The organism is Streptomyces sp. 351MFTsu5.1 (assembly GCF_000383655.1).
Classification (GTDB): domain Bacteria; phylum Actinomycetota; class Actinomycetes; order Streptomycetales; family Streptomycetaceae; genus Streptomyces; species Streptomyces griseorubiginosus.
In genome coordinates, this window is sequence record NZ_KB911782.1 from 57,672 (window position 1) to 114,263 (window position 56,592).

Annotated in this window: 51 protein-coding genes (1 of these 51 cut by a window edge); 31 read left to right on the forward strand and 20 right to left on the reverse strand. The window is 71.5% G+C overall.

Going from position 1 to position 56,592, the window contains the following annotated elements; genetic code table 11:
• The first annotated feature begins 76 nt into the window (after positions 1-76).
• The gene (locus tag H295_RS0119235) at positions 77-622 is read left to right on the forward strand and encodes an ATP-binding protein (RefSeq protein ID WP_078616698.1); all 546 of its coding nucleotides are present in this window, start codon (positions 77-79) and stop codon (positions 620-622) included.
• Between the two features lie 183 nt (positions 623-805).
• On the opposite strand, the gene H295_RS0119240 is transcribed toward H295_RS0119235, so the two are convergent.
• On the reverse strand, positions 806-1,099 hold the full coding sequence (locus H295_RS0119240) for an SHOCT domain-containing protein (RefSeq protein WP_020136971.1): 294 nt from the start codon (positions 1,097-1,099) through the stop codon (positions 806-808).
• 166 nt (positions 1,100-1,265) lie between these two features.
• Here H295_RS0119240 and H295_RS0119245 point away from each other — a divergent pair, with 166 nt between their 5' ends.
• The 4 genes from H295_RS0119245 to H295_RS0119260 are packed head-to-tail and all read left to right on the forward strand — an operon-like array spanning position 1,266 to position 3,805.
• Positions 1,266-1,847: a TetR/AcrR family transcriptional regulator gene (locus H295_RS0119245; RefSeq protein ID WP_234021639.1), complete on the forward strand. Its 582-nt coding sequence runs from the start codon at positions 1,266-1,268 to the stop codon at positions 1,845-1,847.
• Positions 1,848-1,893: 46 nt separating this feature from the next.
• A complete protein-coding gene (locus H295_RS0119250) occupies positions 1,894-2,289 on the forward strand; it encodes a cupin domain-containing protein (protein ID WP_020136973.1) in 396 nt (131 codons plus the stop codon).
• An 11-nt stretch (positions 2,290-2,300) separates the two neighbouring features.
• The gene (locus H295_RS0119255) at positions 2,301-2,885 is read left to right on the forward strand and encodes a DUF4865 family protein (RefSeq protein ID WP_020136974.1); all 585 of its coding nucleotides are present in this window, start codon (positions 2,301-2,303) and stop codon (positions 2,883-2,885) included.
• Positions 2,882-3,805, forward strand: coding sequence for a phosphotriesterase family protein (locus H295_RS0119260; protein WP_020136975.1), 924 nt, complete (start codon positions 2,882-2,884; stop codon positions 3,803-3,805). The genes H295_RS0119255 and H295_RS0119260 overlap by 4 nt, the downstream gene beginning before the upstream one ends.
• Positions 3,806-3,811: 6 nt before the next feature.
• On the opposite strand, the gene H295_RS0119265 is transcribed toward H295_RS0119260, so the two are convergent.
• Positions 3,812-4,339 (reverse strand): hypothetical protein, encoded by a 528-nt coding sequence (locus H295_RS0119265; RefSeq protein WP_020136976.1) that lies wholly within the window; start codon positions 4,337-4,339, stop codon positions 3,812-3,814.
• A 120-nt stretch (positions 4,340-4,459) separates the two neighbouring features.
• On the opposite strand from H295_RS0119265, the gene H295_RS43360 reads away from it, so the two are divergent.
• Both H295_RS43360 and H295_RS0119275 read left to right on the forward strand, forming a co-directional pair.
• Positions 4,460-4,939, forward strand: coding sequence for a maleylpyruvate isomerase N-terminal domain-containing protein (locus H295_RS43360; RefSeq protein ID WP_106960889.1), 480 nt, complete (start codon positions 4,460-4,462; stop codon positions 4,937-4,939).
• 78 nt (positions 4,940-5,017) lie between these two features.
• The gene (locus H295_RS0119275) at positions 5,018-5,989 is read left to right on the forward strand and encodes an NAD-dependent epimerase/dehydratase family protein (RefSeq protein WP_020136977.1); all 972 of its coding nucleotides are present in this window, start codon (positions 5,018-5,020) and stop codon (positions 5,987-5,989) included.
• A gap of 6 nt (positions 5,990-5,995) precedes the next feature.
• On the opposite strand, the gene H295_RS43365 is transcribed toward H295_RS0119275, so the two are convergent.
• The 5 genes from H295_RS43365 to H295_RS0119300 all read right to left on the reverse strand — a co-directional run bounded on the left by H295_RS43365 (position 5,996) and on the right by H295_RS0119300 (position 9,687).
• On the reverse strand, positions 5,996-6,430 hold the full coding sequence (locus H295_RS43365) for a GtrA family protein (RefSeq protein ID WP_020136978.1): 435 nt from the start codon (positions 6,428-6,430) through the stop codon (positions 5,996-5,998).
• 147 nt (positions 6,431-6,577) lie between these two features.
• Complete coding sequence (locus H295_RS0119285) at positions 6,578-7,027, reverse strand: RpiB/LacA/LacB family sugar-phosphate isomerase (protein WP_020136979.1); 450 nt, start codon at positions 7,025-7,027, stop codon at positions 6,578-6,580.
• Position 7,028: 1 nt separating this feature from the next.
• On the reverse strand, positions 7,029-7,751 hold the full coding sequence (locus H295_RS0119290; protein ID WP_020136980.1) for an NUDIX hydrolase: 723 nt from the start codon (positions 7,749-7,751) through the stop codon (positions 7,029-7,031).
• Positions 7,744-8,988 carry an ROK family protein gene (locus H295_RS0119295; protein ID WP_020136981.1) on the reverse strand — a complete coding sequence of 415 codons (1,245 nt, stop codon included), beginning with the start codon at positions 8,986-8,988 and terminating at the stop codon, positions 7,744-7,746. Before H295_RS0119295 ends, H295_RS0119290 begins: the two co-directional genes overlap by 8 nt.
• 36 nt (positions 8,989-9,024) lie before the next feature.
• On the reverse strand, positions 9,025-9,687 hold the full coding sequence (locus tag H295_RS0119300; protein ID WP_020136982.1) for an alpha-ketoglutarate-dependent dioxygenase AlkB family protein: 663 nt from the start codon (positions 9,685-9,687) through the stop codon (positions 9,025-9,027).
• A gap of 67 nt (positions 9,688-9,754) precedes the next feature.
• Here H295_RS0119300 and H295_RS0119305 point away from each other — a divergent pair, with 67 nt between their 5' ends.
• Together H295_RS0119305 and H295_RS0119310 are read left to right on the forward strand one after the other, a co-directional pair.
• Positions 9,755-10,897, forward strand: coding sequence for a methyltransferase (locus H295_RS0119305; protein WP_020136983.1), 1,143 nt, complete (start codon positions 9,755-9,757; stop codon positions 10,895-10,897).
• Complete coding sequence (locus H295_RS0119310; RefSeq protein WP_020136984.1) at positions 10,890-11,651, forward strand: class I SAM-dependent methyltransferase; 762 nt, start codon at positions 10,890-10,892, stop codon at positions 11,649-11,651. Before H295_RS0119305 ends, H295_RS0119310 begins: the two co-directional genes overlap by 8 nt.
• On the opposite strand, the gene H295_RS0119315 is transcribed toward H295_RS0119310, so the two are convergent.
• Positions 11,629-12,480, reverse strand: a complete 852-nt coding sequence (locus tag H295_RS0119315; protein WP_020136985.1) for a class II fructose-bisphosphate aldolase — start codon at positions 12,478-12,480, stop codon at positions 11,629-11,631. The genes H295_RS0119310 and H295_RS0119315 overlap by 23 nt on opposite strands.
• A gap of 8 nt (positions 12,481-12,488) precedes the next feature.
• The gene (locus H295_RS0119320; RefSeq protein ID WP_020136986.1) at positions 12,489-13,373 is read right to left on the reverse strand and encodes an SIS domain-containing protein; all 885 of its coding nucleotides are present in this window, start codon (positions 13,371-13,373) and stop codon (positions 12,489-12,491) included.
• Between the two features lie 125 nt (positions 13,374-13,498).
• Here H295_RS0119320 and H295_RS0119325 point away from each other — a divergent pair, with 125 nt between their 5' ends.
• The 3 genes from H295_RS0119325 to H295_RS0119335 are packed head-to-tail and all read left to right on the forward strand — an operon-like array spanning position 13,499 to position 17,070.
• The gene (locus H295_RS0119325; RefSeq protein WP_020136987.1) at positions 13,499-14,278 is read left to right on the forward strand and encodes a DeoR/GlpR family DNA-binding transcription regulator; all 780 of its coding nucleotides are present in this window, start codon (positions 13,499-13,501) and stop codon (positions 14,276-14,278) included.
• Between the two features lie 59 nt (positions 14,279-14,337).
• Complete coding sequence (locus H295_RS0119330) at positions 14,338-16,158, forward strand: glycoside hydrolase family 15 protein (protein ID WP_020136988.1); 1,821 nt, start codon at positions 14,338-14,340, stop codon at positions 16,156-16,158.
• Between the two features lie 36 nt (positions 16,159-16,194).
• Entirely contained in the window at positions 16,195-17,070 is an 876-nt protein-coding gene (locus tag H295_RS0119335; protein ID WP_020136989.1) for a PhzF family phenazine biosynthesis isomerase, read from the forward strand.
• Between the two features lie 410 nt (positions 17,071-17,480).
• On the opposite strand, the gene H295_RS0119340 is transcribed toward H295_RS0119335, so the two are convergent.
• Complete coding sequence (locus H295_RS0119340; protein ID WP_020136990.1) at positions 17,481-18,428, reverse strand: hypothetical protein; 948 nt, start codon at positions 18,426-18,428, stop codon at positions 17,481-17,483.
• A gap of 159 nt (positions 18,429-18,587) precedes the next feature.
• Here H295_RS0119340 and H295_RS0119345 point away from each other — a divergent pair, with 159 nt between their 5' ends.
• The 4 genes from H295_RS0119345 (at position 18,588) to H295_RS0119360 (ending at position 24,995) form a co-directional block, all read left to right on the forward strand.
• Complete coding sequence (locus H295_RS0119345; protein WP_020136991.1) at positions 18,588-20,837, forward strand: heavy metal translocating P-type ATPase; 2,250 nt, start codon at positions 18,588-18,590, stop codon at positions 20,835-20,837.
• A 179-nt stretch (positions 20,838-21,016) separates the two neighbouring features.
• Positions 21,017-21,388: an IS5/IS1182 family transposase gene (locus H295_RS0119350; RefSeq protein ID WP_020136992.1), complete on the forward strand. Its 372-nt coding sequence runs from the start codon at positions 21,017-21,019 to the stop codon at positions 21,386-21,388.
• A 429-nt stretch (positions 21,389-21,817) separates the two neighbouring features.
• Complete coding sequence (locus H295_RS0119355) at positions 21,818-23,368, forward strand: alpha-L-arabinofuranosidase B (RefSeq protein ID WP_234021640.1); 1,551 nt, start codon at positions 21,818-21,820, stop codon at positions 23,366-23,368.
• A 70-nt stretch (positions 23,369-23,438) separates the two neighbouring features.
• A complete protein-coding gene (locus H295_RS0119360) occupies positions 23,439-24,995 on the forward strand; it encodes an alpha-L-arabinofuranosidase B (protein WP_020136994.1) in 1,557 nt (518 codons plus the stop codon).
• A gap of 109 nt (positions 24,996-25,104) precedes the next feature.
• Here H295_RS0119360 and H295_RS0119365 read toward each other — a convergent pair whose 3' ends face one another.
• From H295_RS0119365 to H295_RS0119375, 3 genes are read right to left on the reverse strand one after another with little or no spacing between them, the layout of a single operon-like run.
• Positions 25,105-25,878, reverse strand: a complete 774-nt coding sequence (locus H295_RS0119365; protein ID WP_020136995.1) for a cupin — start codon at positions 25,876-25,878, stop codon at positions 25,105-25,107.
• Complete coding sequence (locus H295_RS0119370; RefSeq protein ID WP_020136996.1) at positions 25,872-26,798, reverse strand: PmoA family protein; 927 nt, start codon at positions 26,796-26,798, stop codon at positions 25,872-25,874. The genes H295_RS0119365 and H295_RS0119370 overlap by 7 nt, the downstream gene beginning before the upstream one ends.
• On the reverse strand, positions 26,795-27,907 hold the full coding sequence (locus H295_RS0119375) for a Gfo/Idh/MocA family protein (protein ID WP_028809526.1): 1,113 nt from the start codon (positions 27,905-27,907) through the stop codon (positions 26,795-26,797). Before H295_RS0119375 ends, H295_RS0119370 begins: the two co-directional genes overlap by 4 nt.
• 1,100 nt (positions 27,908-29,007) lie before the next feature.
• Here H295_RS0119375 and H295_RS0119380 point away from each other — a divergent pair.
• From H295_RS0119380 to H295_RS0119390, 3 genes are all read left to right on the forward strand, one after another.
• The gene (locus tag H295_RS0119380) at positions 29,008-30,147 is read left to right on the forward strand and encodes a GNAT family N-acetyltransferase (RefSeq protein ID WP_020136998.1); all 1,140 of its coding nucleotides are present in this window, start codon (positions 29,008-29,010) and stop codon (positions 30,145-30,147) included.
• Positions 30,148-30,227: 80 nt separating this feature from the next.
• Complete coding sequence (locus H295_RS0119385; protein WP_020136999.1) at positions 30,228-31,457, forward strand: DegT/DnrJ/EryC1/StrS family aminotransferase; 1,230 nt, start codon at positions 30,228-30,230, stop codon at positions 31,455-31,457.
• Positions 31,458-31,533: 76 nt separating this feature from the next.
• Positions 31,534-32,985 carry a glyceraldehyde-3-phosphate dehydrogenase gene (locus H295_RS0119390; RefSeq protein ID WP_020137000.1) on the forward strand — a complete coding sequence of 484 codons (1,452 nt, stop codon included), beginning with the start codon at positions 31,534-31,536 and terminating at the stop codon, positions 32,983-32,985.
• 64 nt (positions 32,986-33,049) lie between these two features.
• Here the strand turns inward: H295_RS0119390 and H295_RS0119395 are convergent, their stop codons facing one another.
• Complete coding sequence (locus H295_RS0119395) at positions 33,050-34,279, reverse strand: aminotransferase class V-fold PLP-dependent enzyme (protein WP_020137001.1); 1,230 nt, start codon at positions 34,277-34,279, stop codon at positions 33,050-33,052.
• 104 nt (positions 34,280-34,383) lie between these two features.
• Entirely contained in the window at positions 34,384-34,581 is a 198-nt protein-coding gene (locus H295_RS0119400) for a hypothetical protein (RefSeq protein ID WP_020137002.1), read from the reverse strand.
• A gap of 365 nt (positions 34,582-34,946) precedes the next feature.
• On the opposite strand from H295_RS0119400, the gene H295_RS0119405 reads away from it, so the two are divergent.
• Entirely contained in the window at positions 34,947-35,972 is a 1,026-nt protein-coding gene (locus H295_RS0119405) for a LacI family DNA-binding transcriptional regulator (RefSeq protein ID WP_020137003.1), read from the forward strand.
• Here H295_RS0119405 and H295_RS0119410 read toward each other — a convergent pair.
• Complete coding sequence (locus H295_RS0119410; protein ID WP_020137004.1) at positions 35,949-39,899, reverse strand: glycosyl hydrolase; 3,951 nt, start codon at positions 39,897-39,899, stop codon at positions 35,949-35,951. The two genes, H295_RS0119405 and H295_RS0119410, sit on opposite strands and share 24 nt — an antisense overlap.
• 240 nt (positions 39,900-40,139) lie before the next feature.
• Here H295_RS0119410 and H295_RS0119415 point away from each other — a divergent pair, with 240 nt between their 5' ends.
• Both H295_RS0119415 and H295_RS0119420 read left to right on the forward strand, forming a co-directional pair.
• On the forward strand, positions 40,140-41,438 hold the full coding sequence (locus tag H295_RS0119415; RefSeq protein ID WP_020137005.1) for an MFS transporter: 1,299 nt from the start codon (positions 40,140-40,142) through the stop codon (positions 41,436-41,438).
• 25 nt (positions 41,439-41,463) lie between these two features.
• Positions 41,464-42,936, forward strand: a complete 1,473-nt coding sequence (locus H295_RS0119420) for an L-fucose/L-arabinose isomerase family protein (protein WP_020137006.1) — start codon at positions 41,464-41,466, stop codon at positions 42,934-42,936.
• A 260-nt stretch (positions 42,937-43,196) separates the two neighbouring features.
• Here H295_RS0119420 and H295_RS0119425 read toward each other — a convergent pair whose 3' ends face one another.
• Positions 43,197-43,952 (reverse strand): FadR/GntR family transcriptional regulator, encoded by a 756-nt coding sequence (locus H295_RS0119425; protein ID WP_020137007.1) that lies wholly within the window; start codon positions 43,950-43,952, stop codon positions 43,197-43,199.
• 241 nt (positions 43,953-44,193) lie between these two features.
• Between H295_RS0119425 and H295_RS0119430 the strand changes: the two genes are divergently transcribed.
• From H295_RS0119430 to H295_RS0119455, 6 genes are read left to right on the forward strand one after another with little or no spacing between them, the layout of a single operon-like run.
• Complete coding sequence (locus H295_RS0119430) at positions 44,194-45,090, forward strand: proline iminopeptidase-family hydrolase (RefSeq protein ID WP_020137008.1); 897 nt, start codon at positions 44,194-44,196, stop codon at positions 45,088-45,090.
• Between the two features lie 17 nt (positions 45,091-45,107).
• Positions 45,108-46,829, forward strand: a complete 1,722-nt coding sequence (locus tag H295_RS0119435) for an ABC transporter substrate-binding protein (RefSeq protein WP_020137009.1) — start codon at positions 45,108-45,110, stop codon at positions 46,827-46,829.
• On the forward strand, positions 46,817-47,842 hold the full coding sequence (locus tag H295_RS0119440) for an ABC transporter permease (RefSeq protein ID WP_106960892.1): 1,026 nt from the start codon (positions 46,817-46,819) through the stop codon (positions 47,840-47,842). The genes H295_RS0119435 and H295_RS0119440 overlap by 13 nt, the downstream gene beginning before the upstream one ends.
• Before the next feature lie 2 nt (positions 47,843-47,844).
• The gene (locus tag H295_RS0119445; RefSeq protein ID WP_028809528.1) at positions 47,845-48,813 is read left to right on the forward strand and encodes an ABC transporter permease; all 969 of its coding nucleotides are present in this window, start codon (positions 47,845-47,847) and stop codon (positions 48,811-48,813) included.
• Entirely contained in the window at positions 48,806-49,834 is a 1,029-nt protein-coding gene (locus H295_RS43370) for an ABC transporter ATP-binding protein (protein WP_020137012.1), read from the forward strand. The genes H295_RS0119445 and H295_RS43370 overlap by 8 nt, the downstream gene beginning before the upstream one ends.
• On the forward strand, positions 49,831-50,850 hold the full coding sequence (locus tag H295_RS0119455) for an ABC transporter ATP-binding protein (RefSeq protein ID WP_020137013.1): 1,020 nt from the start codon (positions 49,831-49,833) through the stop codon (positions 50,848-50,850). Before H295_RS43370 ends, H295_RS0119455 begins: the two co-directional genes overlap by 4 nt.
• 58 nt (positions 50,851-50,908) lie before the next feature.
• Here the strand turns inward: H295_RS0119455 and H295_RS0119460 are convergent, their stop codons facing one another.
• The 3 genes from H295_RS0119460 to H295_RS0119470 form a co-directional block, all read right to left on the reverse strand.
• Positions 50,909-51,379, reverse strand: a complete 471-nt coding sequence (locus H295_RS0119460; protein ID WP_020137014.1) for a carboxymuconolactone decarboxylase family protein — start codon at positions 51,377-51,379, stop codon at positions 50,909-50,911.
• A 94-nt stretch (positions 51,380-51,473) separates the two neighbouring features.
• Positions 51,474-52,079 (reverse strand): restriction endonuclease, encoded by a 606-nt coding sequence (locus H295_RS0119465; protein WP_051135583.1) that lies wholly within the window; start codon positions 52,077-52,079, stop codon positions 51,474-51,476.
• Positions 52,080-52,585: 506 nt separating this feature from the next.
• Positions 52,586-53,644 carry a glycoside hydrolase family 5 protein gene (locus tag H295_RS0119470; RefSeq protein WP_020137016.1) on the reverse strand — a complete coding sequence of 353 codons (1,059 nt, stop codon included), beginning with the start codon at positions 53,642-53,644 and terminating at the stop codon, positions 52,586-52,588.
• Positions 53,645-53,792: 148 nt separating this feature from the next.
• Here H295_RS0119470 and H295_RS0119475 point away from each other — a divergent pair, with 148 nt between their 5' ends.
• The 3 genes in view from H295_RS0119475 to H295_RS43375 are tightly spaced (at most 33 nt apart) and all read left to right on the forward strand, a layout consistent with a single transcriptional unit that may run on beyond the window.
• Entirely contained in the window at positions 53,793-54,839 is a 1,047-nt protein-coding gene (locus tag H295_RS0119475; RefSeq protein WP_020137017.1) for a LacI family DNA-binding transcriptional regulator, read from the forward strand.
• A 29-nt stretch (positions 54,840-54,868) separates the two neighbouring features.
• A complete protein-coding gene (locus H295_RS0119480) occupies positions 54,869-55,399 on the forward strand; it encodes an AAA family ATPase (RefSeq protein ID WP_020137018.1) in 531 nt (176 codons plus the stop codon).
• A gap of 33 nt (positions 55,400-55,432) precedes the next feature.
• On the forward strand, positions 55,433-56,592 hold the 5' portion of the coding sequence (locus H295_RS43375; protein WP_106960894.1) for an MFS transporter. It continues 280 nt past the right edge of the window; 1,160 of the gene's 1,440 nt are visible here — the first part of the coding sequence; the start codon lies at positions 55,433-55,435; its stop codon lies off the right edge, out of view.

Genomic DNA, 56,592 nt, shown 5'->3' on the forward strand with positions numbered 1-56,592 from the left:
CGTTTCCACTCAGGCATCCTGCTGGATCGATCCGAACTCCGTGTTCTTCCGGACCTCACGTCGGGGAGTCGCAGCCGTGATCAGTCATCCGAGCAGGCACTGCGCGGTGGAGCTTCAGGCTCTGCCGTCGCGGATCGGCCAGGTCCGCAGAATCCTTTCCGCGCAATTGCGCTACTGGCATCTGGATCCCCTCATAGACCGGGCCGCACTCGGTGTGACGGAGCTGTTGACCAACGTCCACCTGCATGCCCAGCCCGACAAGACGTGCACCGTGGAGATCGAGCTGCTGCTCGACCGGCTCACGGTCTCGGTGCACGACCACGACCCGCGTCTGCCGGTCGTGGCCGACCTCGGGGACGCCGAGACGCTCGCCACGTGCGGGCGCGGGCTCGCGATGGTCGCCGCGGTCAGCGAGAGCTGGGGTGTCCGTCCGGAGGGCGAATCGGGGAAGGTCGTGTGGTTCACGCTGCCCACACCCTCCGCCGCTCGGCCACGGCCCGCCGCGGCCACGCGTCCGCCACGGCGGAAGGTCGCCGTACCGGAGAAGGCCGCGCTCCTGTTCGCCGAGGTCGAGGTCCGCAGGCCCGAACACGCTCCCGCCCGGTCCGCCGTTGCCGGCTGACCGGGCGGTGAGAACGCCTTTCCGTCGACGGTCTGCGCCGACACGGGGTTGAGCGGCTGCGCCGACGCGGCGACGGCGCGGGGGGCGAGCACCGGCGTCCGGTGGCTCAAGTCGGCGCCCGAGCGGCGGTGGCATTGCTGCCGCACACGCTGACGGCGTCACGCCCTCTACCGCTGGGCGGCGTCACACCCCGCGGCCCTTGCTTGCCCTGCCGCCGAACTGCTCGTCCAGGACGGACAGCCGGCGCCAGTACTCGTCCTCGTCGATCTCGCCGGAGGCGAAGCGGCGGCCGAGCAGGGCGAGCGGCGAGTCGTCGGAGGGGCCCGAGTCGGCCATGGCGCGCCACGGTCCGCGGTGGCCACGCCAGGCGGTGCGGCGCAGCACGGTGACGGCGCCGACCACGACGGCCGCCCAGATCAGCGGGAAGAAGAGGATCCACGGCCCGGGGCCGCCGTCCCAGTTCGCGAGTGTCTGCATGTCGGTTCATCTCCCTGGAGTTCCTGACCATCTCGTTCGGTGCTGCTTCGAGAGTGGCTCCGGGGAGGGGGTCGGGTCGTCGTACGGCAAGCGGCTGTGGGTGTACCTCGTAGGGAGTACGCGAACACGCTCGATTTCTGTAACTACTAGTATGTACAGTGAGTCCATGAGTACCCCCGACCGACTGATCGAGTCCACGCGCGAGCTGCTGTGGGAGCGCGGCTATGTGGGCACCAGCCCCAAGGCCATCCTGGAGCGGGCGGGCGCCGGACAGGGCAGCATGTACCACCACTTCAAGGGCAAGCCCGACCTCGCGCTGGCCGCGATCCGGCGTACGGCCGAGGAGCTTCTGGCCGCCGCCGAGGGAGTGCTCGCCGGACCGGGCACACCGTACGAGCGCATCGAGGCATACCTGCGGCGCGAGCGTGACGTACTGCGCGGCTGCCCGATCGGCCGGCTCACGATGGACCCGGACGTGATCGCCAGCGACGACCTGCGCGCGCCCGTCGACGAGACGCTCGACCGGATCCGTGAACGCATTGCCGCGATCGTCGAAGAGGGCAAGGAGCAGGGGCAGTTCGCGGCCTCGCTGGACGGTGAGGAGATCGCGGCGACCGTCCTCGCCACCGTCCAGGGCGGCTATGTGCTCGCCCGCGCCTCCGGCTCGCCCGCCGTGTTCGACACGGGCGTGCGGGGACTGCTCTCGCTTCTGGCTCCCCCGAGCGGCGTCGCTCCCCAAGCGTCGTAACTCCCCACGCGCCGTAACTCCCAAGCTTGGTAAAGGACTTCACCCAGTGCAGATCACCCGACAGCGCCCCGAGACCCGGCAGGGACCGGCCGAGAACTTCACCGGGACGGTGTGGCTCGACGAGATCGCCGCGCCCGCCGCCCCCTCCCGGCTGCGGATGTTCAACGTCCACTTCGCGCCCGGCGCGCACACCGCCTGGCACCGGCACCCGCACGGCCAGGTGCTGCACGTCCTGGAGGGCGAGGGGCTGGTGCAGCGCAGGGGCGGAGCCGTGGAACCGATCCGCGCGGGCGACACCGTGTGGATCGACCCGGGTGAGTGGCACTGGCACGGTGCCGGGCCGCGCACCTTCATGACGCATCTAGCGGTCGTGGAGGCCGCGGAGGACGGCACCACCACCGACTGGGGCGCGCTCGTCACCGCCGAGGACCACTCCGCCTGAGGGGGCGACCGATGCACGCGATGCAGTACGAGCTCACCTTGCCGGCCGACTACGACATGGCCGTCATCCGCGGCCGGGTCGCCCGGGTCGGGCATCTGCTCGACGACTGGGAGGGTCTCGGCCTCAAGTCGTACCTGATGCGCGAGCGCGGGGTGAACGGCTCACCGGTCAACCAGTACGCGCCCTTCTACCTCTGGAACACCGTGCAGGGCATGAACGGTTTCCTCTGGGGAGGCGGTTTCCAGGGGCTGAGCAACGACTTCGGACGGCCGTCGGTCCGACAGTGGACAGGGCTGTCGTACGAGGAGGGCGGCGCCGTCGGATTCCCCGCCCGGTCGGCCGTACGACGGCGTGAACCGGTGCCCGAGGGCGTGGAGTCGGCCGAGGTGACGGCGGAAGCGGTGGCGGACACGGAGCGGCTGGCCGGGGAGGACGGGGCCGTCCTCGCTGCCGTCGCCGTGGACACGGCCCGCTGGGAGCTCGTGCACTTCTCGCTCTGGGCTCACGAGGCTCCCAAGGCGGCCGGTGACGTGTTCGAGGTGCTGCACGTCTCGGCGCCCGGGCGGGCGCGGCTGCCGCGGGGACGCCAGTGGTGAGCGCGGTCCGGACGGTGGAGGGGGACGTGCCGGGCGGGTTGCTCGGCGTGTGCGACGCGCACGACCACCTGTTCTTCGGCAGCCCCCGCCTTCCCGGCCAGGAGCTGCGGAGCAGGTCCGCGGCGCTGGCCGAACTCGCCGCGTTCGCCGCGCAGGGGGGTGGCGCCGTCGTGCAGTGGACGCCGTACGGGCTGGGGCGGCGGGCCGCGGATCTGCCGGCGCTGTCGAGGGAGAGCGGGGTGCGGATTGTCGCCGCCACCGGGCTGCACCAGGCCGTCCACTACGACGACGCCACGCTCGCCGGACTGCGCGGCAGGCTGGCCGAGGTGTTCGTCGCCGAACTGACCGAGGGCATCGGGACGTCGGGCGTCCGCGCGGGGCTGATCAAGGTGGCGGGCGGTTTCCACGCCCTGGACGCGCACGCCCGCTGGACGATGACCGCGGCCGCCGAGGCCCATCACGCGACCGGCGCGCCGATCGCCGTCCACCTGGAGCTGGGGACCGGCGCCCTCGATGTACTCGACCTGCTGTGCGGCGAGTTGGGGGTCCCGCCGCACCGGGTGGTCCTCGGCCATCTGAACCGCTCCCCCGACCTCACGGTGCACCGCGAGGCAGCGGCGTCGGGCTGCTTTCTCGCCTTCGACGGTCCCTCACGCACCCACCACGCCACGGACTGGCGGATGCCGGACGCGGTGCGGGCCCTCGCCGAGGCGGGACACGGGGACCGGCTGCTCCTCGGCGGCGACACGACGACCGCGGCCGCCCGCTCGGTCAACGGGGGCCCGGGGATGCCGTATCTGCTGCGCAGGGTGCGTCCGCGGCTCGCGGTCGAGCTGGGCGAGGAGGCGGTGCGGCGCATCCTCACCGATAACCCCGGCCGGGCCTTCGCCGCGGAGTGGCGTGGTCCCGCCGGCCCTTGAGCCCCGTCACCGGCACAGGGCGTCAATGTCCTGCGCGAAGGTCGGAAACTCCGCCCGGGCGGCGGTGACGATGTCGTGGGTGCTGCGGCGCGGGGTGGTCGCGTGGCGCTGCGCGAGTTCGGTCAGCCCGGGGTCGGCCCGGCCCTCGTACTGCTCGTACTCGACGACCTCCAGCGGACCGAGGCTGTCGGCCAGCACCCACAGGAAGTCGGACAGGCTGGCCGCCACCACCCCGCGCTCGCCCTCGGAGCCCAGGAACACCACCGGCTGCTCGACCAGCGGTTGCCCAGGCCGCACGCACCACAGGGCGGCGAGGCCTCCGGTGCCGTCCTGCCCGAAGACCCGGAAGGCGTCACCGTGCAGTTCGTGGTTGCCCGTCCAGTTGCGCAGCCAGTCGGTGGTCTCCTCGGTGGAGTCGAAGGCGCCGTACGGCTCGAAGTCGACGCCCTCACCGTCGTCGTAGTCGAACCCCACGCGGGCCACGGCTGCCAGCGCGGCCGGAAAGGTGCGGTCGAACTCGGTCGTCTCGATCATGCCCCGCAGGCTAGCCTCCGCCACTGACAGTCGGCTGACAGGACTTTTGGATGTCCCGGACACCCGCCTTCGACGATCTGCTGGTCCTGATCGAGGACCGTTCCGCCGCCCTGCGCGCCGCTGGGCCTCTCGGCCGCGGCCACGGAGGAATTGGTCGGCGTGCTGCGGGCCGTCGGTCCCGCGTCGGGCTGCTGGACCTGGTGGGCAGGCTCCGGTGTGCCGATGACGAGTGGTGCGGTGGCGCGCCATCAGGTCCATGAGGGCGCCGTGCACGCCTTCGACGCCCAACTGGCCACGGGTACTCCCCAGCCGGTCCCGGAGGTGGTCGCGCTGGACGGCACAGCCGCCTTCATCGAGGTCGCCCACGGCACCGCCGGGCCCTGGCCGCACCGGCCGGCCCGGGTCGGCCTGCACGCCGCCGAGGGCGCGTCGTGGCTGATCGAGCTGACGGGGTCCGGGGCACGCGGCGCCGACGGCTCGCGCGGGACGGCGCCGACCTGTACGGGCCGGCGAGCGATCTGCTGCTCGTGCTGCATCGCCGCCTCCCCCTGGACAGTCTGCGCAGCGAGGGGGACCGTGCCGTCCTGGAGAATCTTCTGAACCGGCCGGATCTTGGTCAGACCGGCGTCCCGCGCGGGAACGGCGGAGCAGGGCAACAGTCGAGCTGATGGGAAACGTATGCGAGTCGTCGTCATCGGTGGGAGTGGGCACATCGGCACCTTCCTCGTCCCCCGGCTGGTGCGGGCCGGCCACGAAGTGGTCAACGTCAGCCGCGGCACCCGCAGCGCCTACGTCGAGGCCCCCGAATGGGAACAGGTCCGCCAGGTCGTGGCCGACCGGCAGCAGGAGGACGGTGCGGGCACCTTCGGCGCCCGGGTGGCGGGGTTGGCCCCGGACGTCGTCGTCGACCTGGTCTGCTTCACCCTGGAGTCGGCCACCACGCTGGTCGAGCGGCTGCGCGGCGAGGCCGGACACCTGCTGCACTGCGGCACCGTGTGGCGGCACGGCCCGAGCCTCAAGCTGCCGATCTCCGAGAGCACGGGCACCCCACCCGTCGGGGAGTACGGCGTCCAGAAGGACCGGATCGCCCGGATGCTGACGGAGGAGACCGCATCCGGCGGGCTGGTGACCACCTCCCTGCACCCCGGGCACATCGTCGGCCCCGGCTGGCACCCGATCGGCCCGTTGGGCAACCTCGACCCGGCCGTCTGGGCCACGCTCTCCGCCGGGAAGCCGCTGCCGATCCCGGGCAGCGGGGTCGAGTCGATGCACCACGTGCACGCCGACGACGTCGCCCAGGGCTTCGAGCGGGCGATCGAGCGCCGGGACGCGGCGGCGGGTGAGGACTTCACCGTGGTCGCCCCCACCGCGCTGAACGTCCGCGGATACGCCCACATCGCGGCCGGCTGGTTCGGCCAGACCGCGACATTGGAACCCGTGTCCTGGGAGCGGTTCCGCGAGAGCACGTCTGCGGAGCACGCCGAGGCGAGCTGGGAGCACCTCCACCGCAGTCAGTGCTTCAGCATCGAGAAGGCACGGACCGTCCTCGGTTACGCGCCCCGTTACGAGCCGGAGGACGCCGTGCTCGAGTCCGTGCGCGGGCTGATCGAGCGCGGTGAGTTGGAGGTGGCCCACCCGCTCGTCCGCTGACCCGCGTCACGCCGCGAGCAGGACGGGCACCGCGCTCGTCTCCTGCTGCCGCCGGGGGCGGGTGCTCCGGGTGGCGAAGACGTACAGGCGCAGGACGAGGAACCGACCCGCGCCGGCGAGACCGGAGGCGCCGAGGTAGACCGTCTGCTCGATCGCCGTGCCCGCGGACGGCCGCAGCAGGTGCAGAGCTCCGACGGCACAGCTGGTGACCAGGTACGCGGCGGAGGCCGAGCCGGCGGACTGCCAGTGCTCCCGCCACCCGGCACCCCGGCCCTTGCGGAAGGTGTACCGGGCGTGGAGTTCCGTGCACAGCAGGGTGGAGGCGACGGTGACGACGGCGTTGGCGACGGCCCAGGGCATGACCCCGGCGAGCAGCGTCACCGCGAAGCCGGCGAGGACTCCTGTGCCCCCTCCGAACATCACGAACCGTATGAAGGCCATGAGGCCCGCCCCCCGTCTCCCACCCGTCGCTTTCCAACGGTGGAAAGCTACGTTGCGTTCAAGGAACGGGCAACTGATTTATTGCACCGACACATGGTCGCCGCAGCTCAGGGAAGAAATATCGTTGCAATGGGACAAGACTGAACGCTAGGTCCGGCCGACGTCCAGGCGGCTCACCCTGGCCACGTTCTCCCGGTCCTCGGCGTCCTCGCTCGGTGTGGCGGAGAACCAGGCGTCGAGGATCTCCTTGAGGAGCGGCTCGGAGGTCAGGCGGAGGCTGAGGGCGAGGACGTTGGCGTCGTTCCAGCGGCGGGCGCCGTCCGCGGTGTAGGCGTCCGTGCACAGGGCGGCCCGTACCCCGGGCACCTTGTTCGCGGCGATGGAGGCGCCGGTGCCGGTCCAGCAGCACACGACCGCCTGGTCGGCCGTCCCCGCGGTCACGTCACGGGCCGCGGCCTCCGAACAGGCCGCCCACTGCGGGTCGGCGCCGGGGCTGAGAGCGCCGTGCGCGACCACCTCGTGGCCCCGGGCGCGCAGTGCGTCGACGAGGGCCCGGGCCACAGGTTCGTCCATGTCCGAGGAGACGGAGATCCGCATGTCACGAGCCTACTCGGCGGCTCGTCCAGCGGACCAAGGGTTCCAGGTAGACCACGTGCGGGCCCTCCAGGTGGGGCAGTTCGGCCGGGGAGCCCACAAAGACCATCCGGTCGAACTCCGGGTCGCGTCCCCGTGCCGCCTCCTCGGCCGCGAGGGCGTCGAAGCGGTCCTGGAGCACCGGCGCGGGCAGGGGTGGCGCCAGGTAGTGGACCCCTACCTGGCCGTCGTCGCCGTAGGTGACCAGACAGCGGGTGAGCGCGGCGGCCGGGAGGTCGACGCCGGTCTCCTCGGCCAGTTCCAGCGCGGCATGGCGGCGCAGGGCTGTCTCGTCCAACTGCTCGTCGCCCGTGGGGGGTTCCACCGATCCGCCGGGGAACTGCCAGCGGCCGGGCGCGGCCGTGGAACGGGACATCCGGCCCACCAGCACGCGTCCGTCGTCCGTCGGCTGGATCACGCTCACGAAGAGGGACCGCAGGACGGTGGCGCCCGGGACCCGGCGCAGGGCGAAGTAGCGGTAGGTGGTGCGGGACCAGGACACGAGCAGGGCGTCCCCGGCGTCCCGCGAAAGGCCGGCGCAGAGCACGACCGGTCCGTCGAAGAGGGCCGGGTTGGCGAGGACGGCCTCGTCCCACTCCCGGTTCATGACCGCCCGTGTCCCGGACGGGACCACCGGTGGCGCCACCTCGACGAGACGGAGTGTCTCCGCCTCCAGCAGTTCAGTCACGGCTCAGTGCCCCGAGCGGGTCGTCCAGCACCGGCTGCCACGCCAACTCGGCCGCTCCGACCAGGCTGTTGTGGGCGAGGGTGCAGCTCAGGATGGGGACACCGCCGCTCTGGCCCCACAGGCTGCGCTCGGCGACGACCGCGCGCAGCCGCGTGGGATCGGCGTCCAGGAGGGTGCTGTGGAGGCCGCCGAGGATGACCCGGTCCGGGTTGAGGATGTTCACCAGTCCCGCGAGTCCGAGCCCCAGACGGTCGATGAGGGTCTCGGCGGCCGTACGGACGGCGGGGTCGTCGTAGTGGTCGCGGACCAGGTCGTTGGCCTGCTGGAGCAGGGACACCTCGGGGCCCGGGTCGAGTCCCGCGGCCGTGAGCAGGGCCAGCGGGTCGGCCTCGACGTCGAGGCAGCCGCGGCTGCCGCAGTAGCAGGGGCGGCCCTCGGGGTTGACGGTGAGGTGGCCGACTTCGAGGGCCAGGCCCGAACTCCCGGTGTGGAGACGGCCGTCGAGGACCAGGGCGCCGCCCACACCCCGATGCCCGGTCGCCACGCACAGGAGGTCGCGGGCGCCGCGGCCGGCGCCGTGCCGGTGCTCTGCGAGTGCGGCGAGGTTCACGTCGTTGCCGGTGAACACCGGTCCGGGGATCCCGGCCGCGCGCACGCACTCCGTGAAGATACGGCGCACGGGGGCGCCCGCGGGCCAGGCCAGGTGCAGGGGGTTCAGGGCGAGCCCGTCGGGTTCGGCGACCGCGGAGGGGACGGCGAGTCCGGCACCGACGCAGTGTCTGCCCGTCGTGCGCAGGAGATCCGCCCCCGCCTCCACGACCGAGCCGAGGACCTTGGCGGGATCGGCGTCGACGGTCTCGCGGGCGGGCGCGGTGGCGACGATACGGCCGCCCAGGCCGACCAGCGCGGCCCGGAAACCGTCGGCGTGCACCTGCGCCGCCAGGACGACCGGGCCCTCCTCGGCGACCGCGAGGCGGTGCGAGGGCCTGCCCTGGGAACCGGCGGCAGCGGTGGGACGGGCGTCGACGCGGATCAGCCCGAGCGCCTCCAGTTCGGCTGCGACCGCTCCGGCCGTGGCCCGGGTGACCCCGAGTTCCGCGGTGAGCACCGCCCGGGTGGGCGCGCGCCCGGTGTGCACGAGCTCCAGTGCGGGCCCGAGCGCGCCGCGCCCCCGTTCCAGCCGCGCCCTCGAGGTGGTCCTCTCCCCCGCCGACCGGGGGTCCGCCTTGCCGCTCATGAGGGCGAGTCTCCCATGATCCGTTCCCGACCCGGGCTACAGGCCGCTGACCCGCAGCGTGATGTTGAGCCGCCCGGTCAGCCCCAACTCGGGCGGCGCGGTGCCCGGATGCACACGGGGCACGCCGTGGTAGGCGAGCCGCGACGGGCCGCCGAACACGAACAGGTCGCCGCTGCGCAGTTCCACGTCCGTGTACGGCTTGGTCCGGGTCTCGGTGTTGCCGAAGCGGAAGACACAGGTGTCGCCGAGGCTCAGGGACACCACCGGGGCGTCCGTCCTCTCGTCGCTGTCGCGGTGCATGCCCATGCGGGCGTCGCCGTCGTAGAAGTTGATCAGTGCGATGTCGAAGTCGATCACTGAGAGGTCGTGTCCGGACGTCCCGGTGCCGAGGGCGTCCCGTACCGCCCGTCGGCCCAGCTCGCCCAGCCAGTGCGGGAAGGGCTTCACCGGTGCCCCGTCGCCGTCGGCGACCGTGCGGGCGTAGGCGTACGGGTACCAGTGCCAGCCCAGGCAGACCTGCCGGGCGGTCATCGTGCCGCCGCCCGGGGTGTGCACCGTGCGCAGCCCGGCGGGCGGACGGGCCCACTCGCGGCAGGCCTCCAGCAGCTCGCGCTGTCGCTCCGGCGCCAGCCAGTCCGGGACGTGCACAGCGCCCGGCGCGATCTGTGCGCGCGCTCGGGGGAACAGCTCGGCATCCATGGTTTCATCCTGCCCGAGCGGGCCTGAACTGCAGCTCCGCTAGCCTGGACGCACGATGGACGACCGTATGACGACCCCCTGGGGCGAGCTCGCGCTCACCCGCTTCCCCGAAGACCCGCGTGACCGGCTGCGTGCCTGGGACGCCTCCGACGAGTACCTGCTGAGGCATCTCGCCGCCGAGCGGGTGGCGCTGTCCGGCACGGTCGTGGTGGTCGGCGACCGGTGGGGCGCGCTGGTCACCGCGCTGGCGGCGCACCGGCCGGTGCAGATCACCGACTCCTTCCTCAGCCAGGAGGCGACCAGGGCGAACCTCGCGCGCGCCGGCGTCGAGCCGGGCACCGTCCGGCTGCTCACCACGCAGGACCCGCCGCCCGACCGGATCGACGTGCTGCTGGTGCGGGTGCCGAAGAGCCTGGCCCTGCTGGAGGACCAGTTGCTGCGGCTGGCGCCTGCGGTGCACGCGGGCACGGTCGTGGTCGGCACCGGCATGGTGAAGGAGATCCACACCTCGACGCTCCAGCTGTTCGAGCGGATCCTCGGCCCGACGCGCACCTCGCTCGCCGAGAAGAAGGCCCGGCTGATCCTCTGCACTCCGGAGCCGTCGCTCGAACGGCCCGCCAACCCGTGGCCGTACGGCTACGCGCTCCCGGACGGTGTCGGGGCCGTCTCCGGCCGTACCGTCGTCAACCACGCGGGGGTCTTCTGTGCCGACAGGCTCGACATCGGCACCCGCTTCTTCCTCCAGCACCTCCCGGCCGGCCGGGGCGCGCAGCGGATCGTGGACCTGGGCTGCGGCAACGGCGTGGTCGGCACTGCGGTGGCCCTCGGCAACCCGGAGGCCGAGGTGCTGTTCGTCGACGAGTCCTTCCAGGCCGTGGCCTCGGCGGAGGGCACGTACAAGGCGAACGGCGCGCCGGGGCGGGCGGAGTTCCGGGTCGGGGACGGGCTGACGGGGGTGCCTGACGGCAGCGTCGACGTGGTGCTCAACAACCCGCCGTTCCACTCGCACCAGGCGACGACCGACGCGACGGCCTGGCGGATGTTCGCCGGCGCGCGCAGGGCGCTGCGGCCCGGTGGTGAGCTGTGGGTCGTCGGGAACCGGCACCTCGGGTACCACGTGAAGCTGCGGAAGCTGTTCGGGAACAGCCAACTCGTCGCCAGTGACCCGAAGTTCGTGGTGCTGAAGGCGGTAAAAAGGTCGAGTGACTGACAGGTCGGCACGGGACTTCTACGACTCACTGGCTCCGGACTACCACCGGATCTTCGCGGACTGGGACGCGAGCATGGCGCGGCAGGCCGCCGCGCTGGGCGCGCTCGTGGGGCCCGGTCCGCTCCGGATCCTGGACTGCTCGTGCGGGATCGGGACGCAGGCGATCGGGCTGGCGGTGGCCGGGCACCGGGTCGTCGGCAGCGATCTGAGTCCCGTGGCCGCGGCGCGTGCCGCGGCCGAGGCGTCGGTCCGCGGGGCCCCGGTCCCGACCGCGGCCGCGGACATGCGGCAACTGCCCTTCGCCTCATCGGCGTTCGACGTAGTCGTGTGCGCCGACAACTCCCTGGCCCATCTGCTGACGGCCCCGGACATGGCCGCCGCACTCGGCGGCATGCGGCGGGTGCTGCGGGACGGCGGGCTGCTGCTGCTCACCGTGCGGGACTACGACGAGATCCGCCGGACCAGGCCCGGCGCGACGCCCCCGCAGGTCTCCGGGGACCCCGACGACCGGATGATCACCTTTCAGCTGTGGCACTGGCACGAGGACGGGGAGCGCTACGACCAGGAGCACTTCCAGCTCGTGCCCGCCGACGGGGACTGGGCCGTACGGGTCCGCCGTACGACCTCATGGGCGCTGACCCGTGCGCAGGTGGAGGACTTCGTGACCGGGGCCGGTTTCGTGGACGTGCGGTGGCACGAACCCGGGGCCGTCGGCTTCTACCAGCCCGTTCTCACGGCCCGAGCATCCGGATGATCCGCCGGGTGGCCTCGGCCATGGCGTCCCGGCCGACCCCGAGGTAGGTGCGGGAGTCGACCGCCTCGGGGTGAGCCGCGAGGTGTTCCCGGATCGCCCGGGTCATGGCGGTGTTGAGCGCGGTGCCGACGTTGACCTTGGCGATGCCGCCCGCGACGGCAGCGGTGAGTTCGTCGTCGCGGACCCCCGAGGAGCCGTGCAGGACGAGGGGGACGTCCAGGCCGGCGGCGAGGCGCTTGAGGAGGTCGTGGTCGAGGGTGGCGGTGCGTTCGGTCATCGCGTGGGCACTGCCGACGGCCACCGCGAGCGCGTCGACGCCGGAGTCGGCGACGAAGGCCCGGGCCTCGGCCGGGTCGGTGCGGGCACCAGGTGCGTGGGCGTCCAGCGGGGGCTGTCCGTGCTTGCCGCCGATCTCTCCCAACTCCGCCTCGATCCAAAGGCCTTGGGAGTGCGCCCAGTCGGCGGCAGCACAGGTCGCGGCGAGGTTCTCGGCGTAGGGCAGCCGGGCCGCGTCGTACATCACCGAACTGAAGCCGGCGTCGACGGCCTCGCGGAGCAGGTCGTCGCTCTGGACGTGGTCGAGGTGCAACGCGACGGGGACGGCGGCCCGTTCGGCGGCGGTGACGGCGGCGCGGGCCAGCGGCAGGACACGGCCGTGGCGGAACTTCACAGCGTTCTCGCTGACTTGGAGGACGACCGGCGCGTCCAGGGACTCGGCGCCGGTGATGACGGCCTCGACGTGTTCCAGGGTGATCACGTTGAAGGCGGCGACGGCGGAGCGGGTGGCGGCGGCCCGGGTGACGAGTTCGCCGGTGGTGACGAGGGGCACGGGGACTCCTAGGGGCGGGCGAGGATCACCGAGCGGGTGAGGTGGCGGGGCCGGTCCGGGTCGAGGCCGCGGGCGGCGGCGACGGCGACCGCGAGGCGCTGCACCCGGACCAGTTCGGCGAGCGGGTCGAGCGTGCCGGGGATCCACAACCCGCCTGTCTCACCGACCTGTTCGGCCAGCCCTTCCGGAGCCTCACCGAGCATCCAGGTGGCCGTGCCCCGCGTGGTGACGCTGATGGGGCCGTGCCGGTACTCCATCGCCGGGTAGGCCTCCGTCCAGGCGAGAGCGGCCTCGCGCATCTTCAACCCGGCCTCGCTCGCCAGGCCCACCGTCCAGCCGCGACCGAGGAAGGTGAACTGCGCGCAGTCGACGAGCCCTTCGGGCAAGGGGGTCGCGAGCGCGGTGCGGGCGTCGGCGACGACGGCGTCGGTGTGCAGGCCCAGGTGGGCGCGGAGCAGGGTGAGGGCGGTGGTCGCGAACCTCGTCTGGACGACGGAGCGTTCGTCGGCGAAGTCGAGGACGACGACCTCGTCGGCGGCGGTCATGACAGGCGAGGCGGGGTCGGCCGTGAGCGCGGTCGTGCGGGTGCGCCCCTGCAACTCCCCCAGCAGGTCGAGGACTTCGGTGGTCGTGCCGGAGCGGGTGAGGGCGACGACACGGTCGTACGAGCGGCCGGCCGGGAACTCCGACGCGGCGAAGGCGTCGGTCTCGCCCTGCCCCGCGCTCTCCCTGAGCACGGCAGCGGCCTGCGCCATGAAGTACGAGGTGCCGCACCCGACGATCGCGACCCGCTCGCCGGGCGCGGGCAGCGCACCGGAGCAACGGGCGGCTTCCGCCTCCGCCCGCTCCCAGCAGTCCGGCTGGCTGATCAGCTCGTCCTCGACATGGGTCATGCGGCCGCCCTTCCCTCACTTTGCTTGTTCTTGCAAGATATAGCGCTCTTTCGAGCACAATCAAGCATTCGAGTGGGACCAGGGTGCGCTAAGGTCGCCGGGAGATCGAGGGACGGAGGGCGCGGATGTCGCGGGACGCCCGGTGGAAGGCGCTGCTGGAGCTGCTCGTGGAGCGGGGACGGCTCGACGTCGAGGACGCCGCCACCGAGCTGGCGGTGTCGGCCGCCACGATCCGCCGTGACTTCGACCAGCTGGCCGAGCAGCAGATGCTGGTGCGCACCCGGGGCGGGGCGGTCGTGCACGGGGTGTCGTACGAGCTGCCGCTGCGGTACAAGACCGCCCGCCACGCCTCCGAGAAGCAGCGCATCGCCAAGGCGGTCGGGGAGCTGATCGCACCGGGCGAGGCCGTGGGCCTGACCGGCGGCACGACCACGACCGAGGTGGCGCGGGCGCTCGCCGTACGCGGGGACCTCTCCAGCGGCTCCCCCGCGCTGACCATCGTCACCAACGCGCTCAACATCGCCAATGAGCTGGCCGTGCGCCCGCAGTTCAAGATCGTGCTGACCGGCGGGGTGGCGCGCCCGCAGTCGTACGAGCTGGTCGGGCCGCTCGCGGACGGTGTGCTGGGGCAGATCACCCTCGATGTGGCGGTCCTCGGTGTGGTCGCCCTCGACGTCACGCACGGTGCCGCCGCCCATGACGAGGCGGAGGCCGCGATCAACCGGCTGCTGTGCGAGCGGGCCGAGCGGGTCGTCGTGGCCGCCGACTCCAGCAAGCTGGGACAGCGGGCGTTCGCCCGGATCTGCGGGGCGGCGGAGATCGACACGCTGGTCACGGACTCGGCGGCGGATCCGGAGACGGTGGGGCGGTTCGAGGAGGCGGGGGTGCGGGTCCTCACGGTGTGAGGGCCGTTCCGCTGACGTGTGCGGTCGATCCTGCTTAGGCTGATCGGCAGGAGGCTGCGATGAGCGGATCACCTGGGAACGACGGCGGATACCTGCCGATCGCCGAGCACGGCCTGATCGGCGACCTGCGCAGTGTGGCGCTGGTCGGGACCGACGGCACCATCGACTGGTACTGCTGCCCGTCCTTCGACGCGCCGAGCGTCTTCGCGTCGGTCCTGGACGCCGAGCGCGGGGGCCGCTTCGAGCTGGCGGCGGCCGTACCGGCCAGGACCAAGCAGTTCTACTTCCCCGACACCAACGTCCTGATCACCCGGTTCTACACCGAGGACGGCGTCGGCGAGGTCCAGGACTTCATGCCGGTCGACGGGGACACGGTGGAGACGGAGCGGCACCGGCTGATCCGGCGGGTGCTGTGCGTGCGCGGCTCGATCCCGTTCCGCACCCGCGTGGCACCGCGCTTCGACTACGGCGCCCAGCCGCACACCCTGCGCATGGTCGGGGACGTCGCGGTGTTCGAGTCCCCGAAGCTGTCGCTGGGGCTGACCGCGACGGTGGCCCTGGAGACCGAAGGCCCGGACGTACGGGCCGACTTCAAGCTCGCCGAGGGCGAGTCGGCGGTGTTCGCCCTCGACCAGGTCGGCGGTGAGGTGACCCCGCGCCGGTGCGCGCACACCGAGGCCGAGGAGCAGTTCACCAGCACGGTCGCCTACTGGCGGCACTGGCTGTCCGCCTCCAAGTACCGGGGCCGCTGGCGGGAGATGGTGCACCGGTCCGCGCTCACCCTGAAGCTCCTCACCTACGCCCCGACCGGCGCCATCGTGGCCGCACCGACCACCAGCCTGCCCGAGCAGCTCGGCGGCGAGCGCAACTGGGACTACCGGTACGTGTGGGTGCGGGACGCCGCCTTCTGCGTGTACGCCCTGCTGCGGCTCGGATTCACCAGCGAGGCCGAGCAGTTCATGGACTTCCTCATCCGGCACGTCAGCCCGGAGGGCCACGGCCCGTCGGGACCGCTCCAGATCATGTACGGCATCGACGGCCGCACCGATCTGACGGAGCGTGAACTTGTCCACCTGGAAGGGCATCGGGGCTCGGCGCCGGTCCGGGTCGGCAATGCCGCCGCCGACCAGCTCCAACTCGACATCTACGGCGCCCTGATCGACTCGATCTATCTCTACGACAAGTGGGCCAAGCCCATCTCCAGCGGCCAGTGGGACGACGTGTGCACGCTGGTGGAGTGGGTGTGCGCGCACTGGGACCAGCCCGACGAGGGGATCTGGGAGACGCGCGGCGGCCGCAAGAACTTCCTGTACTCCCGGCTGATGTGCTGGGTGGCGATCGAGCGGGCGATCCGGATGGCGGGCCGGCGCGGTCTGCCCGCCGATCTGAACCGGTGGCGGGAGTGCCGGGACACCATCTACCGGCGGATCATGAAGAACGGCTGGTCGGAGGCCCGGCAGGCGTTCGTCCAGCACGAGGGCGGGGACGTGCTCGACGCGGCCGTCCTGATGATGCCGCTGACCAAGTTCATCGCGCCGACCGACCCGAAGTGGCTGTCCACTCTGGACGCGCTCACCGAGGAACTGGTGTCGGACTCCCTCGTCTACCGCTACGACCCGACGGCGAGCCCCGACGGCCTGCGCGGCGACGAGGGCACCTTCTCGATCTGCTCGTTCTGGTACGTCGAGGCCATGGTGCACGCCGGACGGATCGACGAGGCCCGCCTGGCCTTCGAGAAGATGCTCACCTACGCCAACCATCTGGGCCTGTACGCCGAGGAGATCAGCAACACCGGCGAGCAGCAGGGCAACTTCCCGCAGGCCTTCACGCACCTCGCCCTGATCAGCGCGGCCTTCAATCTGGACCGGGCCCTGGGCTGAGGAATAGCCGTCGGCCGGACTCACGTTGCCCCCTGCATGACGACGAACGCGCCCCGGTCCGAGGTCCTGCGGTACACCGCCTTCTCCAGCAACCCCGAGGGAGGGAACCCTGCCGGAGTCGTCCTGGACGCGAGCGCCCTGGGCGACGACGACATGCTGGCCGTGGCTGCCGAGCTCGGGTACTCGGAGTCCGCGTTCCTGACCGCGCCCCCGGAAGATCTCGACGGCCCGGAGGGCCGGGTGTTCACCATCCGCTACTTCAGCCCCAAGGCCGAGGTGCCGTTCTGCGGCCACGCGACCGTCGCGGCCGCCATCGCCCTCGCCGAGCGGATCGGCCCCGGGGAGCTGGTGTTCTCGACACCCGCCGGGACCGTGCCGGTGGCGGTGGCCGAGGAGGGCGGCGCGGTCAGGGCCACGCTCACCAGCGTCGAGCCGCACATCGAGGAGATCGGCGACGCCGACCTGGCCGAGGCGCTCGCCGCGCTGGACTGGCCCGCCGGCGATCTCGACCCGGCGTTCCCGCCGCGGATCGCGTTCGCGGGCGCCCGCCATCTCGTCCTCGCGGCGGCGACCCGGGCGCGCCTCGCGGAGCTGTCGTACGACTTCGCGCGCCTTGAGGCCCTGATGCACCGGCTGGACCTGACCACCGTCCAGCTGGTGTGGCGGGAGTCGGCCGGGGTCTTCCACGTCCGGGACCCGTTCCCCGTCGGCGGGGTCGTGGAGGACCCGGCGACGGGTGCCGCGGCCGCCGCCTTCGGCGCGTACGCCCGTGAGCTCGGCCTGGTCGCGGAGGACGCGGTCCTCACCCTGCGCCAGGGCGAGGACCTGGGCCGCCCCGGCGAGCTCACGGTGACCCTGCGCGCGGGCGACCCCCGGGTCCGGGTGAGCGGCGCGGGAACCCGCATCGGCTGACGTGCAGCGGCGTGGCCTCGCCCGGGGCCAGGGCTGGGGCCGGTAGCCGTGTTCGCCGCCTGCGGCTGTGCTCACCGGAGGACGCATGGGGGCACCCGCGCCGAGGTCGCCCCAGCCGGCCGGGGGCACGCACCGGCTGAGGTCAGCCGCGCGCGCCGCCCGTGGCCGCACCTGCGGCCCGTGGCCGTACCCGTCGCCCCGGGCTGTGCCCACCGTCCGTCGCCGTGACTGCCGTCAGTGGCCATGACCGACGGAGGACTCATCGCGGCGCCCGCGCCGAGGTCGCCCCAGCCGGCCGGGGGCACGCACCGGCTGAGGTCGGCCGCGCGCGCCGCCCGTGGCCGCACCTGTGGCCCGTGGCCGTACCCGTCGCCCCGGGCTGTGCCCACCGTCCGTCGCCGTGACCGCCGTCAGTGGCCATGACCGACGGAGGACTCATGGGGGGCCTCCGTCGCAGGCTCCCCGGCCGCTCCCCCGGCGCCGACCGTGAACGCGGCGGTGTGCACCTTGCCGTCGTGCTTGAAGTCGAGGAAGAGCCGGTACGTGCCGGTGCTGGGGGCCGTGGCCGTGAAGGAGATGTCGGGCCCGGGGGTCGTGGTGCCGTCGCCGGGCTCGCCGTTCGGGTGGACGTGCAGGTAGGCGAGGTCACCGGAGCGCAGGGCGACCAGATGGCCGTAGGCGCCGAGGTAGGGCTGGAGGTCGGTGACGGGCCTGCCGTCGCGGGAGACGGTCAGTTTCAGCGCGCGGGTCGCGCCGGGGCGCAGGGTGCCATCGAGTTCCACCTCGTAGCCGTCGGTCTCGGCGGTGGCGTGCGGCGCCGGGACGGGCTGCGGCTGGTAGGCGCCGGAGACGGCGAGGTCGGCGCCGAGGGTGAGGTTCTCGGCCCCCTTCCTCTCCGGCGTGAAGTCGGCGAAGACCCGGTAGCCGCCCGCGCGGGGCAGTGACACCGGGATGCTCCAGGTGCCGTCGGCGGCCCGGGCGGGGTGCAGATGGCGGTAGGTGTTCAGGTCGCGTGAGGCGACGATGAGGTGGAGTTCCTTGTCGTGCTCCGTCCGGAACGCGGTGACCGCGCGGCCGACGCCGTCCCGGACGGTGAAGCGGAGGTCGGCCGTGCGTCCGGCCGCGAGGCGAGGGGTCGCCAGGTCGAGGGTGTAGCCCTTCTCGGAGATCTGAAGGCCGCCGGCCGGGGGCGACTCGCGTTCCGGGTGCGCCGGCTGACTGCCGTCTCCGCGCATGTCATGGCGGGCGGGCGGCTCGTTCTCGACGACAGGCCCGATGCCCTGGCCCACCCCGTAGGCGGTGCCGAAGGTCGCGGCCAGCGCGGCGGCGTACGCGGTGATCCTCAGTCCAGCGTGCATGGGTCGCACCTCCGGCTCGATCCGGTTTTCCGATGCACCTCACGATACCCCCAGGGGGTATCAAGTCAACCCGATCGCGCCACTTGCTCAAGATACCCTCCAGGGGTATATATGGAACGCCGCCGATATACCCCCGCCCCGTATCCACGAGGAGCAGTGATGACCACCACCACCGCAGCCGCCGAGACCGAACTCGCGATCGGCGGCATGACCTGTGCCTCGTGCGCCGCCCGCATCGAGAAGAAGCTGAACCGGATGGACGGGGTCACCGCCACCGTCAACTACGCCACCGAGAAGGCCAGGGTCACCCACGAGGGCGGGGTGTCCGTCCAGGACCTGATAGCGACCGTCGAGAAGACCGGTTACACGGCCCGAGAACCGGCACCACCGGAGCCCGCCGCGCCCGATCACGAGGAGTCCGACGAACTGCGGTCCTTGCGGCAGCGGTTGGTGACCGCCGTGGTCCTCGCCGCCCCGGTCGTCGCGATGGCGATGATCCCGGCCCTCCAGTTCACGTACTGGCAGTGGCTGTCGCTGACCCTGGCCGCGCCCGTGGTGACGTACGCCGGATGGCCCTTCCACAAGGCCGCGTTCACCAACGCCCGGCACGGCGCGGCGACCATGGACACCCTGATCTCCGTCGGGACCGTCGCGGCCTTCGGCTGGTCGTTGTGGGCCCTGTTCCTCGGGACCGCCGGCACACCGGGCATGAAGCACCCCTTCGAGCTGACGATCGCCCGCGGTGACGGCGCCGGGAACCTCTACCTGGAGGCCGCCGCCGGGGTCACCGCGTTCATCCTCGCCGGGCGGTACTTCGAGGCCCGCTCCAAGCGCAGGGCCGGAGCCGCTCTCCAGGCCCTGTTGGAGCTGGGGGCCAAGGACGTCACCGTGGTGCGTGCGGACGGGCGGGAACAGAGCGTGCCCGTGGCCGAGCTGAAGGTCGGGGACCGTTTCGCCGTCCGCCCCGGGGAGAAGATCGCCACCGACGGAACCGTGGTCGAGGGCTCCTCCGCCGTCGACGCCTCGATGCTCACCGGTGAGTCCGTGCCGGTCGACGTGGTCCCGGGCGACGCCGTCACCGGGGCCACCCTCAACGCGGGCGGCCGACTCGTCGTCGAGGCGACCCGGGTCGGCTCCGACACCCAACTCGCCAGGATGGCGAAGCTGGTGGAGGACGCGCAGAACGGCAAGGCGGCCGCGCAGCGGCTCGCGGACCGGATCTCCGCGGTGTTCGTGCCGGTCGTCATCGCGCTCGCGCTGGGCACCCTCGGCTTCTGGCTCGGCAACGGCGCCGGTACGGCCGCCGCGTTCACCGCAGCCGTCGCCGTACTGATCATCGCCTGCCCGTGCGCCCTGGGCCTCGCCACCCCGACCGCGCTGCTGGTCGGCACCGGCCGCGGAGCCCAACTGGGCATTCTCATCAAGGGTCCCGAGGTCCTGGAGTCCACCCGCAAGGTGGACACCGTCGTTCTGGACAAGACCGGCACCGTCACCACCGGCCGGATGACCCTGCTGGCCGTCCACCCGGCCCCCGGCACCGAGGAGACCGACGTCCTGCGGCTCGCGGGCGCGTTGGAGCACGCCTCGGAACACCCGGTCGCCCGCGCGGTCGCCGACGGGGCGCGGGAGAAGCTGGGCGAACTGCCCGCCGCCGCGGACTTCGCGAACGTGCCGGGGCTCGGTGTGCAGGGCGTCGTGGACGGTCACGCGGTCCTCGTCGGACGCGAACGGCTGCTGTCCGACTGGGCGATCGGGCTGCCCGAACAACTCCGGCAGGTGAAGACCGCCGCGGAGTCGGCCGGCCGTACGGTGGTCGCGGTCGCCTGGGACGGGGAGGCGCGTGCCGTGCTCGAGGTGGCCGACGCGGTCAAGGACACGAGCCGCGAGGCGATCGCCCGGTTGCGGGCGCTGGGGCTCACCCCGGTGCTGCTGACCGGGGACAACCGGGCCGTGGCCGCGTCCGTGGCCCGCGAGGTCGGCATCGACGCCGACCAGGTGATCGCCGAGGTGCTGCCCCAGGACAAGGTCGATGTCGTCAAGCGGCTCCAGGCGCAGGGGCGTTCGGTCGCGATGGTGGGCGACGGGGTCAACGACGCGGCCGCGCTCGCCCAGGCCGACCTGGGGCTGGCGATGGGCACGGGCACGGACGCCGCGATCGAGGCGGGCGACCTCACTCTCGTGCGGGGCGATCTGCGGGCCGCTGCGGACGCGATCAGGCTCGCCCGCCGCACCCTGCGCACGATCCGGTCCAACCTGTTCTGGGCCTTCGCCTACAACGTGGCCGCGCTGCCGCTGGCCGCGGCGGGACTCCTCAACCCGATGCTCGCGGGGGCGGCGATGGCGTTCTCGTCGGTGTTCGTGGTCGGCAATTCACTTCGGCTGCGTTCGTTCCGGGCCGCACGCCCTTGAAGACGTTCGGGCGTCCGCTGCTCACGGAAACTCAAAGGAAAGTAAAGCAATCCTTTCGAGCTTGATAAAACGCCTGCTCTCACCAGTCCGACACTTCAATTTACCGACCAGGAAAGAACTTTACCTTCTGCCGACCGCCCGTTTGAACGTCATCTCATTTGGTCCCCTACGCTTCAGCCGTGGTCCCGATCGTGGAGCGCCTCGTACCGGACGAACTGTGGGAGCTGTTCCAGCGGGTGGTTCCGAAGCCCCCGTCGCGACCCCAGGGCGGCGGTCGCCGTCGGCACGGCGACCGGGAGGTGCTGGCCGCGATCGTCTTCGTGGCGACGTCGGGCTGCCCATGGCAACACCTGCCGTCCGCGTCGTTCGGCCCTTCAGGAGCCACCGTCCACCGACGCTTCACCGAGTGGACGAACGCCGGGGTGTGGGCCGAGCTGCACCGGCTGGTCCTCGACGAACTCCGCGCCCCTGACGACCTCGACTGGGCATGCCGAGCGCTCGACTCGGTGAGCACGCGCGCAGCGGCAAACCACGCGCTCGGCCCTGAGTGAGCCGGGAGGGCATCCGGCAGCGACCGGCAGCATCCGGCAGCCGAAATTGCGCCCTCTCCCGGACCTCGGCCCGCCAGTGCAAAATCACCAAATGAGATGCAGGCGCGTGGCCCTCTCGGAATTGCCGAGATAGCGGAATCCCGCGGTTCAACCCCTTGACGGCCCCGGAGCGTTCGTCGATAGTCATGCCTTGATCCGGCCAACCGAGTAACGACTGGATCGCCTGACAAATTGTTAGCGCTAACAATTCAGAGACCCCACGGCCGGAACGCTCGCCCCCTGATCCCAACCACCCTTGCCAATGGCCGCCCCCCGCCAGGCCTTTGAATTGTTAGCGCTAACAATTCCAGCAGCCCGCCCCCAGAGCCCACCGTGAACACGGTTGGGGCGCGGCCTGCCGCTCCGTCAAGACACGCAAGGGAGTTCCAGGTGCCTGCCCTGCTCATCCTCCGCCGACTACGCCAAGGGTTGGTCGTCTTTCTGGCCGCGTCAGCACTGGCCCTCGTCGGTCTGGTCACCTCCGGCGGAACCTCGTACGCCGCCACCCAAGGACCCTGTGACATCTACGCGGCGGGCGGTACTCCGTGCGTCGCGGCCCACAGCACCACACGCGCGCTTTTCGCCTCCTACAACGGCCCCCTCTACCAGGTACAACGAGCCTCGGACAGCTCGCTGCGGAACATCGGCGTACTGGCCGCGGGAGGAGTCGCCGACGCCGCGGCACAGGACTCCTTCTGCGCGGGCACGACCTGCACCATCACCCGCGTCTACGACCAGACCGGCGGCGGCAACACCCTGGTCTACCAGGGACCGGGGGGAACGGGCGGTGCCGACACCGCGGCCGGCGCCACCACCGAGGCGGTGAGCGTGGGCGGTCAGAAGGCCTACGCGCTGTACATCAACCCCGGCAACAGCTACTTCGCGTACAACGCCACCGGTGGTGTGCCGACCGGCAGTTCACCCGAGGGTGAGTACATGATCACCAGCGGCACCCACGTCAACAACGGCTGCTGCTTCGACTACGGCAACACCGAGACCGACCACCATGCCGACGGCAACGGCGCCATGGACGCGATCAACTTCGGTACGGAGTGCTGGTTCGGCGGCTGCACCGGAACCGGCCCATGGGTGCAGGCGGACATCGAGAACGGATTGTTCAGCGGTGGCAGCAAGACGTGGAATCCCAACCAGGTGTCCCAGACCAGCCGTTTCGTCACCGCGATGTTCAAGAACAACGGCACCACCCAGATGGCGCTCAAGGGGGCCAACGCCCAGTCCGGGGGTCTGACGCAGCTCTACAGCGGCGCACTGCCCAGCGGATGGAGCCCGATGCACAAGCAGGGCGCGATCATCCTGGGCAGCGGCGGCGACTGCTGCCAGACCAACCACAACGCCAGCGCGGGCACGTTCTACGAGGGTGCCATGGTCAGCGGCTACCCGTCCGACGCCACCGACGCCGCCGTCCAGGCCAACATCGCCGCAGCCGGCTACAGCACCACCACTCCCTTCGTCCCCGGCGCGAAGCTGTCGCTGCAGGCCACGACTCCCTGCTGCACCACGGACTACCTGCAGCACGACACGAGTGACGACAAGGTCGTCATCGCGCCCGTGACCGCCGCGAGTCCGGCCGCCGACAAGGGCGATGCGACCTGGATCGTCCACGCCGGCCTGGCCAACGCCAACTGCGTGTCCTTCGAGTCGGCCAACGCGTCCGGCCAGTACCTGAGGCACTACGCCTTCCAGCTGCATCTCCAACCCAACGACGGCAGCAGTCAGTTCGCCGCCGACGCCACCTTCTGCCCCAAGACGGGCAACAGCGGCACGGGTTACTCCCTCCAGTCCTTCAACTACCCGGCCAAGTACATCCGCCACTACAGCTTCACCGGCTACATCGCAAGCAACGGCGGGAGCAACGCCTGGGACACCACCTCGATGTGGGCCCAGGACACCAGCTGGCTCGCCGCGTCTCCCTGGAGCTGACGAGCCCGGTGCCGTGCCGGCGCCCGGGACCGGAGACGTGCACACATTCCCCCTGTGAAGGAGTTTCCGCATGATCAAAGCACCCTGGATGCGCAGCATCAGACGCGCGCTCCTCGCGGTCGGCGCCACCGCCGCGCTCGCCGCGGGTCTACTCACGACCACGGCGACCACCTCCCAGGCCGCCACCCAGGCGCCGTGCGACATCTACGCCGCGGGCGGCACCCCCTGCGTCGCCGCGCACAGCACGACCCGCGCCCTGTACGCGGCGTACAACGGCCCGCTCTACCAGGTCAGGCGCGCCTCGGACAACGCCACGCAGAACATCGGCGTGCTGAGCGCAGGAGGCTACGCGAACGCCGCAGCCCAGGACACCTTCTGCGCCAACACCAGCTGTGTCATCACCGTCATCTACGACCAGTCCGGCAAGGGCAACAACCTCACCCAGGCGCCCGCGGGCGGAGCGGCCGGCGGACCGGACAACCTGGCCAACGCCTTCGAGGCGCCGGTCACCGTCGGCGGTCACAAGGCGTACGGCGTCTACGTGGCCCCCGGCACCGGCTACCGCAACAACAACACCAACGGCATCGCCACCGGCGACCAGCCCGAGGGCATGTACGCCATCTTCGACGGCACGCACTTCAACGGTGGCTGCTGCTTCGACTACGGCAACGCCGAAACCAGCAGCACCGACACCGGCAACGGCCACATGGAGGCCATCTACTTCGGCAACAGCAAGGCCTGGGGCTACGGCAGCGGCAACGGCCCGTGGGTCATGGCCGACCTCGAGAACGGCCTGTTCTCCGGCGTGAACCGCACCCTCAACTCCGGGGACCCGACCGTCACCAACCGCTTCCTGACCGCCATGGTCAAGGGCGGCCCGAACCAGTGGGCCATCCGCGGCGGCGACGCCCAGGCGGGCAGCCTGTCCACCTACTACAGCGGCGTACGCCCCAACGTCTCCGGCTACAACCCGATGCACAAGGAGGGCGCGATCATCCTGGGCATCGGCGGTGACAACAGCAAGGGCGCCCAAGGCACCTTCTACGAAGGCGTCATGACCTCCGGCTACCCCTCGGACGCCACCGAGAACGCCGTCCAGGCCAACATCACCGCCGCCGGCTACAACAGCGGCTCGACCAGCACCGGTTCGCTGACGCCCGGCTCCCGGATCTCTCTCCAGGCCACCACGTCCCCCTGCTGCACCACGGACTACCTCCGCCACGACGACGCCGACACGAAGGTCGTCATCTCCAACATCACCTCCGCCAGCTCGGCCACCGACAAGGCGGACGCCACCTGGATCGTCCGGGCAGGTCTCGCCAACAGCTCCTGCCTGTCCTTCGAGTCCGCCAACGCCCCGGGCCAGTACCTGCGCCACTACAACTACGAGCTCTACCTCAACACGGACAACGGCAACAGCGCGTTCGCGCAGGACGCCACCTTCTGCCCCACCACGGGCAACAGCGGGACAGGCCACTCGTTCCAGTCGGTCAACTACCCGACCAAGTACATCCGCCACTACAACTACACGGCCTACATCGCCAGTAACGGCGGCTCCAACGCCTGGGACGCCACGTCCTCGTGGGCCCAGGACACCAGCTGGCTGACCGCCTCCCCCTGGAGCTGACCAGCCGTCGGGCACCGCTGAACGCCCCGTCACGAGTACGGCCTCCCGGCACGACCGGGAGGCCGTACTCGCTCTTGCTCAGCCCGTTGTCCCCCAGGATCAGATGCGGTTACTCGCCGCCGTACGGAAGCGTCGTGCCCGGCAGGTCGTACTCGTCGCGCCGTCCGCACATCCCGAAGCCGCCGAGCCGGGTCGGCGCGGCCTCGTGACCGGTCGCCTGCAAGAGGTACGACGGCTCACCGGAGGCCAGTTCATCCAGCTGGGTGCCGGTACGCTCGGCGGTGGCCAGCGCCCCCGCCTGCCACAGCCCGCGCCAGGTGGGTACCTTCTCCCGGACCAGGCGGGCGGCCGCGCGCTGGAACTCCAGGTACGGGCCGTTGTCACCGGCGGCCAGGGAGTCGCGCAGGACGAGATAGCCCTCGACGGCGAGGTCCCTGCGGCGCCGGGCGGCATCGGCCGTCTCCGGCCCGGTGCCGGACGGGAGTCGGGCCGCCGCGGCGTACCGCTCGGGGTCGGCGAGGACCTCCGGCGGGAAGGTGAAGACGGCGTCGCCGGCCTCGGGAAGGCCGCTGTTCTGCATCAGCACGGTGATGCGCAGATCGCCGCCCTGGACCATGCGGTGCACGGTTCCGGGCGTGAACCAGGCGAGGGAGCCCGTCTCCAGCGGGATCTCCCGGTAGCCGTCGGGGCTCAAGGTCTGCACCGCGCCCCGGCCGCCGGTGACGACGTACGCCTCCGTGCACACCAGGTGCAGATGGGGGCTGCCGCCGCAGACGCCGTCGGCGGCCTCCCAGTCGTAGGCGCTGAGGTGCGACAGACCGACGGCACCGGGCAGGGGGCGGGGCAGCTCCGGCTTGGGCGCCCCCGCGGCCCCGGTCACCACGACAGCCCCTCCAGGTGCTCACCGACCCGTTCGGCATCCCAGGCGCCGTCGGCCACGACCAGCCGGTAGCGGTAGGCGAAGGACTCCCCCGGCGGCAGCTCGAACTCCTGGAAGAACGCCCAGGAGAACGCGACCGTCGGGAAGGGCTGGGAACGCACGAACCAGTGGGACTCGTGGACCGCGCTCGCGGGGTCCAGGTTCTCGGGGGCGTGCGCGAAGACGAGCGTGGAGTGGGCGTTGACGTCGTCGTGCTCGGCGGTGAAGGCGAGCCAGGGGCTCTGGCTGCCCATCAGCTTGTCCGCGTCGGCGACCGTGTCCGGGGCGAAGACCTTGCCGCCGGTGAAGTCGCGGGGGCCGCGCCACTGGAGTCCGGTGTAGCCGGCCATCTCCCGGCCCGCGGTGGTCGGCGAGCCGAAGACGAGGGGCTCGGCGCGCAGGTTGGTCAGGCGGATCGACCAGTCGAGCGCCCAGGAGCCGGCGGCCTCGTCGACCGAGTGGACGGCAAGGCCCCGCTCTTCCCGGGCCCACTCCTCGCCGCCGTTCTCCACCCAGGTCAGCGTCTCGGTGAGGTCCAGCCGGTCCTCGGCGGCCGTGAGCGCGGTGAAGCCGTCGTGCCGCATGGAGCCGACGCGCTCCGGCAGGTACTGGTAGCCCTGCCCGTGCACGTAGCAGTTGCCGCCCCAGAAGTTCTGCCCGGACAGATGGCTCGCCGTCATCTGGAGGCCCTTGTGCCAGCGGTGGTCGTTGGGCCGGTAGCCGGTGACCGTGCGGCCGCCGAGGGTGCGGACCGGATGCGCGTAGGGCTTCTTGGCCTCGAAGGCGTCGGGGTCGGGTCGGTAGACGTAGCGGAGGATCTCCGTGCCGTTCGCCGCCTCGACGGCGATGTGCTCGCCGTGGACGTGGCTGACGCGGATGCTCATGCGTGCTCCTTGGGGGCCCAGTGGGGGTGGTCGCCGTGCATCGCCGGGTAGAAGGGATCGCCGGGCACGATCTCGCCCGCGGTCACGGGCTGCCCCGTGAAGGCGGCCTTGTAGAGCGCGGCGGCGAACTCGAGGGTGGCACGTGCGTCGGCGCCGCTGCCGGGAGGCCTGACACCGTTGTCGTACGCGTCGAGGAGCGCGCCGAGCTGGGCGGCGTGCGAACTGGGCACGTCGGCGGTGGGGGTACGCCAGGCGTCGGCCCGTTCGGAGGCGACGTGCGGGGCGGGCGTGTAGGTCCAGTCCTCGTTGCGGTGACCGTAGAGGTGGGTGAGTTCGACGGTCGCGTCGGCGCAGTCGATGCGGATGCGGCTCACCTCGTCGGGGGACAGCACGCTGTTGACGACGGTGGCGAGGGCGCCGTTCCCGAACCGGACGAGGGCGGTGGAGACGTCCTCGCTCTCGGTGTCGTGGACCAGCCGGGCGGCCATGGCGCGGATCTCCGTCCACGGGCCGAGCAGGTGCAGGAGGAGGTCGTACTGGTGGATGCCGTGGCCCATGGTGGGGCCGCCGCCTTCGCTCGCCCAGGTCCCGCGCCACGGTACGGCGTAGTAGGCGGCGTCCCGGTGCCAGGTGGTCTGGCAGTGGGCGACCCGGGGGGCGCCCAGCTCACCGCTTGCGATGAGGTCGCGCGCGTGGGCGGCGCCGGAGCCGTAGCGGTGCTGGAAGATCACGGAGGCGTAGGCGCCGGAGGCTTCCTCGGCCGCGGCGATCTCGTCGTACTCGGCGAGCGACAGCGTCAGCGGCTTCTCGCACAGCGCCCAGGCGCCCGCCTTGAGCGCGGCCACCGTCTGGGCGCGGTGCAGGGAGGGCGGGGTGCCGATGAGGACCAGGTCGGGGCGTACGGCGTCCAGCATCTCGTCGACCGAGGTGAACCCGGCGACGTCCTCGCCCGCGAGTGCGCGGAAGGCGTCGAGTCTGCCCTGGTCCACGTCGACGGCGGCGACCAGTTCGACCCGCTCGGCGTGGGCCCTGAGCGCGGGCAGATGGCTGCCGCTGACGATGGCGCCGGTGCCGACCACGGCGACTCGGCGACGGGCTGGACGGGACATGCGGTCCTCCTCGGGCGTCCGGTGCCGGGACGCTGACGTGCGGGAAAGCGCTTGCTCCCCGGAGTGACCCTAGATCCCAGGAGATTGTCCGAACAAGACCCCGGGGCGGCTTATTGAGGAGGGCGGCGGAGGTTTTGCCGGGGTGACGGCTGCGAAGGGGGAGGTGGGGGGCATGGGAGAGGTGGGGCGGGGGTGCGGGCGGACGCGGGGAGGGCCGGGGGGCGGGTTCGCGGAGGGGGTTCGGCGGGAGGATTGGTGGTGTCTTGCGGGGCATCGCTCGGTCGGGTGGAGGGCGGGCACCGTCGGGAGGCGGATCACGGTCGGGGGACGGGTACGGTCGGGATGCGGGCATTGTCGAGGTGCGGGCACGGTCGAGGTGCGGCCCCCGCGGGAGGGGCGGTCACAGTCCGGGGGCCGGTCACGGTCGAGGTGCGGGGCCCCTCGGGTGGGCACGGCCGGGGGGGCCGGTCACGGTCGAGGCGCGAGCACGGTCGGAGGCGGGCGCCCGTCGAGGGCCGGTCACGGTCGATGTGCCAGGTCGCGGTAGGGCGCGGGTGCCGTCGGCGGGGCGAGGCGTGGCGGCGCCGGGCCGGTAGCGCCCCGACCAACGAGCAGCACTGTTCCAGTCGCCGCGTCAGCCGCGGAGCTGAGCCTGGCGAACGCGCTGACCAGGAGACGGCACTGATCCCACCGTCCCGCAGACCGTCCAACCGGGTTCGGTCACCCCGGAACCGCGCTCGTCCGGCGTACCGATCGGCGAACGTCACCGACCCAACCCGGTCCGCCGACAACGAACCCGCCCCGCCCCGGCCCGCCGACGGCCCCGCGCAAGTCGTCTCCACTCACCATCCACAGCGAAGCCGACCGGTCACCCGGATCCTCGACTCGCCCGGCGCGACCTCCTTCCCGTCAGGTGGGTCGCATCAGAGGCGAGTTGGGCGGCGAAGCCCCGTCGCGCGCCGTGGCCGTGGGAACCATATGCATACGTTCGGCGTTGTTCCGTTACAGCGGGCACCCTTGACAGCGTGCGTACTGTTTCGCGACGTTTGATCCTTGCCGACCGTTCGATCGGCAATGGGGGGAATGGGGGGCGATCGCCCATGCGATCGACGAGCAGCGACACGGACATCACGATCCACAGACCCGACGAACTCGATGCCACGCTCCGGGGGGCCTGGCACCGGGCGATGGACGAGTCCCCCGACTACGCCAACCCGTTCCTGGCACCGGAGTTCGCGGCCGGGATCGACAGACACCGTGCCGGCACCCGGGTGGCGGTGCTGCACCAGCGGGGAGAGGCCGTGGGCTTCCTGCCGTACGAGCGCGGCAGCTTCGGTGTCGGCCGGGCCGTCGGCCTCGGACTCTCCGACTGCCAGGGCCTGGTGCACCGCCCCGGGGTCACCTGGGACACCCGAGCCCTGCTGAAGGCCTGCGGGCTCTCGGTGTTCGAGTTCGACCACCTCGTGGAGGAGCAGAAGCCGTTCGCCCCGTACGTCACGGGCACCTTCGCCTCCCCGGTGATCGATCTGAAGGTGGGCAGCGACAGTTACCCGGAGTGGCTGCGCGGCGCCTACCCGGGGCTCGCCAAGACGACCCTCAAGAAGGAGCGCAGGCTCACCCGCGACCTGGGCGAGCTGCGGTTCGTGTTCGACGAGCGGGACCCGGGTGCGCTGCGCACGCTGATGCGGTGGAAGTCCGCGCAGTACCGCAGGACGGGCCGGATGGACCGGTTCGCACGGCCCTGGATCGTGCATCTCGTGGAGGACCTCTTCCAGGTCCGCGAGGAGCACTTCTCCGGGGTCCTGTCGGTGGTGTACGCCGGTGACCGGCCAGTTGCCGCGCATTTCGGGCCGATCTCGCGCACCGTCTTCGCGCCCTGGTTCACCGCGTACGACCCCGAGCTGCGCTACTACTCCCCCGGCCTGATCATGCACCTGCGGATGGCCGAGGCGGCGGGGCGGCGCGGGGCGCGGCTCATGGACATGGGGCGCGGCGACAAGGAGTGGAAGGACTGGCTCAAGACCCGCGAGCTGCGCGTGGCGGAAGGATTCGCCACCCGTCCCCACCCGGTGGCGACCGCACACCGTATGTGGCGGCGGCCGGTGCGGGGCCTGCGCAACACGGTCAACGCGCACCCGGCCCTGCGCGAGCCCGCCGACCGCCTGCTCAGGACCGTCGGCACCCTGCGCACCTCCCGGCAGCACGCGGACTCCGCCGGAGCGGGACCGTCGGCGGGCTGAGCCCGCTTCCCCCCCTCCCCGCATCGGGCGGGCTGATCTCCCGCACGGCTCTTCTCTGCCCACCGACACAAGGGGTGCCGATGCCGTACGGCTCACTGCTGGCCACGACGATGACACGGCGACTGGGCCGTGAGTGCGTCTACACGCCCTCGGCCCGGCTGGCCCTGTACCTGGCGCTCCGGCGCTGGTGCCGGCCCGGTGCGCGGGTGCTGATGTCGCCGGTGAACGACGACGTGATCCTGTTCGTGGTCCTCGCGGCCGGGTTGCGCCCCGTGCTGGCGCCGGTGTCCGTGTGGGACGGCAACATCGACCCGGCCGCCGTCCCGGAGTCCACCTGGCGGAGCGTCGACGCGGTCCTGACCACCAACCTGTACGGCGTCCCCGACCGGGTCCGCGAACTGCGGCGCCGCTGCGAGCAGTTGGGCATCCCGTTGTTCGAGGACGCGGCGCACGCCATCGGCAGCCATGTGGACGGGCAGCCGGTCGGCACCTTCGGCAGGGCGGCCGCCTTCAGTCTCTCCAAGCACGTGGCCGGGATGGCCGGCGGCTTCCTCGCCGTCGAGGACGCCCGTACCCGCCGCGAGCTGGAGCTGCTGCGGGACGACCTGCTGACCCCCGGCCGGCTGCGCGAGGACCTGTCCACCACCCTGCGTCCGCTGGCCAGGTCCGCCGTGCGGTCGCTCCACCTGGTGCGGCCGGTGTGGCGGACCATGGAGCGGCTGGGGCTGATGGAGCGCGAGGCGTTCCGGATGGACCTGCGGGCACCACGGCTGGCCGCCGCCGCCCGGGAGGCGCCGGGCCTGACCGCCTACGACCGGTGGATCCGGGTCGATCTGCACGGCTACCGCTCCCGGCACGGCTCGCTGGTCCGGGGTCAGTTGCGGTTGCGTCTGGCCCGCCTGGACGAGGACCTCGCCCGGCGCAGGGCCGGCGTCGCGCTCCTCTCGGGCACACCGTGGGCCTCGCCCGCGCTGCGCGACCGTACGGCGCACGACGGCCCCCTGCCCCTCTTCCGGGTGCCGCTCCTGGTCCACGACCGCGACGCGCTGGTCCAGCGCCTGGTGCGGCACGACGTGGTCTCCGGCTACCTCTACGACCCGCCGCTGGACGACTACGCGGGCGCGGAGTTCGTGGAGCCCTCCCCCGATCCGTCGGCCGCCCGCTGGTTCGCGGCGCACGCGCTCCCGGCCGATCCGCTGCTGGCCCGCAGGATCCTGGCCGCGTTCACGAAGGAGCGGGTGGTCGACGCCCACCCCTCGCTGCTGCGGCCGGTACCGGACGCCCCGCGGCCCCGGATCCTGGGGCAGTGAGGTCCGCCACCCCGACGATCGATCAAAACATCAGGGGGTTAGCATATGAGCGCTGCCTAGCTCGAAAGAGAATTCTGTGACTGTCAAGGACGACTCGTTCACCGACTGGAAGAACCGCGAAGAGATCGCGGAATCGATGATCCCGATGATCGGGAGGCTGCACCGGGAGCGGGACGTAACGGTTCTCCTGCACAGCCGTTCCCTCGTGAACAAGTCGGTGGTCAGCATCCTCAAGACCCACCGGTTCGCCCGGCAGATCGCCGGTGAGGAGCTCTCCGTCACCGACACGCTGCCCTTCGTCCAGGCCCTCACCACGCTGGACCTCGGCCCCTCGCAGATCGACATCGGCCGGCTGGCCGAGATCTACAAGACCGACGAACGGGGCCTGTCGGTCGCCGAGTTCACCGCCGAGGCCGTGGCGGGCGCGACGGGCGGCAACAAGATCGAGCGCCGCGAGCCGCGGGACGTCGTCCTCTACGGCTTCGGCCGCATCGGCCGCCTGGTCGCACGGCTGCTGATCGAGAAGGCCGGTTCCGGCAACGGTCTGCGGCTGCGCGCGATCGTGGTCCGGGGCGGCGGCGGGCGGGCCTCCGAGGACCTGGTGAAGCGGGCCTCGCTGCTGCGCCGGGACTCCATCCACGGTCAGTTCCAGGGCACGATCACCGTCGACGAGGCCGAGGGCGCGATCATCGCCAACGGCAACACCATCAAGGTGATCTACGCCAACGACCCCTCCGAGGTCGACTACACGGCGTACGGCATCAAGGACGCCATCCTCATCGACAACACCGGCAAGTGGCGCGACCGCGAGGGCCTCTCGCAGCACCTGCGCCCCGGCATCGACAAGGTCGTGCTGACCGCGCCGGGCAAGGGCGACGTCCCCAACATCGTGCACGGCGTCAACCACGACACGATCAAGCCGGACGAGCAGATCCTGTCCTGCGCGTCCTGCACCACCAACGCGATCGTGCCCCCGCTCAAGGCGATGGCCGACGAGTACGGCGTGCTGCGCGGCCACGTGGAGACGGTCCACTCGTTCACCAACGACCAGAACCTGCTGGACAATTACCACAAGGCCGACCGCCGGGGCCGCTCCGCGCCGCTGAACATGGTCATCACGGAGACCGGCGCGGCCTCCGCCGTCGCCAAGGCGCTGCCCGACCTCAAGGCGCCGATCACCGGCAGCTCGATCCGGGTGCCGGTGCCGGACGTCTCGATCGCGATCCTCAGCCTGCGGCTGGGCCGCGAGACCACCCGTGAGGAGGTCCTGGACTACCTGCGTGACGTCTCCCTGACCTCTCCGCTCAAGCGCCAGATCGACTTCACGACGGCCCCGGACGCGGTCTCCATGGACTTCGTCGGCTCCCGCCACGCCTCGATCATCGACGCGGGCGCCACCAAGGTCGACGGCGACAACGCGATCCTCTACCTCTGGTACGACAACGAGTTCGGCTACTCCTGCCAGGTCATCCGGGTCGTCCAGCACGTCTCGGGGGTCGAGTACCCGACGTACCCGTCGGCGGTCTGATCCGCCCTCGGTGCGCATTGATCCGTTCCGGGGGCCACGCCGGGCCCCGGAACGGACCGCGGGATCAGGGCCGGCTCGCCGCCCTGGCCCACTCGCCGAGGACCGGGACGCACTTCTCGGCGAAGTACTCGTAGTCCTCGGCCGTGTTGTAGACGTGCGCGGACAGCCGCAGATAGCCGATGCCGTCGAAGCTGGTGAAGGCGGCCTCGACGTCGAGTTCTCCGGCCACCCGGTCGCGCAGGGCATCGGCGTCGAGGCGGGTGAGGCCGAGGCCGTCGGGCAGCCGCACCAGACGCATGCCGGGCACGGGCATGCCGACGTCGACCGCGCTGTCGGCGCCCGTGAGGTCGGCGAAGGCGGCGCCGATCACCTGAGCCCCGTAGTCCGCGAGCCGGTCCATGTAGCGGCGGGCGGCGGCCCACCCCCACGTGTCGGCGACGAAGGCGAGAGCGGTCGGCGCGGCGAGGTGGGCGGTGGCGTCCAGGGTGCCCTGCTGGTCGAAGCGGTCGGGGTACGGATCGTGCGCGCCCCACGAGTCGATCAGGGGGTGGAGCGCTTCGCGCAGCGGTCCGCGGGCGACCAGCGCGGCCGTACCGCGGGGTGCGCAGCCCCATTTGTGCAGGTTGCCGGTCCAGAAGTCGTACGTCGCCCCCGCGAGCGGCGATGCGAGAAGGCCCGGTGCGTGGGCGCCGTCCACGAGCACCGGGATGTCGCGACGCCCGGCCTCCGCGCCGATCCGCTCCACCGGCAGCCGGCGGGCGGTCGCCGAGGTGATCTGGTCGAGGACCACGAGGTCGGTGTCGGCGCTCAGCGAGGCCACGACGGCCTCGTACGCCGCGTCCTCGTCGGCGCCCAGCGGGACGTGGACGGTGCGCACCCGACCGCCCCAGCGGCGGGCCAGCCGCTCGGCGCCCATGCTCACGGCCCCGTAGCCGTGGTCGGTGACGACGATCTCGCCGCCACGGCGCCTGGTGAGTGCCTGGTGGACGACGCTCGCCCCGGCACTGGCGTTGGGCACCAGGGCCAGATCGCCCGGGTCGACGTCGAGGAAGGCCGCGAGTTCGACCCGGGCCGCCGCGATGCGCTGCGGCAGCGCCGGGAACCACACCACGGGTGAGCGTTCCATCTCGGCGCGCAGGGCCTGCTGGCGTTCCTGCGCCACCAGGGGCACCGCCCCGAACGACCCGTGGTTGAGGTGCCGTTGGGCGGGGTCGAGCGACCACGCCTCGGCGGCGGGCCTGCCGTCGGCCAGCAGCAGTGGGGCCGGCGGGCCGGCCGGCTCGGTGTCGCTCACGGAAGTCTCCCTCGTCGGCGGTGTCGGGACGGTCGCCCTCCAGAGGAAACACCAAGGGCCCCGGATCAGCGGATCCGGGGCCCTCGGAACGTGCGGGGCCTTGTTCAGCCGAGGACGACGTCGGCGTTCGCGTGCGCGGCGACACCCTGGGCCGAGACGAACGCACCGAGGTCGGCGCAGACGGCGAGCGGACCGGCCTCGACGTGAAGGCCGGAGGTCGCGGCGACGGCCACACCACCGGAGATGGTGTCGAGGTCCGCGTCGTTGATCTCGATGGTCTCGAAGCGGGGAGCGGAGTTCATGACGTGCGTTTCCTTTCGCGGAAGCAATGCCGGGGACGGCTCCCGGATCGAAGCATGACCAGGGCATGACTGCCAGTCGCTCCCCGTCGGCGGTCGCGCCCGGCTTCACCGGCGTCGCAACCCGCTCACCGAGCACGTCATTTCCTTCACAGACTTCGCCGTCGCACCGACACGCAAAAGGCATGTGACGGCACAACCACGCCGGCGTTCCGGGCCGGTTCCGAGCCGATGCGGAACGGTGTGCAGGTTCACCGGATTTTCGATGACCGCCCCGTCGGTGTCCGTCGCCGTCCACGCGAAAAACGTTTCACGTACCGCGAGGGTAGAATTGCGCCGCCCGGTCGAACGGCCGCAACAGCGAGGGGGTGGACGCCATTTCGCTTCGCCCCGCCCGCATCCAGGACGTCGCCGCCGCAGCCGGAGTCTCCGTGTCCACGGTGTCGAACGTGCTGAACCGGCCGGAGCGGGTCAATGCCCGCACCGCCGAGCGGGTCCGTGACGCGGTCGCCGCGCTCGACTACGTCCCGCACCCGGGAGCCGCCGGTCTGCGCACCGGTCACTCCTCGTCGATCGGCCTCGTGCTGCCGGACGTGGCCAACTCGTTCTACTCACGCATCGCGCGCGGGGCCGCGGACGCGGCGTACGAGCACGGCTACTCCCTGGTGCTCTGCGACAGCGGCGACGACGCCGAGCGGGAGCAGGGCTACTTCACCATGCTGGTCGAACAGCGGGCGGTGGGCGCGGTGGTGGTGCCGCTCAGCGCCGACCCCACCAGGCTGTCGCGGCTGCGCGAGCGTGGAATTCCGCTGGTCCTGGCGGACCGCGCGATGCCCGCCCAGGAGGGCTGTTCGGTCTCCGTGGACGACATCGCCGGCGGCCGCATGGCAGTGCAGCACCTGCTGGACCACGGGGCGCGCGACATCCTCGTCGTCAACGGCGACCGTACGATCCGTCAGTGCGCCGACCGCTACCAGGGCGCCCGCCAGGCCGTACGCACCCGGCGCGAGGCCCGCCTCGGGCAGGTCGTCGCCGAGGAGATGACGGTGGCGTACGGCACAGCCACAGCCCGGAGTCTCGACGACCTGCCCGACGCCGTCTTCTGCACCAACGACTTCCTGGCGGCGGGACTGTGCCGCGCACTCGGCGAGCGCGGTGTGAAGGTCCCGGAGGACGTGCAGGTGGTCGGATACGGCGATCTGGACATCGCGAGTTTCGTGGGCACTACTCTCACCACGGTCCGCCAGCCTGTCGAGGAGCTCGGCAGGGCGGCCGTGGAGATGCTCCTCGACGAGGTGGAGGCGGGGACCGAACACGCCCACGAGGCAAGGGTGTTCGCGCCGGACATGGTCCTGCGGGACTCCACCCGGTCAGCCTCCGACGGGCCTTTCTAGCGTCACCGGACCCAGCAGACCGGACGGCAGCTGCGAGGGGAACGCCCAGGCGGTCGGGGTGGCCTCGGCGAGGTAGGGCGCCAGGGTGTTGTGGACGGTCACGTCGAGGCGCACGGTACGCCCGGCGCAGCCGCGCAGGGCGAAGCGGTACGGCGCGCAGAAGGCCTCCCCGACGAGTTCCCCGTCGACGGTCACCGCCGCGCTGCCCCGCACCCGTCCCAGGTCCAGCACCGGATCCGGCCCGGCCGGCAACTCAAGGGTCCGCGTGTACGTCACGCCTCCGCTCCAGCCGCCCAGTCCGAACTCGCCCCACTCCCCCGGCGGCAGGGGTGCCGGAACCGTGCGCACCCGCACCGGCCCGCGCCAGGCCGAACCGCCGCGCAGGACGGCCGTGGGGGCGGTGACGACTTCGCACTCCGTTGCTTCGGCGAGAGGTCGGTCGAGCGTCAACGCGGGCTCAGCCAGCTCGACTTCAGCTTCGCCGCCGACCCTCACCCGGGCCGGAAGCTCCACCGGCAGCTCCAGGGACACGGTTCCCGCGGGCACGGTGAACCGGAAGCGCTGCTCGGCCTCCCGGACGTCGTCGGTGGCCCGGAGCGGCAGTACGGCGGAGCCGAGCACCGGGGCTCCGGCCAACCACTCGGCCCCGGGCAGGGGGTGCGGTCGTACCGCCGCGGCACAGTGCTGCAACTCGCCCCAGCGGCCCTCGTGTTCGACGGTGAGCCCGCTCCACTCCCCCGTCCGCGCCTCCCAACCGGGGCCGCTGACCAGGGCGGTGGTGTCCGCCACCAGGTCGACGAACACCGCGTCCCGGGCGTCGACGCTGTCGGTCACGAGTTCCAGGACGTGATCGCCCGCGTTCAGGGCCAGTTCGTGCCGGAAGAACATCGGCACCGCGCCCCAGTCGGACTCGTAGTACTCGACCTTCTCCTGCCGTGCCACGACGGCTCCGTCGAGCAGGACGGTCACGCCCACCGCGGCGCCCACGACGAGGACCGCCGTCGTGCCCGCGGTGCCGATCCGGCCGCGGTAGGTCACGCGGCCGTCCGGGCGGACGTCGTCGGGGACCCTCATGAACAGCGGGCGCGGTGCGAACTCGTCCGGACGGGACAGGCAGAAGAAGCTGCCCAAGGGGGTGCCGGCGACACCCGAGATGGTCTGCGGGCGGTCCTGGGCGTCGGACAGCTCGTACTCCAGTACGTTGCGCGCCCGCTCCACCTCCACCCGGGCGCAGGCGAGGTAGCCGCCACTGACGTCGACCCTGCTGCCGTTCCACCACACGCGTTTGGTCGCTGCCGCGCCGATGTGCAGGTCGGCGGGTCCGCGGTGGTCGGTCTGCACGACGGTCCTGACCCGGGCGACGAGGCCCGGCCCGGGCACCGGAACGCGGACGAACTCCTCGGGGACGAGGCCCTTGTTGCCCAGCAGCCCGTTCGGATCCGGGATGCCGCGGCTCGACGAGTACAGCGAGACCTCCCACCCGGCTGGAGCCAACTCCCGCTGCCCTGACAGGACTTGCTCGACGGCGGCCGCGTCGAGGGGAGCCGGCGCCTGGGCGGACGGTACGGGCGGGAGGACTCGGACCCGGTTGCCGTAGGTCACGCGTGCCCGTTCCCAGGGGCCGTCGCCCTCGCTCCACCGCATGGTCCAGATCTGCGGCTCGGCGACGGACGATCCGGCGGGCAGCGCCAGGTCGCCCCAGGTGTTGTCCATCGTGGGGACGAGGCTGCCCTCCCAGCCGCTCGACAGGTCGAGGGTCTGGGCGGCCTGCGGCTCCGGCCGTGCGGGCGGAGGTGTGTCGTCCGTCGGCGGGCCCTCCCGCCATACGACGAGGGCGGCCGGGGCGCCTTCCAGGGGCACCTCGACGGTGGAGACTCCGTCGGTGACCGTGACTCGTGCGGGCTGTCGGTCGCCGGTCGCGGGGTTCCAGACCTCGGCCTCGGCGACCGGGCCCCGCACGGTGACGGTGGAGCTGCGGGCGTAGCGGGCGGGGTCGATCTCGTGACGGCCCCTCGGCGGATGCGTACGGGCGTCGGGGAACGCCCCCGTGACCAGCGCGACAGCCATGTCGCCGTTCCTCCGGACGAGCAACGGGACCTCCCCCGTGGCGTAGCCGGAGGCGTCGGCGACCGCCGCCGCGGCGGTCTCGGCGTCGGGCACCCGCTCCAGGCGCGGATGGTCCACCAGCGCTGCCACGACGGCGTCGTCACCGGACGTTCCCGAGGCGTGCTCAGGCGGTCGGCCGACGACCACGACCCGGCCTCCGGCGTCGAGGAGTTCGGTCAGCCGGCGGGCCGTCTCGTGCTCGAGGACGCTCGCCGAGGGCAGCAGGACGGCCGTGTACGCCAGGTCCCGGACGCGCAGGGCGCCGTCGCCGGCCTTGGCGCCCTGGACCGAGGCGTCGTCGATGACGTCGAAGGAGACGCTGCGGCGGTCGAGGGCGCCCACGGCGGGTTCGAGCCAGTTGTTGGTGCCGCAGAGCTCCAGGTAGTGGCGCTGGGTCTCGTCGGCGTCGGCGTGCGGCGCGCCGAGGCGGCCGTCGCCGAAGTGCTGGACGGGGGCGTCGAGCTGGATGAGGGCCTGCATGGTGGCGGTGGGGTGCAGGACCGCCACGTCTGCGCTGTAGGTGCCCCAGGACAGGATCGAGCAGATCCGGGCGACCGCTCGGGAGAAGGCGGGGTACTGCTGCCAGTAGGGCTGGCGCCAGTCGGTGGAGGGGGGCGCCCACTCGAACCAGCCGCCCGCGGTGCCGAAGTAACTGGCGTGCGGGTTGTACAGGTTGGCGCCGCTGCGCAGGAACGGCAGCAGCCAGTCGTAGGTCTCCTCGAGGGTGCCGCCCCAGCCGGAGGAGTGGAACGACTCGATCCAGACGCGCTCGTGCCCGTAGAGGTGGGCCATGGAGGAGTGCACCTTGGCGTCGCCGTGGTGGTCGCTGCCGGCGGCGCTGTACCAGCGGTGGGTGCGGAAGTAGTCGGTGTAGAGCTGGGTCGACTGGGCCGGGTAGCCGGAGCGGGCCGGGTGGCTCTGGTCGCAGCCCAGGAGCAGGCCGCGCTCCTCGTGCCAGGCGGCGAGGGGGCGGAAGAGGGCCTCCTCGGTGAGTTCGGCACGGACGGCGTAGTAGTCGGCGCGGATCTTGCGGGCCTTCGGGGTGTCGCCCGTGAAGAGGGCCGGGAGGTGGTCGAGGAGGTCGTAGCCGCGCCGGGTGCGGAACTCCTCGGGGAACCGGGCGGTCCAGGAGTTGGTGGCGGGCAGTTCGTCCTGGAAGCTGCCGGCGATGACGTTGCCCAGATACTCGGGGACGCGGCGGTCGTACTCGTGATGAATGGCGTCGAACAGGCGACCGACCGCCTGGGGGTTCAGGTAGTCGAAGGCGGTGGGGACGGCGAGGACCAGGCGTACCTCGGTGCCGTCGGGAACCGCGATCCTCGCGAGATCGGCTCGCCCGGAGTCCTCAGTGCCGACCGGCAGGCGGACGCCCGAACTGTCGTACGCCGCGAGCAGTGTCTCTGTGGCCCGCAGCGCGACCGTGCCGCCGGCGACGACGGCCGTGCGCGAGCGCAGGGCCCGGCCCGCCGCCTCCGGGTGCCGTCGGGTGATGCCGCCCTGGACATTGGCGCCGGAGAAGCCGATCTGGTCGTAGAACCACAGGCGGGTGCCCAGGTCACCGGCGATCTCGCAGGCGTCGGTGAAGCGGGCCCACCACTCCTCGCCGAACCACACCGGGTCGTCGGTGCGGGCGCCGAAGGTCGGTCCTGCCGGGGCCAGGTTGATCACCACGAGGTTGTGGACGCCGCCGTCCGCGAACCGGCGCAGCTGCCAGGCGAGGCGCTCGCGGGTGACCTTGGCGCCGGACCACCACCACAGCGGGGTGGGCCCGAAGTCCCGGGGCGGGTTGTCGAACAGCTGTCGCAGGGCTGGAGAGATCACGGATAGGTCCTTCCGACTACGGCCCGGACACTCTCACGGATCAAAAACGTTTTACATCAGCCTCACCGTAAGACAGTCCCGAGGAGCCCACCAGGGCTGCGGGGCCGTCAGGTCGTTTCCACGGATGGCCGCATGACGTCTTGTTGGAACGTTTTTACGCTCCTATAGTCGCTGGACATCGGCCGAGAACAGCGACGTCCCCCTCCGCTCGGACCCACTCTCCCCAGACGGAGCCGCATCATGGCCCGAACCTCCCCTGCCCCGAACCAGCCGGAACCACCCATCGAGAAGCGCCTGTGGAAGGTCGCGACGCTCTCCGGCATGGCGTCCTACCTCGACGCCGCACTCATCGTCAGCATCGGCGTCAACCTGGCCATCTACCGCGACGCCTACGACATGGGTGTCTGGATGGCCGGTGCGATCAGCGCGATCGTCACCATCTGCATCGCGGTCGGATCCCTGGTCGGCGGCCGTCTCGCCGACGTCTTCGGCCGTCGCCGTCTCTACAACCTCGACATCCTCTGCTACGCCGTCGGGGCGATCGTCATCACGGTGGCGCCCGACGACATCACCCTTCTGGTGGGTGTCCTGCTCGCCGGTCTCGCGGCCGGCGCCGACCTGCCGACCTCCCTGGCGGTCGTCTCGGACGCGGCCCCCGACCACGCCAGGGGCAGGCTCATCGCGTTCACGCAGGTCATGTGGATGCTGGGCATCATCGTCGTGGTCTTCGCCGGCTTCGCCCTGTCGGACACCGGCATGCTCGGCGCCCGCCTCATCACCGCCCATCTGGCGGTCGCCGCACTCCTCACCTGGCATCTGCGCTCCCGGCTGGAGCTGGCCACCGGACCGGATCCGGAGCAGGACCGGGTGCCCGTGGAGAAGCCGGCCGAGCAGCAGGGCGTGGCACTGAAGAACGTCTGGACCCGGGCCGCCCTGGTCCCCATGCTCGCCACCTTCGCCTTCTACGTCACCTGGGGCCTCGGCGCCAACACCATGGGCCAGTTCACGACGTATCTGCTGGTCACCGTCAGCGGGGCCTCGCAGAGCGTGGCCACCGGCATCAACCTCGCCTGTCTGCCGATCGGACTGCTCCTGACGCTCGCCTTCGTGCGGATCGCCGACGGCCCGCGGCGCGACAAGATGTTCTACGTCGCCACGGTCGTGCAGATCGCCGCCTTCGCGATCGGCACTCTCACCCTCGGCGCCATCGTGGGCTTCCTCGTCTTCTACGTCCTCTACCAGTTGTCCTATCCCTTCGCGGGCGAGGCCAACTACAAGGTGTGGTCGCAGCTGACGCTGCCCGCGGACACCCGGGGCACCACGCAGGGCATCACCTACGCCGTCTCCCGCGGGGTCTTCGCGGGCGTCGCGTTCGTGACGCCCGCGCTGCTCGACCGGAGCCCCAGCCTGTTGCTGTGGGTGATCACCGGGTGCATGGCGCTGTCCGCCGTCGCGGGCGTCTACATCGTGCGAGTCCTCGTGCCCCGCGCGTCCCCGGACGTCACCGCTCCGGCCGACGTCAGGGTCGCGCAGACCTGAACCGACCACCGAAGGAGCGCCGACCATGGCGACGACCGAATCCACCACGACCCGTCCCGGTGAACGGGAAGCCGCCCTGGCCGAGTTGCTCCCGCCCGTGACCCGTCGCCGCCCGCGGATCGGGCTGGTCTCCGGCGGACTCGGCACCTACTGGCCGCAGTTCCCCGGTCTGCTGCCCCAGTTGAAGGAGTCGGCGGCCTATGTCGCCGAGCGGCTGGGGCAGTTGGACGCGGAGGTGACGGACGCCGGGTTCGTCTCCGACGCCCAGGAGGGCGCGGCCGCCGCCGAGCGGCTGCGCCGGGCGGACTGCGATCTGATCGTGCTGTTCCTGACGACGTACCTGACCTCGTCGATGGTGCTGCCGATCGCCCAGCGGACCCACACCCCGGTCCTGGTCGTCGACCTCCAGCCGTCCGAGCGGATGGACCACGCGTCCTTCGACACGGGTGCCTGGCTGGCGTACTGCTCGCAGTGCTCGGTGCCGGAGGTCGGCAACGTCTTCCGGCGGGCCGGGATCCCCTTCCGGTCGGTGTCCGGCTGGCTGCGGCAGGAGTCGGCGTGGCGGCGCGTCGAGCGGTGGGTGCGGGCCGCGCACGTCCGGGCCGCACTGCGGCACGCCCGGCACGGGCTGATGGGGCACGTGTATCCCGGGATGCTCGATGTGCAGACCGACCCGACGCTGCTCTCCGCGACGTTCGGCTCGCATGTCGAGGTGCTGGAGTTCGACGACCTGCGGCAGCGGGTGGAGAAGGTCACCGAGGCGGAGACCCGGGAGCGGGTGGCGCTGGCGCGCGGGCTGTTCAGCGTCGACGACAGCGTGGTCGACGAGGACTTCACCTGGGGCGCGACCGTGTCGGTGGCCCTGGACCGGCTGGTGGAGGACTTTCAGCTCGACTCCCTCGCGTACTACCACCGGGGTCTCGACGGCGAGTTGCACGAGCGGCTGGGTGCCGGGATGATCCTGGGCGCCTCGCTGCTGACCGCCCGGGGGGTGCCCGCGGCCGGTGAGTTCGAACTGCGCACCAGCATCGCCCAGTTGGCCTCGCAGAGCATCGGCGCGGGCGGTTCCTTCACGGAGATCCAGGCGCTGAACTTCGAGGACGGCGTGGTGGAGATGGGCCACGACGGGCCCGCCCATCTGGCGCTCAGCTCCCGGGATCCCCTGCTGCGGGGGCTCGGCGTCTACCACGGCAAGCGCGGCTGGGGCGTCAGCGTGGAGTTCGACGTCCGGCCGGGGCCGGTCACCCTCCTCGGGCTCGGCCAGGACGCGGACGGCAGTCTGTCCTTCGTCACGTCCGAGGGCACGGTCGTCCCCGGACCGGTGCTGGAGATCGGCAACACGACCAGCCGGGTGGACTTCGGCCGGGACCCCGGGGAGTGGGTGGACGCGTGGAGCGCCACGGGGGTCGGGCATCACTGGTCGCTCGCGGTGGGCCGGCACGGCGCCGATTTCGGGGCGGCGGCGAGTCTGCTGGGGATCGATCACCGGGAGGTCTAAGGGGCGGTCCGGCCGCGGCGCGGGTGGGCCTGGGCCGCCTGCACCCCGGTCGGGGGCCCGAGCCGCCCGCACCCGCGGGTCAGCCGGCCCGAGCCATCCGCACCCGCGGGGCAGGGGGCCCGAGCCATCCGCACCCGCGGTCAAGGGACCCGAGCCGCCCGCACCCGCGGCCAAGGGGCCCAAGCCGTCCGCACCCGCGGCCAAGGGGCCCGACCCGTCCGCACCCGCGGTCAAGGGACCCGACCCGTCCTCACCCGCGATCAGGGGGCCGGAGACGCCCGCACCCGGGCCAGCACCTCCCGGATCATCTCCGCGCTGATCATGAAGTGCTCCCTCGCGATCTCCTCGGCGCGTTCCGGCTCACCCGCCGCCACGGCCTCGTAGAGCGCGGTGTGCCCGTGACCGGCCCGCTCATGGTGGGACCGCTCGCCCCTGCCCCACGGCTCGACCGGGAAGCCCAGGCTGATGCGGGTCAGCAGGTCCTGGCTGAGCTGGGCGATCTGCGGGTTGCGGGTGGCCTCGCAGATCGCCCGGTGGAACGCGCTGTCGGCGGCCTGCTCCTCGCGGGGTGTGCTCGCGGAGAGGTGCGCGGACAGCGCCTCGCGCATCGGCTCCAGATCCTCGGGCCGGCGCCGCCGGGCGGCCGTCGCGGCCACCATGCCCTCCACCAGTCCGCGCAGGTCGAAGAGCTGCTCGAACTCCTCCCAGCGGGGCAGCAGCGTACGGCGGACCGCTGCCCCGGAGGACTCGGTCCAGCTGTCCCGGACGAACGCCCCGCCGTTGCGCCCCCGGCGGATCTCGATGACCCCGAGCGCCTGAAGGCGGGCCACGGCCTCGCGCACGGTAGGGCGACTGACGTGCAGCAGTGCGGTGAGCTCGCGTTCGGCCGGCAGGCGTTCACCGGCCAGGAAGTCGCCGACGGCGATGGCGGTGAGAAGCCGGTCGGTGACCTCGTCGACGGCAGAGGTCACCCGGACCGGGCGCAGCGAGGCCGTCGGGCCGTCGCCGAGCAGCACCCGGTCGAGGACGCGCGAGAACTCGTCACCGGGTTCGGATGCGGATGTCAGTTGCCCTCCCGTAAGTCGTCGTTCCTGTAAACGGACCCGGGCCGTGTGAACCCGTCGTTACGTCTTTCCCTGCCCCAGCTAAAAGGTCTTGTGGACTGACCTTTTACAGCCCCACTATCTCACCCATCCGTCACACCCAACTATTTTCAGACAGCGGTCGGCTGGTTCCGACCGGTCTGGGAGGCTCTTCGTGGCGATCCCCGCACCGAACCACACCGGAACCGTCGACTTCAACGGGCATTCCACCTGGTACCGGATCACCGGCGAGCCGGGCAGGACACCCCTGGTGGTCCTGCACGGCGGTCCCGGCGCCGGCCACCACTACACCCTCAGCATCGCGGGCATCTCCCGGCAGGGCCGTCCCGTGATCCACTACGACCAGCTCGGCACCGGGAACTCCACCCATCTGCCCGACCGGGGCGCCGACTTCTGGACCGTCCAGCTCTTCCTCGACGAACTCGACACCCTGCTCGAGGGGTTGGGCATCGCCGATGGCTACCACGTTCTGGGGCAGTCCTGGGGCGGCATGCTCGCCGCCGAACACGCGGTACGGCGACCCGCCGGACTGCGGGGACTGGTGATCGCCAACTCCCCCGCGTCCATGGGGCTGTGGCTGGAGGCGGCCGCCGAGCTGCGCGCCGCGCTCCCCGAGGAGGTCCAGCGCACCCTGCACGCCCACGAGGCGGCCGGGACCACGGACCATCCCGACTACCAGGCGGCCGAACAGGTCTTCAACGAACGACACGTGTGCCGACTGACACCCAACCCGCCCGAAGTGCAGGCCACGTGGGAGAACATCGCGGCCGATCCGACCGTGTACCACACGATGAACGGTCCCAACGAGTTCCATGTCGTCGGCACCCTCAAGGACTGGTCGGTCATCGACCGACTGCACCTGATCGAGGTGCCGACCCTGCTGGTGTCCGGACGCTTCGACGAGGCGACCCCCGAGACCGTCCGCCCCTTCGCCGACCACATCCCCGATGTGCGCTGGCACATGTTCGAGCACTCGAGCCACATGCCGCACGTCGAGGAGGAGGAGCTCTACCTCCGGATCGTCGGCGAGTTCCTCGACTCCACCGACTGACACGGGAGTTGTCCGCCATGGCCCGCATCAAGAGACGGGGCGCGCTCGCCGCCGCCACCGTCGCCCTCACCCTCACCGCCGCCGCCTGTTCGTCCTCCCCCCACACGGGGTCCTCCGCCGCCCCGAGTTCGTCCGGCTCCGGTTCCTCCGCGTTCCAGGCCCAGCACAAGGGCGGCACGCTCAAGCTCGTCGCCCACGCGGCCGCCGGCAGCTTCGACCCTCAGGTCAACTACACACTCCAGTACTGGCAGTTGTTCCAGTCCATGTACGACGGGCTGCTCGCGTTCAAGAAGGTCGGCGGGCAGGAGTCCTTCACGGTGGTGCCGGACCTGGCGACCGCCCTGCCGAAGGTCACCAACGGCGGCAAGACGTACACCTTCACGCTCCGCAAGGGCGTCACCTTCTCCAACGGCAAGCCCCTGACCACGGACGACGTGGTGGCGTCCTTCCAGCGCATCTTCAAGGTCTCCAGCCCCACCGCGGGCACCTTCTACAACGGCATCGTCGGCGCCGACGCCTGCCTGAAGACGCCTGCCTCCTGCACCCTGCCCAAGGGCGTGATCGGCGACGCCGAGACCAGCACGGTCACCATCAACCTGACCGCCCCGGACCCCGAGTTCGCGTACAAACTCGCCGTCCCGCACGCCGTCGTCGTACCGAAGGACTCACCCACGAAGGACGCCGGGACCAAGCCGCTGCCGTCGACCGGCCCCTACATGGCGGCCTCGTACGACCCGAACCGGGCCTTGAAGCTGGTGCGCAACCCGCACTTCAAGGAGTGGTCGCGCGAGGCGGAGCCGCAGGGCTACCCGGACGTCGTCGACTACACCTTCGGGCAGACGGTCGAGTCCGAGGTGACCGCGGTGGAGAACGGACAGGCGGACTGGATGTTCGACGCCCCGCCCGCCGACCGGCTGGGCGAGATCGGCACCAAGTACGCCTCCCAGGCCCATGTGAACCCGCTGACCGCGTTCTGGTACGCAACGCTCAACGTCAACACGGCCCCGTTCAACAACAAGTTGGCACGGCAGGCGATCAACTGGGCCGTGGACCGGTCCGCCGTGGTGCGGCTGTACGGCGGCACCAACCTCGCCTCGCCCGCCTGCACGATCCTGCCACCGGGCTTCCCCGGGCACGTCGACTCCTGCGCCTACACCAAGGGCGGCGGTACTGCCTGGAAGGCGGCGGACCTCGCCAAGGCCAAGGCGCTGGTGAAGCAGTCCGGTACGGCCGGGCAGGAGGTCGGAATCGTCACGCAGGACGACGACGTCAACAAGTCGATCGGGCAGTACCTCCAGAGCCTGCTCACCCAGCTCGGCTACAAGGCGACGCTCAAGCCGCTGTCGGGGAACATCCAGTTCACCTACATCCAGAACACCAGGAACAAGGTGCAGCTGGCCCTGACGTCCTGGTACCAGGACTACCCCGCGGCCTCCGACTTCCTCAACGTGCTGCTGTCCTGCGCGAGTTACCACCCCGGCAGCGACTCCAGCATCAACATCTCCGGGTTCTGCGACAAGACGGTCGACGCGAAGATGCAGGCGGCGATCAAGACCTCGGAGACCGACAAGGCGAGCGCGGACAAGCAGTGGGGGGCCGTCGACCAGGAGATCATGGGCGAGTCGCCGGTGGTCCCGCTGATCAACCCGAAGATGATCGACTTCACGTCGACGCGGGTCGGCGACTACCGGTTCAGCAAGCAGTTCTACATGCTGGTCGGGCAGCTGTGGGTGAAGTGACCCTCGCCCCGTCGGCAGGGGCCCGGCGCTCGCCGGGCCCCTGGCGGACCGCCGCCGGCGACCTGCTGCGCAACAGGTCCGCCCTGGCCGCCGCCGCGGTCCTGCTCCTCGTCGTGCTGGCGACCGTGTGCGCCCCGCTCTACGCGGACCACATCGCCCACACCGATCCCTTCCAGTCCCAGGTCTCCGGTTCCACAGTGGTCGACGGGAAGATTGTGCCGGTGCTCACCCCGAGCAGCACCGGCCTCGGCCTCGGCGTCACCCCGATCGGCCCGACCTGGGACCCCGCCCACTACTTCCTCGGCGCCGACAACCAGGGCCGCGACGTCATGGCCCGGCTGCTGTACGGCGGCCGTACGAGCCTGTTCATCGGGTTCACGGCGGCGCTGCTCACCTGCGTGCTTGGTACGGCTGTGGGGGTGGTCGCCGGGTACGCGGGCGGGGTCGTGGACGCCGTCATCTCCCGTCTCCTGGACGTCATCTGGGCGTTCCCGGTGTATCTGCTGGCCATCTGTCTGTCGGTGGTGCTGCTCACCAACGGCCTCAGGCTCGGGCCCGTCACCGTCGACGCGGGAAGTCTCTGGCTGCCCGTCACCATCATCGCGGCGATCTATGTCCCGTACATCGCACGGCCCCTGCGGGGTCAGGTGCTGGTGCTGCGCAACAGGGAGTACATCCAGGCGGCCGTCGGCTCGGGCGCGCCCACCTCGCGCATCCTGCGCCGGGAGGTCCTGCCCAACGTGGTGCCGACCGCGATCGTGTTCGTGCCGCTGATGACCGCACTCGCGATGCTCACCGAGTCGGCGCTGTCCTTCCTGTCCGTCGGCGTCCAGCCTCCCGACGCCAGTTGGGGCACGATCATCGAGGACGGCCTGGGGCTCCTCTACACCCGGCCCGCCGTGACGATCGCGCCCGGTCTGCTGATCGCGCTGACGACGGCCGCCCTCAACGTCCTCGGCGACGGCGTGCGGGACGCGCTCGATCCGGGCGCCCGGCTGCGCGGAGGGGTGTGAGCATGCTCGTCTTCGCCCTCAAGCGCTTCGGCTCGGCCCTGCTGGTGATGTTCGCGATCAGTGTGCTGGTGTTCCTGATCTTCTTCGCCACCCCGGGAGTCGACCCGGCGGCCCGGATAGCCGGCCGCAACGCCGACCCGGCCACACTCGCCCAGGTGCGGCACTCGTTCGGCCTGGACCGGCCGATGCCGGTCCGCTATCTGCTGATGATGCGTCACCTGCTGATCGACCGGGACCTGGAGTCGTACGTCAACCGCGGCTCGCGGGTCGTCCCGCAGATCCTTCAGGCCACTCCGGTGACGCTGTCGCTGGTCGTCGGGGCGGCCCTGATCTGGATGACGGCCGGCATCCTCATGGGGACGGCGGCGGCCACCCTGCGCGGCAGGGCCGCCGACCCGCTGATCATGCTGGTCGGCGTGGTCGGCGTCTCCCTTCCGGCCTACTGGCTCGGCGAGGTCGTCAACCTCCTCACCCAGAAGCAGCTGCACGACTCGCTGTTCTCCTGGGTGCCCCCGCCCGGTTACGTCGGCCTCGGACAGGCCCCCGGTCAGTGGGCGCTGCACATGCTCTTCCCCTGGCTGACCCTGGCGCTGCTGTACGCCGGGATCTACGCCCGGCTGCTGCGCGGGGAGGTCGTCACCGCGCTGAACGAGGACTACGTCCGTACGGCCCGTGCCAAGGGCCTGTCCGAGCGGCGGATCCTGCTCCGGCACGCCCTGCGCTGCTCGCTGATCCCGATCGTGTCGTTGTTCGGCCTGGACTTCGGTGCCCTGGTGGGCGGTGCGGCCCTGCTCACCGAGGTGGTCTTCGGTCTGCCCGGCATCGGCAAGCTCACCTTCGACGCCCTCCAGAACCTGGATCTGCCCGTGATCATGGGGACCGTGCTGTACGCGGCGTTCTTCGTGGTCCTCGCCAACGCCCTGGTGGACATCCTGTACGCACGACTCGATCCGAGGGCCCGCCATGCCTGAACCACTCCTCGACGTGCGCGACTTGAGCGTGCGCTTCCGCACCCGCCAGGGAGTGGTCACCGCTGTCGACGGGATCTCCTTCTCCGTCGCGCCCGGTGAAGTCCTGGGCGTGGTGGGCGAGTCGGGCTCCGGCAAGAGCGTGTCGATGCTGGCCGTGCTGCGGCTGCTGACCAACCCGAACGTGACCGTGTCCGGTGAGGTCCTCTTCCGTGGGCGTGACCTGCTCACCCTGCCCGACAAGGAGATGCGCGCGGTGCGCGGCCGGGAGATCGCGATGGTCTTCCAGGACCCCATGACCGCGCTGACCCCCGTCTACACCGTGGGCTGGCAGATCGCCGAGGCGATCCGGGTGCACGAACAGGTCTCCCGCAAGGAGGCCCGGGCCCGGGCCGTCCGGCTGCTCTCGGACGTCGGCATCCCCGACGCGGCCTCGCGGGCGCAGGCCTATCCGCACGAGTTCTCCGGCGGGATGCGCCAGCGCGCGGTCATCGCGATGGCGCTCTCCTGCGGACCCTCGCTGCTGATCGCCGACGAACCGACCACGGCGCTGGACGTCACCGTGCAGGCGCAGATCCTCGATCTGATGCGGGAACTCAACAGCAAGGGCTCCGCGATGGTGCTCATCACCCATGACATGGGTGTGGTCTCGCAGATCGCCGACCGGGTGCTCGTGATGTACGGCGGCCGGGCTGCCGAACAGGGGCCGCGGCGGGCGGTGTTCCACGGCCCGCGGCATCCGTACACCTGGGGGCTGCTCGACTCGGTGCCGCGGGTCGGCGGGGTGCGGCTGCGGCGGTTGCCGACCATCGCCGGCGCTCCTGCCGCACCGGGTGCGATCCCCGAGGGCTGTGCGTTCGCCCCGCGCTGCCGACTGCGGCACGAGCGATGCGGGGAACGGCCGGCGCTGACCGCGGGCACCGGTGAACCCACGCATCTGGACGCCTGCTGGCTGCCCGGCGAGGACCGCGCGGGACTGCGGTCGGCTGCCGACGAGGACATGAACAGGGAAGTGGCATCGTGACGGCACAGGAGAGCGTGACGGTGGACGAGGCGGCACCCCACGGTGGGGTCCTGCTGCGTGCCGGCGACGTCACCAAGCACTACCCCGTGCGCGGCAGACGCCAGGTGCTGCGTGCCGTCGACGGGGTCTCCCTGGAGGTGCGCGGCGGTGAGACCCTCGGGATCGTCGGGGAGTCCGGCTGCGGCAAGTCAACGCTGGGTCGCTGTCTGGTCCGGCTCACCGAACTCACCGGCGGACGGGTCGAGTTCGACGGACAGGACATCTCGACGCTGTCCACGCGGCGGTTGCGGCCGGTGCGTCCGGGCATGCAGCTGGTCTTCCAGGACCCGCAGGCCTCGCTCAACCCCCGCCGTCGCGCCGGGGACATCGTGGCCGAGCCGCTGCTGGTGCACCGGTACGGCGACGCGGCCGCGGTCCGCCGACGGGTCGCCGAGCTCTTCGACGTCGTAGGGCTGGCGGCGGCCCATCTGGACCGGTATCCGCACGAGTTCTCCGGCGGTCAGCGTCAACGCATCGGAATCGCACGGGCCTTGGCGACGAATCCGAAGCTGATCGTGGCCGACGAGCCGGTCTCGGCGCTCGACGTGTCGATCCAGGCGCAGGTGCTCAACCTCTTCGCCGACCTCCAGGACGAGTTCGGTCTGACCTATGTCTTCATCGCGCACGATCTCGGTGTGGTCCGTCATGTGTCGGACCGGATCGCCGTCATGTACCTCGGTGAGATCGTCGAACTCGCCGGGACGGAGGCGTTGTACGCCCACCCGGCCCATCCGTACACTCAGGCCCTGCTGTCGGCGGTACCGGACATCGATGACGGAAGGCTCACGGACGGCGGACCGCCTCGGGAGCGCATCGTCCTGACCGGGGAGGTGCCCAGTCCGGCGGACCGGCCGACGGGCTGCCCGTTTCGCACCCGCTGCCCGTACGTCCGGGACCTGTGCGCGGTGGAACGTCCACGGCTGACGGCGACGGCCTCCGGCGGCCAGGTCGCCTGCCACTACCCGCTGGGTGGCTGAGGGGACGAGGTCGGGTCCGGGGTCTGCAGCCCCCGGGCGGCCGACCCGGCCGTCAGGTTCAGCCGAACTGGCCCACCACGTAGTCGCCGGCCGGCTGCTGGGTGATGACGTTCAGTCGGTTGAAGGCGTTGATGACGGCGATCAGGGAGACCAGGGCGAGGAGCTGCTCCTCGTCGTAGTGCTTGGCGGCGTTCTCCCAGACCTCGTCCGACACGCCGGTCCCGTCGGCGAGACGGGTGCCCTGCTCCGCCAGCTCCAGCGCGGCGCGCTCGGCCTCGGTGAAGACCTTGGCCTCACGCCAGGCGGCGACCATGTGGAGGCGCTGCGCGGTCTCGCCCGCGGCGGCGGCCTCCTTGGTGTGCATGTCGAGGCAGAACCCGCAGCCGTTGATCTGGCTGGCGCGGATCTTCACCAACTCCTGCGTGGTCAGCGGCAGTCCCGAGTCCGTGACCACCTTGCCCGCGGAGGCGAAGTGCTTCAGCAGCTTGCCTGCCAGCGGGCTGGTGAAGACATTGAGTCGGGCTTCCATGGTGTGCTCCTTCTGCCGTTGTCGATGGCTACACACCTATGACTGAAGAGCCCGGCCGTTTGTGACACGGACGAATGTGACCTGCGTCTCCCGCCTAGTCTCCGTAAGCCTGCTTCCAGCGCTTGCGGTGGCGGGCGTCGCCCTGGCCGCGGCCGTTCACCTCGCTCAGGGACATCAGCGAGGCCCCGTTGTTCCACAGGCCGAGGTGGTCGCGGTGCACGGCGAGGATGTCGTGCTCCAGCGCGAACCTCTCGGAGGGGCCGGTGAAGCGTGAGGTCGTCACGAACACGGCCAGGTCGGCACGGAAGTGCAGCCGGGCGCCCAGCAGTTCGCGCAGTTCGCGGTTGGGGATCGCCCGGTGCGGTGCGTAGCGCTTGCACTGGACGACGATCGTGCGACCGTCCGGCAGCCGTCCGAGGACGTCGGCGCCGTTGTCACCCGCACCGCCCACACGCCGGACCTCCGTGCAGCCGTCCCTTCGGCACAGGTCCGCGACCAGTTCCTCGAACTCGGTGCCCGTCATGGCGTCCACTTCGGCGAGGGTGCGCCGCCCCGCCCGCACCGCCTCCTCCCGGCGCCAGTCACGGTCGCGGCCGCGCAGGAGCCGGTCCGTGCGCCACAGTCGCAGGCCGACGGCCACGAGGATACGGACCAGCAGGAAACCCAGCACGTACGGCCACACATGGGACCAGAACGTCATCACGACGACCAGTGCCGCCGCGCCGCCCACCTCGCCCCACTTGATCCGCTCCGCCCGCCGCCTGCGAGCGGCCGCACCCCGTCGACGCGTGGCCACGACGGCCTCCCCTCCCCCGGTTCCTTCCGAGAAGTCTGGGCAGGCCGGGGCGGCGCGGGAAGGGGGCGACTCGGCCATGTCCGGATGTCGAGGAGGGGCGAGGTCAGGAGAGGCGCGGTCGGACGCGGGCGGGCGCTCGGGGCGGGGGCAGGCAGGCGGGTAGGCAGGTGCGCGGTCGGCGCCGCGAAGGCGCGCCGTCGGAGCGGCGGAGGCGCGCAGCCGGCACCCCGGCGGCACGCGCTCAGCGCCACAGAAACACGCGCTCGGCGCCGCAGAGGCACGCACTCAGAGGCCGGCAAGCGCACCGAGGAGGCCGCCGTGCACGCCCGGCGGGCGGTCAGGGGGTCGACCGGGCCCGAACGCGGACCGGCCGCGGTGCCCGGGGACACCGCGGCCGGCCGACGGACGGGTCAGCCCTGGACGGGCTTGCCGCGGCCCCAGCCCCAGGCGAGCCGGTCGACGCCGGACCGGTTGGTGGTCTCCAGCCACGGCCGGGCGGCCGGACCGACGAGCTTCTGGATCGAGTAGATGTCGTCGGTGCGCAGCCCGGGCCAGTACACCGAGCCCATCTTCAGCTCGCGGAAGGTGTCGGTGGCCGCCTGGATGAAGTTGACGTAGTTGTCGTCCGGGGTCTTCACGTTGTAGTTGAGGCCGGTCGTCATCGGCGCGCCGAACTCGTCGGCCACCGTCCGGTTCGCACAGTCGCCGATGCGGGCCTTCACGTCGGCCACCCACTCGTCGTAGGTGGCGTACGACTTCCAGAAGCCGTAGTCGTGCAGCGACAGGTAGGTGCCCTTCAGGCGGGGGTCGGCGCACACCGTGGTGACGTGGTCGTTGTAGCCGGCGCCGCTGACGAAGACGCGGTTGCGGGGCACCGACCGGTAGGTGTCCAGCCACTTGGCGGCGATGTCCGCCCACTGGACGTCGGTGTAGCCGTGGGGCTCGTTCATCGGCTCGAAGTAGACGCGGGAGTTGTTCTTGTAGGCCTTGACGACGGTGTTCCACATCGGCCAGTAGGTGGCCTCGTCGTCGATGAAGCCGTCCCTGCGGTCTCCGGTGCCCTCCCAGTAGGACACGATGACCTTGAAGCCCTGGGCGGTGGCCGCGTCGATGACGCCCCGGTACGACTTCCAGTACGAGCCGTTGACGGTGTACGGGTTGATCGGCAGTCGTACGGTGTTGGCGCCGAGGTTGGCGCGGAACGCCGCGATGACGCGGCTCGCCTTGGTGTAGGTCTGGGGGTAGGTGTCCGAGGTCGACAGGCCCGACAGCTGGAGCTCGTCGTCGGCGAAGTTGTCGCGCGGGTCGGCCCAGTTGACGCCCTTGAACTGGGTCGTGTCGGTGGTCGGCGCGGCGGCGGAGGCGGGACTGCCGGTGAGGGTGGCGCCGCTGATCGCGGCGACCGCGAGGGCGACGAGGGAGGCACGCAGGTGGGGGGCGCGACGGGGACTGGTGGGGGTCTTGCGCATCGACCGAACCCTTTCCGAATGACAGCATGTTTACGTAAACATGACGGCGCCGGAATCGTGGCATCCGGTCCGGCGGCCGTCAAGGTTTCCCCCACGTAACATCCGGTGCGATACGCAACATGTCCGTGTGCGTGTGAAGGAGGCAGCAGTGGTCGAGCGGGGAGGTTCCGGTGTCCCCGGCGGGCGGCGCAAGCAGCGGGTGTCCATGGCCGACGTCGCGAAGCTGGCGGGCGTCTCCTCGCAGACGGTCTCACGGGTCTCCAACGGTCACCCGGGGGTGATCAGTTCGACGCGTGAGCAGGTCCTGGCGGCGATGCGCGAGTTGGGCTACAGACCCAACAGTGCCGCGCGGGCGCTGCGGTACGGCCAGTTCAACACCATCGGCGTGATCCTGTTCAGCCTGTCCTCGACAGGCAACAGCCGCACCGTGGAGGCGATCGCCACGCACGCGGCGGCCGAGGGGTACGCCATCACCCTGATCCCCATCGACGTCCCGACCCAGGACAACGTGCTGGGTGCCTTCACCCGCATGGGCGAGCTGGCCGTGGACGCGGTCATCGTCATCATGGAGATCCATCTCCTCGACACCGGGACGGTCCAGCTGCCGCCGGGGGTGCATGTCGTCGTGGTGGACTCCGACGCGGGCGACCGCTACAGCGTGGTCGACACCGACCAGGCGGACGGCGCCAGGAAGGCCGTACGGCATCTGCTCGACCTGGGACACCGGACCGTGTGGCATGTGACGGGTCCGCAGGAGTCGTTCGCGGGGCAGCGGCGGGCGCAGGCGTGGCGGACGGTGCTCGGGGAGGCCGGACGGCCGGTGCCGCCCGCGCTGTACGGGGACTGGTCGGCGGCGTCCGGTTACGAGGCGGGGCTGGTGCTGCCCGAACCGCCGGACTGCACGGCCGTGTTCGCCGCCAACGACCAGATGGCGCTGGGGCTGCTGCGGGCGTTCCACGAGCGGGGGCTGTCCGTGCCGTACGACGTCAGCGTGGTGGGTTTCGACGACATCCCCGACGCGGGGTACTTCGTGCCGCCGCTGACCACCGTCCACCAGGACTTCGCCGCGGTGGGCCATCGCTGTGTCCAGAAGGCCCTGGAGCAGATCCGCGCACAGACCGAGGCCCGCCCCGGCACGGACCTCGTACCGACCAGCCTGGTGGTGAGGGGCAGCACGGCACCGCCGTCGGTCTGAACCACGTACATCGCAAAAGGGGGATTGCTGTGATCGTCTGGATCAACGGCGCGTTCGGCAGCGGCAAGAGCACGCTCGTGGAGGAACTCCGGCCGCGATGGCCCGGGTCGCTGGTCTTCGACCCGGAGATGGTCGGCTATGTCCTGCGGGAGATCGTGGAGGTGCCGACCGGCGACTTCCAGGATCTCCGGTTGTGGCGACGGCAGGTCGCGGAGCTGGCCGTGGGCCTGGTCGAGGAGTACCAGCGGCCGCTGCTCGTGCCCATGACACTGGTGAACCCGGGCTATCTGGACGAGATCTTCGGCGCGCTGAGAGGAGCGGGCCTCGTCGTCCGCCACTTCTTCCTCAAGGTCGCTCCCGAGGTGCTGGAACGGCGGATCGACGGGCGGAGCTTCTTCCCCGACGACCCCGCCCGGGAGGAGCGGGTGCGCGCCTGGTGCAAGGAGCGGATCGAGGCCTGCGCCGCCGCTGTCGACGCGCTGCCCGGTGACACGGTGTTCCTCGACGGTGAGGCGCCGCCCGGGGAGTTGGCCGGGCAGGTGCTCGCTCACCTCGGTTGACCTTGACCCTGCGGGAACCCGCAGCCTCGGTGCATGACGCGTGCGAAACGGATGCTGGTCGATGTGCGGCCGCTGCGGGTGGGCGAGTTCCGGCGGCTGTGGGCGGCCGGGATCGTGACCGGCATCGGATCTCAACTCACCGCGGTCGTCGTGCCGTTGCAGATCTACGACATCTCCGGTTCGTCGGCCGATGTGGGGCTGGCCGGCCTCGTCGGACTCGTTCCGATGGCCGCGGCGGCGCTGTGGGGAGGGGCGCTCGCCGACCTGCGGGACAGACGGCGGGTGCTGCTGGTGACCACGATCGGCATCGGCGTGACGTCGTTGCTGCTGTGGGCGCAGGCGTGGGCGAACCTGCGGTCGGTCGGTGTGCTGTTGGTGCTGGTGGCTGTCCAACAGGCCCTGTTCGGCGCCAACTCCACGGTCGGCAGGGCCGTCACTCCCCGTCTGGTACCACCGGAGCTGCTCCCCGCCGCCAACGCGCTCCAGTCGACCGTCCTCCTGGCAGCAGGGATCGCCGGACCGCTGCTCGCGGGTGGCCTGCTGCCGGTCGTCGGCAGCCGGACGCTGTATCTGGCGGACGCCGTCGCCGTCTGCGCGACGGTGTGGGCCGTGTGGCGGCTGCCGGAACTTCCTCCACTCGGCGACGGAGAACTCCGGAAGGGAGCAGTGCTGCGCCAGGTCGGCGACGGAATCAGGCTGGTGACGCGGCGTCAGCTGCTTCTCCTGGTCTATGTGGCCGACTTCGCCGCACTCTCCCTCGGTCTGCCCACCGCGCTCTTCCCTCAACTCGCCGCGCAGACCTTCCGTCCGTCGGACATCGGGGTGCTGTACGCCGCCGTCTCGGCCGGTGGTGTGCTGGCGGGGCTGTTCTCCGGGGCCTTCACACGGGTCGGCCGGCACGGGGTCGCGGTGGCGGTCTCGGTCGGCGTGTGGGGAGCGGCCGTCGCCGGGTTCGGACTGTCCGGCACCCTGGTCCCGGCGGTGGCGTGGCTGGTGCTCGCCGGGGGTGCGCTCCTCGCGCTGGGGGTCTTCCGCAAGACCGTGCTCCAGACGGCCGTTCCGGACGGGATGCGGGGCCGGCTCCAGGGCATCGACACCGTGGTCGCCGTCGGCGGGCCGCGCGTGGGCAACCTCCTGCACGGCACGGCCGGCGCCGCCCTCGGCGTCACATGGACGGTCACGGGCGGCGGTGT

What these genes read in the sequence shown, in the direction of transcription:
- H295_RS0119240 (WP_020136971.1), bottom strand. Translation starts at nt 1,099, where the DNA reads ATGCAGACACTCGCGAACTGGGACGGCGGCCCCGGGCCGTGGATCCTC.
- H295_RS0119245 (WP_234021639.1), top strand. Translation starts at nt 1,266, where the DNA reads ATGAGTACCCCCGACCGACTGATCGAGTCCACGCGCGAGCTGCTGTGG.
- H295_RS0119255 (WP_020136974.1), top strand. Translation starts at nt 2,301, where the DNA reads ATGCACGCGATGCAGTACGAGCTCACCTTGCCGGCCGACTACGACATG.
- H295_RS0119265 (WP_020136976.1), bottom strand. Translation starts at nt 4,339, where the DNA reads ATGATCGAGACGACCGAGTTCGACCGCACCTTTCCGGCCGCGCTGGCA.
- H295_RS0119275 (WP_020136977.1), top strand. Translation starts at nt 5,018, where the DNA reads ATGCGAGTCGTCGTCATCGGTGGGAGTGGGCACATCGGCACCTTCCTC.
- H295_RS43365 (WP_020136978.1), bottom strand. Translation starts at nt 6,430, where the DNA reads ATGGCCTTCATACGGTTCGTGATGTTCGGAGGGGGCACAGGAGTCCTC.
- H295_RS0119285 (WP_020136979.1), bottom strand. Translation starts at nt 7,027, where the DNA reads ATGCGGATCTCCGTCTCCTCGGACATGGACGAACCTGTGGCCCGGGCC.
- H295_RS0119295 (WP_020136981.1), bottom strand. Translation starts at nt 8,988, where the DNA reads ATGAGCGGCAAGGCGGACCCCCGGTCGGCGGGGGAGAGGACCACCTCG.
- H295_RS0119300 (WP_020136982.1), bottom strand. Translation starts at nt 9,687, where the DNA reads ATGGATGCCGAGCTGTTCCCCCGAGCGCGCGCACAGATCGCGCCGGGC.
- H295_RS0119305 (WP_020136983.1), top strand. Translation starts at nt 9,755, where the DNA reads ATGACGACCCCCTGGGGCGAGCTCGCGCTCACCCGCTTCCCCGAAGAC.
- H295_RS0119320 (WP_020136986.1), bottom strand. Translation starts at nt 13,373, where the DNA reads ATGACCCATGTCGAGGACGAGCTGATCAGCCAGCCGGACTGCTGGGAG.
- H295_RS0119325 (WP_020136987.1), top strand. Translation starts at nt 13,499, where the DNA reads ATGTCGCGGGACGCCCGGTGGAAGGCGCTGCTGGAGCTGCTCGTGGAG.
- H295_RS0119330 (WP_020136988.1), top strand. Translation starts at nt 14,338, where the DNA reads ATGAGCGGATCACCTGGGAACGACGGCGGATACCTGCCGATCGCCGAG.
- H295_RS0119335 (WP_020136989.1), top strand. Translation starts at nt 16,195, where the DNA reads ATGACGACGAACGCGCCCCGGTCCGAGGTCCTGCGGTACACCGCCTTC.
- H295_RS0119340 (WP_020136990.1), bottom strand. Translation starts at nt 18,428, where the DNA reads ATGCACGCTGGACTGAGGATCACCGCGTACGCCGCCGCGCTGGCCGCG.
- H295_RS0119345 (WP_020136991.1), top strand. Translation starts at nt 18,588, where the DNA reads ATGACCACCACCACCGCAGCCGCCGAGACCGAACTCGCGATCGGCGGC.
- H295_RS0119360 (WP_020136994.1), top strand. Translation starts at nt 23,439, where the DNA reads ATGATCAAAGCACCCTGGATGCGCAGCATCAGACGCGCGCTCCTCGCG.
- H295_RS0119370 (WP_020136996.1), bottom strand. Translation starts at nt 26,798, where the DNA reads ATGAGCATCCGCGTCAGCCACGTCCACGGCGAGCACATCGCCGTCGAG.
- H295_RS0119375 (WP_028809526.1), bottom strand. Translation starts at nt 27,907, where the DNA reads ATGTCCCGTCCAGCCCGTCGCCGAGTCGCCGTGGTCGGCACCGGCGCC.
- H295_RS0119380 (WP_020136998.1), top strand. Translation starts at nt 29,008, where the DNA reads ATGCGATCGACGAGCAGCGACACGGACATCACGATCCACAGACCCGAC.
- H295_RS0119385 (WP_020136999.1), top strand. Translation starts at nt 30,228, where the DNA reads ATGCCGTACGGCTCACTGCTGGCCACGACGATGACACGGCGACTGGGC.
- H295_RS0119400 (WP_020137002.1), bottom strand. Translation starts at nt 34,581, where the DNA reads ATGAACTCCGCTCCCCGCTTCGAGACCATCGAGATCAACGACGCGGAC.
- H295_RS0119415 (WP_020137005.1), top strand. Translation starts at nt 40,140, where the DNA reads ATGGCCCGAACCTCCCCTGCCCCGAACCAGCCGGAACCACCCATCGAG.
- H295_RS0119420 (WP_020137006.1), top strand. Translation starts at nt 41,464, where the DNA reads ATGGCGACGACCGAATCCACCACGACCCGTCCCGGTGAACGGGAAGCC.
- H295_RS0119435 (WP_020137009.1), top strand. Translation starts at nt 45,108, where the DNA reads ATGGCCCGCATCAAGAGACGGGGCGCGCTCGCCGCCGCCACCGTCGCC.
- H295_RS0119445 (WP_028809528.1), top strand. Translation starts at nt 47,845, where the DNA reads ATGCTCGTCTTCGCCCTCAAGCGCTTCGGCTCGGCCCTGCTGGTGATG.
- H295_RS43370 (WP_020137012.1), top strand. Translation starts at nt 48,806, where the DNA reads ATGCCTGAACCACTCCTCGACGTGCGCGACTTGAGCGTGCGCTTCCGC.
- H295_RS0119460 (WP_020137014.1), bottom strand. Translation starts at nt 51,379, where the DNA reads ATGGAAGCCCGACTCAATGTCTTCACCAGCCCGCTGGCAGGCAAGCTG.
- H295_RS0119465 (WP_051135583.1), bottom strand. Translation starts at nt 52,079, where the DNA reads ATGACGTTCTGGTCCCATGTGTGGCCGTACGTGCTGGGTTTCCTGCTG.
- H295_RS0119470 (WP_020137016.1), bottom strand. Translation starts at nt 53,644, where the DNA reads ATGCGCAAGACCCCCACCAGTCCCCGTCGCGCCCCCCACCTGCGTGCC.